Source organism: Streptomyces sp. NPDC002386 (assembly GCF_053593175.1).
This window is the reverse complement of record NZ_JBSFBX010000011.1, coordinates 113,204-168,477: the sequence shown is the minus strand read 5'-3', so window position 1 is coordinate 168,477 and position 55,274 is coordinate 113,204. Positions and strand designations below refer to the sequence as shown.

Below are 55,274 nucleotides of genomic sequence, written 5' to 3'. Positions count from 1 at the left end.
GACCGGGGCGCTGTGGGACACGAGCCGCGTCGGGCGGCTCGACTACGTCTCGAACCAGTCGCTGCAGGGCGTCCTGGCCCGCCTCGGTGAGCCGGACCGCGCCCTGTGGGCCGGTGCGGTGCTGGTGGTCCTGTGCGGGTGGGCCCTGCGCGCCCGCCGGGCGGTGGCGGCCGGCGACTGGCCGGCTGCCTTCGCGCTCACCGGCGCGGCGGCCTGCCTGGTCAGCCCGGTCACCTGGGTCCACCACCTGGTGTGGCTGCTGCCGTCCCTCGTGGTGCTGGCGCGCGCCGGGCACCCGCGGCTCGCGGCCGCCCTGTACGCGGTGCCGTGCACCAGCGTGGTGTGGCTCTGGGCCGGGGACGCCTCCGGCCTCGGCGGGTTCCTCGGCTCCAACGCCTACACCTGGGTCACGCTCGGACTGCTGCTGGGCCTGCCGGCCGGTCAGCCCCGGGCGTCCCGGGCGTGCTTGGCCCGCAGCGCCAGCGCCACCGCGGCCGCGCCGAGCCCGGTGAAGCCCACGACGGCCGCGGTGGGCGACCAGTCCGAGTCCTCCTCCGGCGCCGGGGCGGGCGTGGCCGCCGCGGGCGCCGCGGCCGCCGTGCCTCCGGGGCGCAGCGCGTCCAGCGATCCCACCGGGTCCACCCGCCCGGCCGAGGCGAAGCCCCAGTCGAGCAGTTGGCGGGCTTCCTCGTACACCGCCAAGCCGCCGCCCTCCTGAGGGTTCATCACGGTCACCACGAGGGTGCGGCCGTCCCGGCGCGCGGCGGCGACGAGGGTGTTGCCCGCGTTGCTGGTGTAGCCGTTCTTGATGCCGATCAGTCCGGGGTACGGGGCCACGCCGTCCTCGCCGGTGAGCAGCCGGTTGGTGTTCTCGATCTGGTACGGCCATCCGTCGCCCGGGAACTGCGACCGGACGGTGGAGCAGTACCGGGCGAAGTCGGGATTGCGCAGCCCGGCCCGCCCGAAGACGGCCAGGTCGTACGCCGAGGACACCTGGCCGTCGGCGTCGTAGCCGTCGGGGGAGACGACATGGGTGTCCAGGGCGCCCAGGGAGTGTGCCTTGGCCTGCATCTTCCGGGCCGTGGCCTGCCAGCCGCCGCCGAGTGAGGCGAGCACGTGCACGGCGTCGTTGCCCGAGCTGAGGAAGACCCCGCGCCACAGGTCGGCCACCTGGTAGCTGTGACCCTCCTCGACGCCGACCAGGCTGCTGCCCTCGCCGACGTCCTCCAGTTCTTGGTAGTCGACGGTGTGCCGCATGGTGGAGGGCAGGCCGGGCAGCACGGTGAGGGCGAACAGCGTCTTCATGGTGCTCGCGGGCGGCAGCTCGCGGTGCGCGTCGGCGGCGGCCAGCACCTCGCCGCTGTCGGCGTCGGCGACCAGCCAGGACAGTGCGGAGACGTCCGGTACCTCGGGGGCACCCCGGCGGAGCCTGACCTGGGTGCCGGAGCGCTGGAGCAGGGACGGCTTCGGCACCGACGCGTGAGGCCCGGGCGGTGCGGGATCCCCCGCGCGGTGTGCGGTGGAGGCGGCGGCCGGTGCGAGGGCGAGGGTGCCCGCCACACACAGGGAGCAGGCCGTGACGGCGACCCGACGAGAGAATCCGGTGATCATAAGATCAACGTAGGAAGCTGGGGCGAGTCCGGCGCGCTGTCCGGGCCGGACGGCCTACGGGAGCAACCCGGATGTGGCACGCGGGCGCCCCGGCGCGGTCCGGTCGCGGAGCGGTCGGGCGGCCCGGAGCCGTTCAGCCGGCGGGCAGGGTCGGCAGCACGCGCCGCAGGAACGCGGCGTTGTCGGGGGTGTCCCGCATGCGCTCCAGCAGCGTCTCCAGGGCGGCCGGTCCGCCCTCGCGGGAGCGCAGGGCCCGGCGCAGACCCCGGGTGGCCGCCAACTCGGCCGGGGTGAGCAGCAGTTCCTCCCGGCGGGTGCCGGTCGTGTCGATGTCCACGGCCGGGAAGACCCGGCGGGCAGCGGGCTCCCGGTCCAGCCGGAGCTCCATGTTGCCGGTGCTCTTCAGTTCCTCGAAGAAGTAGCCGTCGGCGCGCGAGCCGGTGTCCACCAGGACGGTGGCGAGGATGGTGAGCGAGCCGCCCTCCTCGGCCTGCCGGGCGGCGCCGAAGAACCGCTTGGGGCCGAGCAGCGCGCCGGCGTCGACACCGCCGCTCAGGGTGCGGCCGCCGGCGGCGGAGACGTTGTTGTGGGCCCGGCACAGCCGGGTCAGCGAGTCCAGCAGGATGACGACGTCCTCACCGGCCTCGACCAGCCGCTTGGCCCGTTCGACGACCAGTTCCGCCAGGGCGGTGTGCTCCCCGGCCGGCCGGTCGAAGGTGGATGCGTACACCTCGCCGCGCACGGAGCGGCGCATCTCGGTGACCTCCTCGGGACGCTCGTCCAGCAGCAGCACCATCAGCCGGCAGTCGGGGTGGTTGCCGGCGACCGCGGCGGCGAGCTGCTGGAGCAGCACGGTCTTGCCGCTCTTCGGCGGGGCCACGATCAGCCCGCGCTGCCCCTTGCCGACCGGCGCGAACAGATCGGTGACGCGCCCGGCCAGGCCGGACGCCGGGTGCTCCAGGCGGAGCCGCTCATGGGGGTGCAGCGGGGTGAGCCGGTGGAAGTCCCGGCGGGAGCGGATCTCACCGGGAGCATGGCCGTTGACCAGCGTGACGCCGGTCAGGCCGCGCTGCGCCGTGCTCTCACCCCGCACGAGATCGCCCTTGCGCAGGCCGTGACGGCGGATCAGCGCCGGGGAGACCTGCGGGTCGGTGGGGGAGGGCAGCAGGTGCGCGGCCCTCAGATGCCCCTTTCCGCGCGTGTCGATGTCCAGGACACCGGTGACGGGCCGGGCGGCCGGGGGCCGCTGTGCGACAGGGGGGTGTTCGAGTGTGGTGGTCATGGTGGGAAAGTCCTTTCACGGACGGACGGCGAAGAGGGGAAGGAGGGGGGAGAGAGGCCGCGAGCGGGAGGCGGACACGCAGGCGCCTCCGGGCGGCGGGAACACACCTCGGGTACGGCACGGGAGGCCTGATCACGAGGTGATGCCGGGAAGCCGATGCGCCGGAGCCGGAGACCGGCACTCGGATCGGCGCGATGAGGGAGAACTGGCACCGGCGTCCGCGGAGGGACGTGCACGGGTGCTCTCGGCACAGTACCACCCGGCGGAGCGGTATGTCCCTGAGGACGCCAACACGCGGTCGCCGCGGAACATTCCCCGTGACACCGAACCCCGGGTCCGACCGCGTCGGTGAGCCTACGATCGTCGGCGTCACCCTCGTCGAACGACCGTCAGGAGCTGCCGGTGGACACCACGCCCGCCATGCCGCCGCACCGGCTGGACCCCGCGGGCGGCTGTCCGCACGCCGACAACGCGCGCCTGCTGGCCCGCGGTGCCGTGACCCCGGTCGAACTGCCCGGTGGCGTCGAGGGCGCGGCCGTCCTCGGACACGAGGCACTCCGGGAGTTCCTGCAGGACCCCGGCGTGGCCAAGAACGCGCGTCACTTCACGGCGCTCGGCGAGGGACGGATACCCGAGGGCTGGCCGTTGCTCACCTTCGCGACCGTGCCGGGCATGACCACCGCCGACGGAGAGGACCACCGGCGGCTGCGCTCCCTGGTCAGTCGCGCCTTCACCCCGCGGCGGACCGAGGAACTCAGGCCGCGAGTGGCGGAGTTGACCGAGTCGCTGCTGGACGGGCTGGCGACCGCCGCCGCGGCGGGCGGGGGCGTCGCGGATCTGCGCCGGCACTTCGCGCTGCCGCTGCCCATGGGCGTCATCAGCGAACTCCTCGGTGTCGAGGCCGGGTTCCGGGACCGGCTGCACCACCTCAGCAGCCTGATCGTGGCCACCGACACCGAGCCCGGAGCGGCCGTCGCCGCCAACCGCGAACTCCTCGCCGTCCTCGGGGAGATCGCCGCCGCCAAGGCCGCCGCCCCAGGGGGCGACCTGACCAGCGCGCTCATAGCGGCCCGGGACGACGGCGGCGACCGGCTCAGCCAGCAGGAGCTGATCGGCACGCTCCTCCTGATGATCATCGCCGGGCACGAGACCACGCTCAACCTGATCACCAACGCCGTACGCGCCCTGTGCGGGCACCGCGACCAGCTCGACCTGGTGCGATCGGGCGGGGCGAGCTGGGCCGACGTCGTGGAGGAGACCCTGCGCTGGGACGCCCCGGTCAGCTACTTCCCGTTCCGCTACCCGGTGCGCGACATCGTCGTGGACGGCACGGCGATACCCGCCGGCACACCCGTCCTGGCCGGCTACTCCGCCGCGGGCCGCGACGGGGCGGCGCACGGCCCGGACGCCGACCGCTTCGACGTGACCCGGTCCGCCCGTCCCGACGCCGTGCGTCATCTCTCCCTCGGTCACGGCGCCCACTACTGCCTCGGCGCCCCGCTGGCCCGCCTGGAGGCGACGGTCGCCCTGGAGCGGCTGTTCACGCGCTTCCCCGGCCTCGAACTCGCCGTACCCGAGACGGAACTGGCCCCGCACGCCGGCTTCGTCGGCAACAGCGTGCGCGCCCTTCCGGTGCGCCCGGTGCCCTGAGTCGGTGGACCGGGCGCGTGCCCGCCCGGCGCGGGAGGCCGGACCACGTGTCCGGACGGCACGTCACCGATCCGTGCCAGATGTCCCCACACCATAACGATCCCGGACGTCAGGGGACTTGACCACCAACCCCGCACTATCGTCACGACATGTCCACGCCCCCGCAGTCCCCGCAGCCGGCCGACCGGCCCGCGCCGCAGCCCGGACAGCCGGCCCCGCAGCCCGCGGTGCCCCCGCAGCCGACGGCCTACCCCTATCCGAATCCGCAGTCTCCCGCGCCGGGTCAGTTCCACGCGGAGCCCACGCTGGTGGGCGGGCCGGGCGGGTTCCAGCCGCCGCAGCCCGGTCATCCGTACGCCCAGCCACCGCAGTACGCACCCGTGCCGGCCCCGCCCGCCGGTGGCGGCGGGGCGGGACGGGCGGTGCTGTGGGCGGCCGTCGGAGCGGTCGCCGCCTCGGCGGCCTGGGCGGCCGGCGTGTTCCTCGTCGGCGGCCCGGGCGACACCGCGGACCTTCGGGGGTACTCGGCACCCGCGAACATGTGCTCCGCAGCGGACTACTCGTCCTTCGAGGACGAGTACCCGCAGAACGACGCCTCGCCCACCCACAACTCCCTCAAGGACGAGGCCCTGGACGAGAGCTACTGCAGCCTGGGCCTGAAGAAGACCGGGTCGAGCTACTCGGACGCCTACCTCACCGTGCAGGTGGACCTGCACCGCAGGACCGATCCGGCGCCCGAGTTCACCGCCACCTGGAGCAACTACGGTGACAGCCACACCGGTTACGACGTCAGCCCGGTGAAGGGCATCGGCGACGAGGCCTACCTCGTCAGCCAGGACACCACCAGCGGCACCACCGGCGGCTCCCGCTACGCCACGCTCGCCGTGCGCGACGGCTGGGTGACGTACACGATGAGCTACAGCGCCTATCTCAGCTCGTACGACCAGGACAAGGACCCGCCCGCGCTCGCCGATGTGACGGACTGGCTGAAGACCGACACCAGGGCGACGCTGGAGCGGCTCAAGGACTGACCGGGCACCCCGGTCCGGGGCTCACCGCTCACGCGGAGCGCGCTTCCGCCTCCCGCGCGATCGAGTCGAACCGGGCGCCCATGGCCGCGGCGAGGGCCTGGGCGCCCGAGAGCGGGCGCACCATCACCGTGAGCTCGTCGATCAGCCCGTCGGCGTCGAGGTGGATGAAGTCGCAGCCGCTCAGCTCCCGGTCGCCCACCCGGGCCCGGAAGACCAGTGCGTGGTCGCGGCCGTCGGCGCCGTCGATTTCCCGCTCGTACCGGAAGTCCTCGAAGACCTGGGACACCCCGCGCAGGATCGCCGCGGTGATCGCCTTGCCCGGGTACGGCTTGAAGACGACGGGGCTGGTGAAGACGACGTCATCGGCCAGCAGAGCCTCGACGGCGTCCATGTCGCCCGCCTCGACCGCCTCGCGGAACGCGCGCATCGGACCACCTCGCATACTCAATTAATTGAATAGGTGTGGATGAGAGTAATCATCTGCTGCTAGCGTGTCCACATGTCGCTCAAGTACGCCGTCCTGGCCGCCCTGCTGGAGGGGGAGGCCTCGGGCTACGAGCTGTCGAAGGTGTTCGACGTCTCGCTCGCGAACTTCTGGCCCGCCACCCCCCAGCAGCTCTACCGGGAGCTGGAGCGCCTCGCGCAGGACGGACTGGTCGAGGCCCGCACGGTGCCGCAGGAACGCCGGCCCACCAAGCGGATGTTCAGCCTGACCGAGGCCGGCCGGAGCCGGCTGCGCGCCTTCGCCGACGAACCGCCGAAACGCCCCACCGCCGTCCGCGACGAACTCCTCATCAAGATCCAGGCCATGGACGGCGGCGATCCCGCCGTCGCCCGGGCGCTCGTCGAGGAGCGCGCGGGCTGGGCGCGCGGCAAACTCGACCGCTACGAGCGGGTGCGCGCCCGTCTCCTCGGCGGGCGGACCGAGGAGGAGTACCTGCGCACGTCCGACCGGATCGGCCCGTACCTGACCCTCATGGCGGGCATCTCCTTCGAGGAGGAGAACCTGCGCTGGTGCGCGCGCGTCCTGCGCGTCCTCGATCAGCGAGTGTCCTCGTCACCGAGTGGTGAGTACGCCTAGGCTGAGACGATGTTCAGCCCCGAAGGCCCCAGCCTGCGCGAGCTCGCCGTCCAGGCGATGTCGTCCGTCGAGCACGGCTACGACCTGCTGGCCCCGAAGTTCGACCGCACCCCGTTCCGTACGCCCGGCCCGGTGCTGGAGTCCGTGGCCAAGGCGCTGGGGCCGCTCGGGCCGTTCGAGGACGGGCTCGACCTGTGCTGCGGCACCGGGGCCGGGACGGAGCTGCTGGCGGGACTGTGCGGCCGGAGCGTCACGGGTGTCGACTTCAGCGGCGGCATGCTCGACGTGGCCCGCCGCCGTGCGCCCTCCTCGGGCCCGGGCGTCGCCTGGGTGCGCGGCGACGCCCGGGCCCTGCCGTTCGGGCCCGCCTTCGACCTGGTGGTCAGCTTCGGCGCCTTCGGCCACTTCCTGCCCCGCGAACTGCCGGGGCTGTTCGCCCAGGTCCGCTCGGTGCTGCGGCCGGGCGGCCGCTTCGCCTTCCCCCTCTTCGCCCCGCCCCGCCTCTCCAGCCCCGCGTACTGGACGCTGCTCGGCTTCGACACGGCGATGCGGGTGCGCAACGCCCTGTGGCGGCCGCCCTTCGTCATGTACTACCGGACCTTCCGGTTCGGCGGCGTCGTGGACGGACTGGCCCGGGCCGGCTTCACGGTGGAGCTGCGGCCGCTGCCCGAGTTCGGGCGGCGCGACGACGGCAGCCCCCGGGCCCGCCTCCTCGTGGCCCGGGCTCAGCCGGCCGCCGGCAGTGTGAACTCGTAGACCAGTGCGTCCCGTTCGGAGTCGACCACCAGATCGGTGATCTCCAGCGGGCGCGCGTACTGGTCGTGCACCCGGCGCGTCACCCGGACCGACGAGGCGTCGCCGACCTGGGTGATGGAGTCCCGGTGGTGCAGGGTGAGCCCGGCCTTGCGCATCCAGTCGTAGGCCCGGCGCAGCTGCGCCGGGGTGGCCCCGTCCGCCCGGTCGCGGTAGCGGCCCAGCTCCGCGACCTCGCTCAGCGCCACCGCGGAGAACGTCGTCACCGCCGTGCGCAGCGAGTGGCCGTCGGGCGCGGCCGAGCGGTAGCGGTGCACCAGCGTGGGCCGGTGCGGGGCCAGCCCGAGCGCCCGAGCGTGCTCCGGGGACGGTGCCTCCCAGGTCACCGTCGCCCGGTCGACCGCACCCGGGTCCGCGGGCCGGGCCCCCACCGGGAAGGTGAGCGAGACCGGGTCCTCCACCGGGCGGCCGGGCAGCGTGGCGTGGCTGCCCCGCCGGTCGGTGGCGACCAGGCCGCCGCGGCGCAGCACCTCCAGGGCCTGTCGTACGGTCTCCCGGCTGACACCGAAGTGCCGGGCCAGGTGCCGCTCACTGGGCAGCCGGTCGCCGGGCGGGACGGTGCCGTCGTGCAGTTCGTCGAGGAGCTGCGACGCGACCCGCCAGTACAGGGGCCGGTCGCCGGTGTCGTCGGTGTGCGGGGGGTCGAGCGGGGTGGTGCGGGCCATGCCGCGCCTCCTGTGGTGACAAGACGTAGCCGAACGGGCTCATTGCGCGACCACATCTAGCATTGGTCTAAACCACAAGGGAAGGGCGGTCCGGTGGTTCGGCCGAAACCCACCCGCGCGACCGGGCCTCACAGGGCGCTGTAGACCGCGTTCACCAGGGCCTTCTTGCGCGGGTCGTCCGCGATGTGCGGCCCCATCCGGTTCATCGCGTACCCGAGCGAGACCTCCGCCTCCGGATCCGCGAGTCCGCAGGAACCCCCGAACCCGTCGTGTCCGAAAGCGCGCGGGTTCGGCCCGTAGGAGCCGTGCGGGCCGCTCAGCCACAGGCCGAGCCCGACCTCGGTCTCCCCCTCGAAACCGGCGCCCAGCACCAGATCGCGGCACCTGCCCTGCCCCTCGCGCACCCGATCCGCCGCCCCCGGTGACAGGAACCGCCGGTCGCCGTAGGAGCCCCGGCCGGCGAAGACGCCGTACAGGGCGGCGACCGAGCGCGCGGTCCCGTGCCCGTTGGCCGCGGGGATCTCCGCAGCCCGCCAGGCGGCCGTGTTCGCCTGTGCCGCGCCCACCGGCGGATTGGCGAGGGCGGCGATCGCGGCCTGCGGCAACCGGCCGAAAGCGGCGGCTCGTTCGCCGTCGTCCCCGGACCGCGCGTGGACCAGTTCGGCCGCCCGGCCGGCCTCCTTCTCCGGCAGACCGATCGTGAAGTCCAGGCCGAGCGGCCCGGTCACCTCCCGCTCCAGGAACGCCCCGGGGCGCAGCCCCGACACCCGCCGCACCACCTCACCGACGAGGAAGCCCCAGGTCAGCGCGTGATATCCGGACCGGGTGCCCGGCTCCCACCAGGGTTCGGTGGCCGCCAGCCTGGCGGTCGTCAGCTCCCAGTCGTAGAGCTGCTCGACGGAGTGCGGCTCCCGCAGGCCGGACAGCCCGGCCCGGTGCGACAGCAGGTCCCGCACGCGGACGTCCTCCTTGCCCGCCGCCGCGAATTCCGGCCAGTACGCGGCCACCGGCCGGTCGAGGTCGAGCAGACCCCGGTCGGCGAGCAGGTGCGCGCACAGGGCCACCGGTCCCTTGGTGGTGGACCACACGTTGACCAGCGTGTCCCGCTCCCAGGGCCGGGTGCGGGCCGCGTCCGCCCAGCCGCCCCACAGATCGACGACCGTCTCACCGGCGACGGTCACCGCCACGGCGGCGCCCAGGTCGCCACGCTCCCGGAAGTTCTCCTCGAACGCCTCCCGCACCGCGGTGAAGCGCGGATCGCAGTGGCCCTGAACCTGTGCCTCGTGGGCGGACATCCAGCCTCCGTCGTCGCCGGGAACCCGGGCGGCGACAGCGCGGCCCGGGGTGCCCCCGAACGTACCGACTGGTCGGACTGGTGTGAAGATGGCGGGGCGGGACCGGGCGCCCCGCCCGGGCGCGCCCCGTCCCGCCCGTCCGGTCAGGCGTACGCGCGCAGCCAGCGCAGCTTGCGCTCCTCCTGGTACGGCCCCCCGCCCTCGTGGTCGTTGAAGTCGTACACCTCGATCGCCTTGTCCTGGTGCGCCCAGGCGTTGAACGCCGCGAACACGGTCGACGGCGGGCACGTCTGGTCCTCCAGGGCGGCCGAGAAGAGCGCCGGGGCCCGGCCGCGGGCCGCGAAGTGCACGCCGTCGAAGTAGGAGAGCGTGCGCAGCGCGTCCTCGGCGCGGCCGCGGTGCGTCTTCAGGAACAGGCCGATCTCGCGGTACGGGTGACGGTCCGTCAGTGTCGTCGCGCGCGGGAAGTCGCACAGGAACGGCACGTCCGGGGCGACCGCGACCAGATCGGGCAGCAGTCCGCCGACGGCGAGGGAGATGCCGCCGCCCTGGCTCTCACCGATCACCACGGTCCGCGCCGCGTCGGTCAGCGGATGCGAACGGGCCGCCTCCACGGCCCGCACGGCGTCCGTGAACACCCGGCGGTAGTAGTAGTTCTCGGGCGCGTCGATGCCCCGCGTCATGTACCCGGGGAAGGCGGGCGCCGCGCCCACCGGGTCCGGCGTGCCGCCACCGCCGCCCCAGCCGCTGCCCTGGCCGCGTGTGTCCATCACGAAGTGCGCCCGGCCCGTCGAGGCCCACAGCAGGTCCTCGTGCGCCAGCCCGCGCCCGCCGCCGTAGCCGATGAACTCCACCACCAGCGGCAGCGGTTGCGCCGCCCCGGCCGGCAGCCGGAGCCAGCCCTTGACCGGATGGCCGCCGAAACCGGCGAACGTCACGTCGTACACCTGGATTGTGGAGAGCCCGGTGTCCACCGGCTCGAACCGGGCGTCCAGTGCGCGCTCACGGGACTCCTGCAGGGTCTTGTCCCAGAAGGCGTCGAAGTCCTCCGGCGCGGTGGAGGCGCTGCGGTACTCGCGGAGTTCGTCGAGAGGGAGGTCGAACAGGGCCATCGGGAACCGCCTTTGGGAACGAAAGGACTGCGTGGGCTCACGGTACGCGGGCCGTCGGACGACTCGCCGCGGGCGTTCGGCACGCGCTTTCCGCCCGTCACCGGGAAGTGCAGTCCTCACCCCGTCCTGTCGGCGCTGGGAAAGGGGGCTCCGTTGCCGGCCCGCCCAGGAGGGGCCGGTCGGGCCGGTGGTGCGTGGTGGTCGGGTCACCCGCCCGCTCAGGTCCGCGGCCGGGTCCACCTCGGACCCGTGAGCGCCCACTCCCGCTCCCACTCCTCCATCCGGTGGCGCAGTGCGGCCCGGCGCTGCACGGCGTACCCGAGGAGGATCACGGCCACCGAGCCGCCCGCGGCGCCCAGGCCCACCGTGACCGTGTGCTGCCAGACCGCCACGTCGTTCGGCGGCGGGGCGACGGCGCGGCCCCGGGCGTCGAACCACACGGTGACCACGTCACCCGCCCGGCTCCCGGCGGGAACGCGGGCCACGGCGGTCCGCGTCCCGGTGCCGGGCTCGGTCCAGCGGACCTTGGCCTGATAGGTATGCGCTCGGTCGCCGCGCACGGGATGCGGCCGCGCGGACTCGTCCCCGGCCACCGAGGCGCGCACCTGGTGCCGCTCGGTCCGCAGGGTCACTGCGCGAGACCGCGCCTGGTCATGGGCGTACAGACCGGCCGCCACCCCGGCCAGCGGCGTGACGACGAACAGCAGGACGGCGGCGACCAGGACCGTCCAGGCCTCCATGACGTCCGACCGGCGCCGCAGCGGATTGCGCCGCCAGCGCCAGCCGCGCACCCGGGTACGCATGCCCACCTCCTCGCCGCAGCCGGAGCCGGAGGACGGCCGGGCCGGGTACCGGCCCGGCCGTCCTCCGTCGCCTCGCACGAAGCGTCCGCACCCGTCTGGTACCCCGTGCGGCGCGCCCCGCGCACGCCGCCGACCGCGAAATCAAGCCCTCCTGGAGCGGCGCACGGCGCCCGTCCCGTCGCCGCGCGAGCGCCCGGCGGTGCTCAGCCGAAGCGCTCGATGCGGATCCGCTCGACCGGCTGCCCCGCCTGGACCAGCAGGCGCGAGGCGTGCTCGGCGAAGCCGTTCGAGCCGCACACATAGGCCTCCCAGCCACCCGGAGGTTGCTCGGCCAGGAGCGGCGCCACATGTGCGGCCGCCAGACGCCCCACCGGCACCCCCGTGGGAGCGCTCCGCGTGAACACGGCCGCCGTCTCCGCGCCCAGCTCGCGGGCGTAGATCAGCTCCTCGGGGCTGCGCGCCGACACCAGCATCCGCAGCGGCACGCCGAGGCCCAGAGCCCGGTGGTGCCGGATCATCGACATCAGCGGTACGACGCCGGAGCCGGCCCCGAGCAGCAGCGCGGGCCGGTCGCCGGGCCAGGCGAAGAAGCCGCTCAGCGGGCCGCGCAGCTCGACCGTGTCACCGGGGCGGGCCGTGGTGTGGAACCAGCCCGAGACCTCGCCGTCCCGCACATGGTCCAGGGTCAGTTCGATGTGGCCCGAGCCGTCGGGGGCGGACGCGATCGAGTAGTGGCGCTGGGCCACGTAGCCGTCCGGCGCGGTCAGCCGCAGCAGCAGGTGCTGGCCGGGCAGGTGCCCCGCCCAGTCCGGCACCGCGAACCGGAAGGTGGACGCGTGCGCGGTCTCGCGGCGGATCCCGGTCAGGGTGGCGGTCTGCCACACCGCCGCTGCCTGCTCGCTCACGGCGATGCGCCCGGGCACGGCGAAGCGGGTCGCGGGAACGCGGGCGGGGGTCGCTGTCTCAGTCACCGGAGTACCGCTGCTCCTCCCAGGGATTGCCCCGCTCGTGGTAGCCGTTCCCCTCCCAGAAACCGGGCTCGTCGTGGTCGAGGAGCGTGATGCCGGCGATCCACTTGGCGCTCTTCCAGAAGTACAGGTGCGGCACCAGCAGCCGGGCCGGCCCGCCGTGCTCGGGCGCGAGCGGCTCGCCGTCGTACTCCCAGGCGATCCAGGCCCGGCCGCCCGTCAGGTCGGCGAGCGGCAGGTTCGTTGAGTAGCCGGTGTGCGAGTAGGCGACCGCGTGGGTGGCGGCCGCGTCCGGCCGCACCACGTCGAGGAACGTGTCCAGCGAGACGCCCCCGAAGCGCACCCCGAACTTCGACCAGCCGGTCACACAGTGGATGTCACCCTCGTACCCGGACGCGGGCAGCGCCCGGGCCCGCTCCCAGTCCCAGGTGTACGGACGCTCCACCAGCCCGTCGACGCGGAAGGACCAGTCGGCGGGGGCGAGGTCCGGGGTGACCTCGGCGGACAGGACGGGCCACTCGTCGCGCGCGTCGTACTGCCCCGGTGGCAGCCCTGGATCGGTGACACGGGAGCGACCCGTGAAGCCTCGGGTGACGTTCATGCCGTCCACCGTACGCCGTCCCCGCGCGTGCTCCGCCCCAGGTCAGTGCGGCGTTTGTTACAGCCGTACGAACTCGTTGCGGCCGTGCGAACTCTTCGCGGAGCCGGGAATAGCCGTCGGCCGCTCCTCCTTGCCGCTCAGTGCCGGCCGGTGCGCCGGTGACGGTGCGACGGAAGCGAGGAAAGAGGATGTCCAAGGCGTCCAAGGCGTACGTCTTCACGCGGTACGGCGGCCCGGAGACCGAGGCCCTGACCGACGTGGACCGGCCGATCCCCGGCCCGGGTCAGCTCCTGGTCGCGGTCCGCGCGGCCGGCGTGAACCCCGTCGACTGGAAACTGCGCGAGGGTCTGCGCCGCCCCGGCGACCCCGCCGAGCGCGTCTTCCCGGCGGTGTTCGGCAGCGAGGCCGCGGGTGTCGTCGAGGCGGCCGGGCCGGGGGTGACCGGATTCGCCGTCGGTGACCCCGTGTTCGGCAACACCGTGGACGGCGGATACGCCGAGTACGCCCTGCTGAGCGCCGGGGTGACCGCGCACAAGCCGGACGGGCTGTCGTTCACCGACGCCGCGACCCTGCCGGTCGCCGCGGCCACCGCCTACGACGGCGTCCGCCAGCTCGGCCTGCCCGAGGGCGCGACACTGCTGGTGACCGGCGCGGGCGGCGGGGTCGGCGCCGCCGCCCTGCAGATCGCCCGCGCCTTCGGCGTGCGGGTGGTGGGCGTGGCGAGCGAGGCCAAGAAGGACTTCGTCGAGTCGCTGGGCGCCGTGCACGTGCCGAGCGGCCCGGACCTGGCCGACCGGGTGCGTGCCGCCGCCCCCGGTGGCGTGGACGCGGTGTACGACCTGGTGGGGGGCGACACGCTCGCCGAGGCGGCCACCCTGCTCACCGACCGGACGAAGCTCATCACGGCCGGGGCCCCGCCCGGCACCGTCGCCGCGCTGGGCGGTTCCCGGGTCGCCCGGGCCCGCACCGCGCGAGTGCTGGACGAGGTGGCGGCGCTCGTGCTGAGCGGCGCCCTGGATCCGCACGTCACCCGCACCTTCCCGCTCGAGCGCGCGGACGCCGCCCTGCGCGCCGTGGAGGACGGGCACGCCCGGGGCAAGGTCGTCATCGAGGTGGGCGGATGAGCGCCGAGGCCGTCGCCCGCCCGCAGGCGCCCGTGGTCGCGCACGTCCTGGACAATCCCGCCCTCGCCTCCCTGACCGGGCCGCACGCGCACTTCGCCGAGCGGCGCGGCCGGGTGCTGCGCTATCCGCTCGACGTGTCCCCGTGGCTGGCGATGCCCGACGTCCCGGACGCGGACGACTGGGCGGACCTCGCGGCGCTGGCCGGCCCCGGCACCGAGGTCCCCCTCTCGGGCTACGCCGGGGAGGTCCCGGACGGCTGGGAGGTGACCTTCCGGTCCGAGGGGGTGCAGCTCGTGGACGACGGCGTCGCCGCCGCACCGGACCCGGAGGCGGTCCCGCTCGGCCCGCGCGACGTACCGGAGATGCTCGACCTGGTGCGCCGCACCCGGCCGGGGCCCTTCCTGGCGCGCACCGTCGAACTGGGGACCTACCTCGGCATCCGCCGCGAGGGCGTCCTCGTCGCCATGGCGGGGGAGCGGCTGCGCCCGCCCGGCTGGACCGAGATCAGCGCGGTCTGCACCGACCCCGGACACCGCGGCGAGGGCCTGGCCGGCCGGCTGATCCGCGCCGTGGCGCACGGCGTCCGGGAGCGTGGCGAGACCCCGTTCCTGCACGCCAGTGCCCGCAACACGAACGCCCTCCGGCTCTACGAGTCCCTCGGCTTCCGGCAGCGCCGCCGCACCGCGTTCCTCGCGGCCCGCCCGCCGGAGCGGCCGGCGGACGGGCGGACGGCCGCACCGGTGTCCTGACCGGCGTCCTACGGCTCGTCGGGGCCGGCCGTCGCGGCCGGCCCCGCGTTGTACCGCTCCAGGTACCGCGCGAAGCGGACCAGGTCCTCCTCCGGCCACGCGGCGAGCCGCTCCCGGAAGGCGGCCCGGCGGCTGCGCGTGACCTGGGCGAGGATCTCCCGGCCGGCCTCCGTCAGGTCCAGCACCTGGACGCGGTGGTCCTCGGCGGCGGTGCGGCGCTCGATGAGGCCGGCCCGCTCCAGCGCGGTCACCTGGCGGCTGACCGTGGACTTGTCCAGGGCGTGGTGCGCGGCCAGGTCGGTGGCCCGGCAGCCGCCGCTCTCCTCCAGATGCCCGAGCAACGTGTACGACACCAGTGACAGCTCGGGGTGCATGCGTCCCGCCGAGGCCCGGGCCCGGCGGGCGAAGATCGTCATCTCGCGCTGAATGGTCTCGACGGCCGTCTCCGCTGCCGCTGTCACGGAATACCTCCTCCGACGTTCTAGTTGTATAGTACAACTTGAACGGAAGTTGTATAAGCCAACCATCGACATCTGGAGGCCGCCCGCGATGAGGTCACCGGCAATGCGCCATGTGCTCACCCACCTGATCACCCCGCTGCTGATGTGCCTGGGCATGGGGCTCGCGTACATGGGCGCCTTCGTCACGCCGGAGCCGAACCACCTGCCCGTCGCCGTCGTCGGCACCGGCCCCGGGGCGAAGGTGTTCGCCCAGACCGTCAAGGACGGCGCGGGGGACCGGCTCGACGTCCGCACCGTCGCCACCCGCGCCGACGCCGAGCGCCTGCTCCGGTCCCGGGACATCACCGGTGCCTACGTGCCGGCCGCGAGGGCACCGGAACTGCTGGTCGCCACCGCCGCTTCCGACATGGGCGCGACGGCCGTGGAGAAGGTCTTCACCCCGGTCGCCGCGGAGCGGGGCGAGCCGCTGAAGGTCACCGACGTGGCCGCCCCGGTCGCCGACGACCCCACCGGCCAGGGCCTGTTCTTCCTGCTGATCGCGGTCAGTATCGGCTCCTACGCCTCGGTCGCCGCCCTGGGCGCGGCGGGCGCCGCCCTCCCCATGCGGGTACGGGCACTGCTGGCGTTCGGTGTCTCCGCGGTGGTCGCCGGCATCGGCGCCCTGCTCGCCGGACCGGTGTTCCACCTCGCGCACCACGACCTCGCCGGCGTCTGGGGGATGGCGTGGCTCTACTCCGCGGGCATCCTGCTCATCGGCACGGGCCTGCACACCTTCCTCAAGCGGTGGACCACGCTGACCATGATGGTGCTGTTCGTCATGCTCAACTTCACGAGCTCCGGCGGCCTGTTCCGGCCCGAGCTGCAGAACGGCTTCTTCGGTGCCCTGCACTCCTTCTGGAACGGCGCCGGCTTCGTCGAGGGCGTCCGCAGCCTCCTCTACTTCGGCGGCGACGGCCTCGGCCGCACCGTGTGGACCCTGCTGGTCTGGCTGCTCGCCGGCCTCGCGGTGACCGCCGTCGCCGCCGCCTTCGAGCACTCCCGGACCCCCGCGGCGGCGACTCCCGCGCCCGCGCCGCCCGCGACGCGGGCCGGAAGCGTCACGGAGCGGGAGACCGGGACGGCCGAGGAGGAGATGGAGGAGACGGTGGGGGTGTGAGGTACGGCGTGCGGGTCGGCCCGGCCGCGGTGGCGGTCCCGGGCGGCCCTCGGCGCCACCCCGCGTCAGGTCCCTTCCCGGCCTCCGGGTGCCGCACGGCGGACCCGGGGCGCTGGGGTAAGGTGACCGTCCGGTCGCGGAGTGTCCGCGGTCCGAACGCCGTTGAGGAGGTGGGACCCATCACCGCTGTGTCAGCCCGGGTGCACTCTCCTCATGACAGCTTGCTCTGAGCGTGGGAGCGCCCTTCGGCTCCGGTTCCCCGAAAGGCTCTCGGCCCGCATGTCCTCCGTTCCCTCCCTGCCCCCGCTCTCCGCTTCCGCCGTCGTCTCCGCCCTGCGTGCCGCCGGGTGCGTCTTCGCCGAGGACGAGGCGGAGTTGATCCTCGGCACCGCCCGCACCCCCGTCGAACTGGCCGCTATGGTGGACCGGCGGGCCGCCGGACTGCCACTCGAACACGTCCTCGGCTGGGCGGGGTTCCACGGTCTGCGCATCGCCGTGGAACCGGGGGTCTTCGTGCCGCGCCGCCGTACCGAGTTCCTGGTCGACCAGGCGCTGGCCCACGCCCCGGACGTCACGGTCGTCGTCGACCTGTGCTGCGGCTCCGGGGCGATCGGCGCGGCCCTGGCCGCCGCGCTCGGCCCCGTCGAGGTGCACGCCGCCGACATCGATCCGGCCGCGGTGCGCTGCGCCCGCCGCAACCTCGCCCCGTACGACGGGCGATCCCACGCGGGTGACCTGTTCGACGCGCTGCCGCCCGCGCTGCGGGGCCGGGTCGGCATCCTCACGGCCAACGTGCCCTACGTACCGAGCGCCGAGGTGCCCTTCCTCCCCGCCGAGGCCCGTGACCACGAACCGCCGGCCGCGCTCGACGGCGGCGCGGACGGACTCGACGTACTGCGCCGGGTCGCCGCCGGGGCCCCTGGCTGGCTGGCGCCCGGCGGTGTCCTGCTGACCGAGACCGGCGAGCGCCAGGTTCCGGCGGCCGTACGGGCCCTCACCGACGCCGGGCTGAGGGCGCGTACGGCGGTGTCCGAGGAGCTGTACGCGCATGTGGTGATCGGCGTGCGGGAACGGTGACGCGTCCTACGGCAGCTCCTGCGCCCGGGCGATGAGCAGCGCCACGTCGTCGTGGTTGTCCGGGTGGTGCAGCGTGCGCAGGAGCAGGTCGCAGGCCTCCTCCAGCGGGCGGGCCGGGTCGTCCAGCAGGGACAGCAGGAAGTCCAGGCGCTCGTCCAGCGAATGGCAGCGCGTCTCGACCAGGCCGTCGGTGTAGAACACCAGCACGTCGCCCGGCTCGAAGTCGACGGTGACGGTCGAGAACTCCACCCCGCCCACCCCCAGCGGTACGCCGGTGGGCAGGTCGAGCAGCTCCGGCGGGCGGCCCGGCCGGACCCGGGCCGGGGGCAGGTGCCCGGCGTTGGCGATCCGGCACCGGCGCAGATGCGGATCGTGGACGGCGTACACGCAGGTGGCGATGGAGTGGTCCAGGGCCGAGGTCGTCTTGTCCAGGTGCTCCAGCAGCACCGCCGGGTCGAGACCGAGCGCCGCCAGCGTGGTGGTCGCGGTGCGCAGCCGGCCCATGGTCGCGGCCGCGCTGATGCCGCTGCCCATCACGTCGCCCACCACGAGCGCGGTCCTGCCGCCGTCCAGCGGGATGACGTCGAACCAGTCGCCGCCGACCTCGCTGGTGGCGCCCGCCGGCTGGTACCGGGAGGCCACCTCCAGGCCGGTCGTCACCGGCGGCCGGCCCGGCAGCAGGCTGCGCTGCAGGGTGAGCGCGGTGTTGCGGGCGTCCTGGTACCAGCGGGCATTGTCGATGTGCACGGCGGCGCGGGCCGCCAGTTCCCGGGCCAGCAGCACGTCGTCCGCGTCGAAGGGAGCCGGATTGCGGGTCCGTTTGAGATCGAGGGCGCCGAGCACCTCGCCGCGCGCGATCAGCGGCACGGCCAGGTAGGAGTGCAGGCCCGCCCGGCCCAGCAGGGCGGCCGCCTCCTCCGAGCGGGCGATCCGCGGCAGGTCCTCGTCCTTCACCCGCGCCACGAGCACCACCTCGCCCGTACGCACGCACTGGGTGACCAGCCGGTCCGGCCCGTACCGGGCGACCTGGCCGGGCGGGTCGGCGGCGCACACGCCGTCCGAGCTCTCCGCCGGGCGTACCGCGAGGGCCCGGATCACCGCCCCCTCCGACGGGCCCAGCGTGCTGGGCCGGCCCTCCACCACCGCGTCCAGCAGATCCACGGCGGCGATGTCGGCCAGCGCCGGCACCGACACCTCGGCCAGCTCGCAGGCGGTGCGCTCCAGCTCCAGCGTGGTGCCGATCCGGACGGAGGCGTCGGCGATGATCGCGAGCCGGCGCCGCGCCGTCTCCGCCTCCTGCGAGGCCCGGTGCTGCTCGGTGATGTCGACCAGGGAGACGGCGACCCCGAGCACGTTGCCCATCGCGTCCTCGAGGCGGTACAGCGACTGCGACCAGGTGCGCTCCCGGTCCGGGTCGGCCGGCGTCCGGCCGACCAGCGGTGCGTCGATGAGCGGGACGCCGGTCTCCAGGACCCGGCGGGTGGCGGCCTCCAGCGCGTCGGTGTCCAGCATCGGCAGCACGTCGCGCAGCCTGCGCCCCATGTGCTCCTCGGCCGGCACGCCGTTGTTCCGGGCCAGGGCGGGGTTGACGGTGACGAACCGCAGCTCGGTGTCGAGCACGGCGAGCCCGATCGGGGACTGCTGCACCATCCGCTCGGACAGCGCCACGTCCTGCTCCAGACGCCGCACGGTCGACTGGTCGGCGGCGAGCCCCAGCGCGTACACGTCCCCGCGGTCGTCCAGCAGCCGCATGTTGCGGAACTCCACCAGGCGGGTGCTGCCGTCCTTGCGGCGGATCGGGAAGCCGCCGGCCCAGCTCTGGCCGGTGCGCATCACGTCGGCGAACAGCTTGCCGACGAGCTGGATGTGCCGCTCGTCCACCATCAGGCGGGCGGCGTACTCGCCGAGGGCCTCCTGCGCCGAGTAGCCGAACAGCTCCTCGGCCTGCGGGCTCCACAGCACGATGCGGCCGCTGTCGTCCAGCACCACCGACGCCACGCGCAGCACGTCGAGCAGTCCGCCGGCCCGCACCGCTCCGCGCACCGGCTCGTTACCGTCCGCCACCGGAGCCCCGGCTGCACTCATGCCCCGCACCGCCTTCGCCCGATCGCACGGTACGCCGTCCCCCGTGCCGACTCCCCTTGTTCTACCGCGCTCACACCCGACTCTCCGCGCCGTCGCACCTATCTCCACCTTCTCTCAACCGGGCGGCCGACGTACGCCGAAATCACCGGGCCGCGGCGCCTGCGCGGGGGCCGTGGCCCGCGGTGGCCGCGCGGGACGGTGCCCGCGGCCGTGAGAGTTCACGCCCATGTTGCTCCATTGGCCTGTACATGACCACTCCTCCGGGCCAGACTGTCCGCCGACCGAGTGCACCCACCCCCCTCCTCCGAGGAGCCGGCCATGCCCGCGTCCCCCTCCGCCAGGCAACGTTGTCACGCTGTCCTCACCGGACTCGTCATCCTGGCCACCGCCGCAGTCGTGTCCCTCGCCGCACCCGCCCCGGCCCACGCGGCCGACACCTGGACCGAGACCGGCTCCGACCGGGCCGATCCGCTGACCGAGAGCCAGGGTCTGGCCTCGGTGGAGGTCCCGGCGAACAGCCCCAACCGGTACACCGGCATCGGCACCATCCCGATCGGGGTCTCCAGCCGCGGCTGGAACCACGTGGGCGACCCCGACGCCTCGTACGACGGCCACTACGTCGAGCCCTACCAGCGCGACTCGGGCAACTCGAAGATGTACCGCGTGCAGGCCCCCGGCGGCGGCTGGTCGGAGTACGTCCACACGCTGAGCGCCGGCGAGGCCCTGAACAACTCCTGGGCGGCGATCTCGCCCGACGGCCAGTGGATGCTGTCGGGCGAGTGGGGAACCATGAACCGCCTGCTCGTCTTCCCGACCCCCGGCGTGAACCCGGCCACCTCGCCCTCCGCGAACCTCCCGCAGGCCTCCACCGTCAACCTCGACCACGCCGTGCGTGACGTCCAGGGCTGCGACTTCTCCGGTCCCACCACCCTGCTCTGCTCCTCCGACGACCCGGAGGGTTCCCTCTTCGGCCTCACCAAGCCGCTGCTGCGGATCGACCTGTCCGCGGCGCCGAACGGCACGGCGGACGTCACCGGCCATGTCACCGCCCTGCGCCAGTTGCCGCTGCGCAGCTCCTGCTCGGGCGGCTTCGAGGCGGAGGGCATCGACTACGACCGCCGGACCGGGGTGCTGCGCGTCATCGTCGTGTCGCCCGGCTTCTGCGTCCTCACCGACAGCAAGACGTACAAGTTCACCCGCGGCTGAGACCTGCGGGTTCTCCCGCGCCTGAGGTGTGCTCGCCGGTCCGTGGTGCTTTGCTGAGGATGGACGCGGTTCGGCGGGGTACCCCGTTCCACCGCAGCGCGGCCAGGAAAGGAGCGATCATGGAGAACAAGGACTGGTCGCACCAGGAGACCGTCTCGGTGGAGATCAGCGGCTCCAAGGAGGACGCCCGTCTCGTGTTCGACGCACTGAACAGCTGTTTCGCGTCGGACCGGACCTCCGAGGAGGTTCCGAGGCAGTTCCACGAGGTCCGTCCGATGGTGTGGCTGGGCACGTACGACGTCGCGGACGCCCGTGGGCCCGGCTGTCCGCCGGTTCACCTCGACGCGTCCGTCGTCGCGGACGTCCAGGGCGGCTACTGGGCCGTGGACCGGTTCCGCACGACGCTGGACGCGATGTTCACCGTCGAGGAGACCTGCACGGCCTCCGGTGACCAGGAGCGGGACCTGCACCTGCGGCTGGAGAGCCGCTGACGGAGTCCGGCGGGACCGGACCGCACGGCACACCGCGGCGCCCCGGACGGCGAAGAGCCGGCCGGGGCGCCGTCGCGTGCGCGCGAAGTGGCCGGACTCACCCGCCCTCGTTTATGCAACTAGTTGCACAACGGGGGGCGCTTCCTCTACAACAAGAGGCGACCGCACCCCGCACGGAGGGCCCCATGAGCCGATACCCGCACCTGATGTCCCCGCTCGACCTGGGCTTCACCACCCTGCCCAACCGCGTGCTCATGGGTTCCATGCACGTCGGTCTGGAGGAGGCCGAGCGCGGCTTCGAGCGGATGGCGGCCTTCTACGCGGCCCGCGCCCGCGGCGGAGTGGGCCTCATCGTCACCGGCGGCATCGCGCCCAACGACGAGGGCCGGCCCTACGAGGGCGGCGCCAGGCTCACCACCGAGGAGGAGGCGGAGCAGCACCGGACCGTCACCGACGCCGTCCACCGCGAGGGCGGCCGGATCGCCATGCAGATCCTGCACTTCGGCCGGTACGCCTACCACCGGGACCTGGTGGCCCCGAGCCCGGTGCAGGCGCCCATCAGCCCCTTCGTGCCCCGCGAGCTCGACGACGCCGACATCGAGCGGACCATCGAGGACTACGCCCGCGCCGCCCGCCTCGCCCGGCGGGCCGGCTACGACGGCGTCGAGATCATGGGCTCCGAGGGCTACCTGATCAACGAGTTCATCGCGGCGCAGACCAACCACCGCACCGACCGGTGGGGCGGCTCGTACGAGAACCGGATGCGCTTCCCCGTCGAGATCGTCAAGCGGGTGCGCGAGGCCGTCGGCGAGGACTTCATCATCATCTACCGGCTGTCCATGCTGGACCTGGTCCCGGGCGGCTCCTCCCTGGAGGAGGTCGTCACCCTCGCCAAGGCGATCGAGGCCGCCGGTGCGACGATCATCAACACCGGCATCGGCTGGCACGAGGCCCGCATCCCCACCATCGCCACCTCCGTGCCGCGCGGCGCCTACACCTGGGTCACGAAGAAGCTGATGGGCGAGGTGTCCGTCCCGCTGGTGACCACCAACCGCATCAACACCCCCGAACTGGCCGAGGAGTTGCTCGCCGGCGGCTGCGCGGACATGGTGTCCGTGGCCCGGCCGATGCTCGCCGACCCGGACTTCGTCGCGAAGGCCGCCGCCGGGAAGCCGGAGGCGATCAACACCTGCATCGGCTGCAACCAGGCCTGCCTCGACCACACCTTCAGCGGGCAGATCACCTCCTGCCTGGTCAACCCGCGTGCCTGCCACGAGACCGAGCTGGTGCTGTCCCCGACCCGGCTGGCCAAGCGGGTCGCGGTCGTCGGCGCCGGACCGGCCGGACTGGCCTGCGCCGTCAGCGCCGCCGAACGCGGCCACGCCGTCACCCTGTTCGACGCCGCGAGCGAGATCGGCGGCCAGCTCAACGTGGCCCGCAAGGTCCCCGGCAAGCAGGAGTTCGACGAGACGCTGCGCTACTTCCGCCACCAGCTCGACGCGCACGGCGTCGACGTACGGCTCGGCGCCTGGGTCACCTCGGCGGACCTCGACGGCTACGACGAGGTCGTCGTCGCCACCGGCGTCACCCCGCGCGTCCCCGACATCCCCGGCGCCGACCACCCCCGCGTCGTCGGCTACCTCGACGTGCTGCGGGACGGCGCCCCGGTAGGCGAGCGGGTGGCCGTGCTCGGCGCCGGCGGCATCGGCTTCGACGTCGCCGAGTACCTCACCGACGGCGGCGACAAGGCGAGCGAGGATCCGCGCACGTACTTCCGCAACTGGGGCGTCGACATGGACTACCAGGCGCCCGGCGGCCTCACCGCCCCGCGGCGGCCCGCGCCGCCCCGTACCGTCCACCTCCTGCAGCGCAAGACCACCAAGGTCGGCGCCGGACTGGGCAAGACCACCGGCTGGATCCACCGCACCGAACTGAAGCACCGGGGCGTGACCATGGTCCCGGGCGTGCGCTACGACCGGATCGACGACGCCGGGCTGCACATCACCGTCGGCGAGGAGAGCACGGTCCTGGAGGTCGACACGGTGGTGCTGTGCACCGGCCAGGAGCCGCGCCGCGACCTGTACGAGGAGCTGGTCGCCGCGGGCCGCAGCGCCCACCTGATCGGCGGCGCCGACGTCGCGGCCGAGCTGGACGCCAAGCGGGCCATCAAGCAGGGCACCGAGCTGGCGGCGGCGCTGTAGGCCGCCGGCGCGCGTCCCTAGGATGACCCCATGTCACTCCCGCACGCCATCCTCACCGCCCTGCTGGAGAAGCCGTCCTCGGGCCTGGAGCTGACCCGCCGGTTCGACAGGTCGATCGGCTACTTCTGGTCCGCGACGCACCAGCAGATCTACCGCGAGCTGGGGAAGCTGGAGGGGGAGGGGTTCATCCGCGCGCTGCCGGCCGAGCAGCCGGTCCGCGGGCAGAAGAAGAGCTACGAGGTCCTGCCCGCGGGCCGCGCCGAACTGGCCCGCTGGACCGCCGAGTCCCAGGACCCCAGGCCGCACCGCGACGCCCTGTTCCTGCGGCTGCGGGCGGCCGCGGTCGTGGGCACGGCGGGCCTGGAGTCCGAGCTGGGACGCCATCTGGACCTGCACCGGCGGCAGTTGGCCGAGTACGAGGAGATCGAGGGGCGCGACTTCCCGCCGGGCCGGGACACCCCGGAGGACCGGCTGCGCCATCTGGTCCTGCGGGCCGGCATCGACCTGGAGACCTTCTGGACCCAGTGGCTCACCCGGGCGCTGGAGGAGTTCGCCGGACTCGCGGCCACGGGGGAGAACGGCACGGAACCGGCGGACGGCACGCCCGCCTGAGGGGCGCCGGACCGCCGGCTCGCCGCCGGACCCGCCGGGCCGCCGGCTCAGAGCCGGTACGGCTTCGAACGGCGGCGCAGGAACCAGACCGTGGCGCCCACGGCGCCCGTCACCAGGGTCGCGCCGATGCCCAGGGTGAGCGGGCCGTAGTCACGGGAGGCGCCGCCCACACCGCCCTTCACACCGCGCGACGGCGCGGGCGTGAACGTCGACGAGATCGTGGGCGCGCTGGAGGCGCTGGGCGCGGAGACGATCACGGACTGGGTGCCCGCGGTCGTGCCGTTGGAGCACATCACGACCACCGTGTACGTCCCCGGGCTCACCCCCGACCATGCCGCGGACTGGCTGACGCTGGTGCCCGAGAGGGCGACCTGCCGCCCCTGGGAGAAGCTCCCCTGGCGGCTGCTGATGAGGGAGGCGTTGCCCCAGCTGCCGTTGCTCTGGGTGCACGCGCTAGTGACGACCGAGACCGTGGAACCGATGGTGCTCACGGATATGCCGGATGCCGCGGCCGACGGTCCGGCGAGTGAGGCCGGAAGCGCGGCGGCGGCCGCCAGGGTCAGACCGGAGCGGAGGAGACGTCGGGAGTTTCGCATTGGCTGGCCCTCCGGCGGCACGGTTGGCGGTACGTCCCATGCGCCGCCGAGGGTCGGGAAACGTCCGTGCTGCCTCAACGGCAGCAAACGCGGCGCCGGACCCCGTCGCACCCGGACCGCGCCCAGTCGGGTGAGCGCTACCCCGTCCGGCGCGCCCCGGCTGGCGCTCCGCGCCCCGGCCTCCCTCCGCCCGTCAGCCGCCCGCGTTCCCGCCCGGCGTCACCGTCCGCTCGGCCGAGAATCCGCCCCAGGTGCCGTCCGGCAGCCGCGCCCCGAGCCGCACCCGGTGCGCTTCGCCCGCCTCGCGCCCGGCGAAGAAGCTGTAGTGCGCCCGGCCGCGCGGCGGATCGCCGCCCCACACCAGCGAGGTGGCCGTGGCGCCGTCCAGCTGGATCCGGTACTCGGTGATCACCCCGTCCACGGCCGGCGGATCCCACGACAGGTCGATGTAGTACGCCCCGCCGGACCGGTGGCTCGACGCGGTGAAGGCGGCGGGCGCGGTGTCCCGGCCGTCGTCGGTGCCCGGGGTGGTGACGCGGACCGGCGCGCTCGCGGGGGAGAGATTGTCGGCCGCGTCCCGGGCCCGCACGGTGAAGACGTAGCGGGTGCCCGGGCGCAGCCCGGTGACCACGGTGGCGCGCTGCCCGCCGCCCACGCTGTGGATCTTCGCGCCACCCTGCTGTATCTCGTACGACACCACGCCCCGGTCGTCGTGGGAGGCGGACCAGGACAGCTGGACCGCGCGGCTGCCCACCGCCCGCCCGGCGGGCCCGGCCGGGCGGGTCGGCGCCGAGCGGTCCGCCACCATCGCGGCCGGCGTCCGCGCCCGCACCGCCCGGCTGGGCGGCCCGAGGCGGCCGTCCGCGTCCCGGGCCCGCACGGTGAAGGCATACATGGTGGACGGCCTGAGCCTGGTGACGTCCACCATGTGCTGTGAGCCCGGCACTTCGGTGACTTTCACGTGGCCGCGGTATACCTCGTAGCCGCGGACCGGGGAGCCGCCCGCCACCGCGTTCCACATCACGTGCACGCTCGAGGCGCTGCCTGCCGCTGCCGTGACCCCCGTCGGAGCGCCCGGTGCCCGGCCGCCGTCGCCCTCGGCCGCCCCGCCCCAGCCGCAGGACACGACCAGCGCGAGAGCGGCGGAGGCCGGCAGGGACGTGAGAGGAACGCGGCGCACGGCTCTGCCTCCCCGGGGACGGCGTCACGGTAAAGGTCCGGACCAATATGGCCCCGCGGGCGCGGGCGCGGCAAGGGGGCGGTGCCGGTGGCGCCCGGGGGCGGACCGGTGCCGCCCGGGCGCTCCACGCCTTTTGGCTGCTCATCAGACGAAAGCGTCAAGGCGCTGCTCCATCAGGACCCAAAGGGGTGTCGCACTCGCCGTTGGATGACGTTTTGGGCATGGTGTCCGGAATGTTCCCTAGGAGAGGGTTCCTCAGAGTGCGTGTCCAGACGCTGACGCTGGCCGCGGCCGGTGCCGCCCTGCTCGCCCCGACCACGCCGCCCGCCGCGGCCGTCCCGACCGGGGAGAGACCACCGGCGGCACATGGCGAGGGTGCCGTGACCGCCGCCGACCTGCTGGACCGGGTACGCTCCTGCGACCGGGTCTCCCGAGGCGGATACCGCACCGACGACGCCTCGTCCGCGAGGGTCTCCGTGTGCGACACCCGAGGGGCGGTGTTCTGGAAGGCCGACCTGGACATCGACTGCGACGGGCGGCCCACCGCCCGCTGCAACCGCCTTACCGATCCGATGTTCTCGGCCGCCACCGCCTACCAGCAGTCCGACGGCCGTCATCTGAACGCCGCGTCCCTGCCCTACATCGTGCTGCCGGTCCCGAGCCGCATCTGGGACCACCGCGACTACGGCGTCCGCGGCGGCTCCGTGGCGGCCGTGATCTACCGGGACCGGGTGCAGTACGCGGTCGTCGGCGACGCCGGTCCGCGCGACATCATCGGCGAGGCCTCCTACGCCACCGCCCGCGGCCTGGGCATCCACCCCGACCCGATCAGCGGCGGTGCCGCCTCCGGCGTCACGTACATCGTCTTCAAGGACTCGCGCATCACCCCGATCGAGAGCCACCGGGCCGCGGTGAAGGCGGGCGAGCGGCTGGCCCGCCACTTCGTCGACCCCGACTGAGCGGCGGCCCCGCCGGGCCACGGAACAGGGCGGCCCGTCGCGGTGCCGTCCGCCGGCGGCGACCCGGGTGATCGACCCGCGGTACGCCGCCGGCCCCTGATCTCACTCCTTGCGGTAGTCGTACGCCTCGGTCGCCGCCGCCTCGACCGCGTCCAGGTCGGCGCCCGTCGCCGCCGTGACCACCGCGGCGACCGCGCCCTCCAGGAAGGGGGCGTCCACCAGGCGCGCGCCGTCCGGGAGTTCGTCGCCCTCGGCGAGCAGCGCCTTCACGGTGAGCACCGCGCTGCCGAGGTCCATGAGCACGGCGACACCCGCGCCCCGGTCCACGGAGGCGGCGGCGGCGGAGATCAGCTCGGCACTGGTGCCCATCCCGCCGCCCTCGGTGCCGCCCGCCGCGGCGACCGGCACCGCCGTGCCCCCGCTCGCCAGCCCCTTCGCCATCTCGGCGACGGAGGTGGCGACCTCCGCGCTGTGCGACACCAGCACGATCCCCACCAGTTTCTCGTCACTCACCGCGGGCCTCCTCGCCGGCCGCTTCCTCGAGCCCGGCGATCAGCAGGGCCGAGGACGTGGCGCCGGGGTCCTGATGGCCGATGCTGCGCTCGCCGAGGTAACTGGCCCGGCCCTTGCGGGCCTGCAGCGGGACGGTGGCCACCGCGCCCTCCTCGGCGGCCGAGCGCGCCGCGGCGAAACCGCCGCTCATCGCGTCCACCGCCGGGACCAGCGCGTCGATCATGGTCTTGTCGCCGGGGGTCGCCTTGCCGAGCGCCATCACCCCGTCCACGCCCGCCCGGAGCGCCTCGGCGAGCTGCTCCTCACTCACCTCGGCGGTGTCCCCGAGCGCCTTGCCCGTCCGGCGCAGCAGGGTGCCGTAGAGCGGTCCGGACGCCCCGCCGACCGTCGAGATCAGCAGCCGCCCGGCCAGCGTCAGCACGCCCCCGGGGGTGTCCGGCGGCTCCTTCTCCAGAGCGGTCATGACCGCCGCGAACCCGCGCTGCATGTTGCTGCCGTGGTCGGCGTCGCCGATGGCCGAGTCGAGGGCGGTGAGCCGGTCCGCCTCCCGGTCGACCGACGCCGCGGTGGCGGCCATCCAACGGCGGAAGAATTCGGCGTCGAGCACTGGATCTCCTTGCGTGGTAGGGAGGTTGGCCGCTTCGTCCGCCGCGTCACATGCCCCAGCGCAGCCCGGGGGTCTTCACCGGCGCGTCCCACAGCCGCAGCAGTTCCTCGTCGACCTGGCACAGGGTGACCGAGGCGCCCGCCATGTCGAGGGAGGTGACGTAGTTGCCGACGAGCGTGCGGGCCACCGTCACGCCCCGTTCGGTGAGCAACCGCTGCACCTCGGCGTTGAAGCCGTACAGCTCCAGCAGCGGAGTGGCACCCATGCCGTTGACCAGGACCAGCACGGGGTTGTGCGGGGGCATGTCCTCCAGGATGGCGTGCACCGCGAAGTCGGCGATCTCCCCGGAGGTCATCATCGCCCGCCGCTCCCGGCCCGGCTCGCCGTGGATGCCGATGCCCAACTCCAGTTCGCCGTCCGGCAGATCGAAGGTCGGGCTGCCCTTCGAGGGGGTCGTACAGGCGCTGAGCGCCACTCCGAAGCTGCGCGCGTTCTCGTTCACCTGGCGCCCGACGGCCTCCACCCGCTCCAGGGGCTGCCCCTCGGCCGCGGCCGCGCCCGCGATCTTCTCCACGAACAGCGTGGCGCCGGTGCCGCGCCGCCCGGCCGTGTACAGGCTGTCGGTCACCGCCACGTCGTCGTTGACCAGCACCTTCGCGACCTGGATGCCCTCGTCCTCGGCGAGTTCCGCCGCCATGTCGAAGTTGAGCACGTCACCGGTGTAGTTCTTCACGATGAACAGCACGCCGGCCCCGCTGTCGACGGCCGCCGCGGCCCGGGCCATCTGGTCCGGCACCGGAGAGGTGAACACCTCGCCGGGGCAGGCCGCCGAGAGCATGCCCGGACCGACGAAGCCGCCGTGCAGCGGCTCGTGCCCCGACCCGCCGCCCGAGATGAGCGCGACCTGCCCGGCCACGGGGGCGTCCCGGCGCACGACCACCCGGTTCTCCACGTCCACGGTCAGCTCCGGATGAGCGGCCGCCATACCCCGCAGCGCATCCGCCACGACGGTCTCGGGCACGTTGATCAGCATCCTCATGGGTGCCTCCTGGCAAGCCTGGCGGGGGGCCGTCGGCCCGGTACCCGCTGGTCATATGGGCGATGTGAGAGGGCTGGAGACCTTGCTACTGGCAGTATCGGCCCTGCGGCACGGAAGGTCACGTGCGCGCCCCGCGTGCGGCGGCGGCCGTCCCCGTCCCGCCGGGTCCCGCGGCGGCGGCCGCTTCGGGACGCCCGCAAGGGGAACTCGGCCCCCGCAAGAGCCCGGACGAGGGGGCACGCGGGCCGCCGGCCGGTGCGAGGAGGTGCCGTTTCCGTGGACGACTGGGAGACACCCGAGGACGTACGGCTCTCGTCGCGCGAGCGGCTCGCGCTGCTGCAGATCGAGGCGAACCTCCGGCAGGACCGCCGCTTCGCCCATCGCATGCACGCCGCCGCACGCCGGATGACGGGGGCCTTCGGCAGCACCCGGAGCGGACGGGGCCTCTGGCTGCCGCTCTCCGTCCTGCTGCTGCTCACCGCGTCCGCCTTCGCGGCCGTCATGGGGGTGCGCACCTCCGCACCCGCCGCCCTGTGGTGCTTCGCCCTGCTGTGGCCGCTCACCCTGGTCCAGTCCTTCCGGCTGCTGTGCCGCGTCACCCGCCGGGCCGGGGCGGGCCACCGGCTCACCCGATGGCTCTGAGCAGCCGGGCCGGGGCCCGGAGCGGGCCGGTGCCGTCCGCGCCGCCCGGAGCGCCGGGGATCTCCGCCACCTCCTGGTGACCGGACGTCAGTTCGCGGACACCGTCGGTGCCATGACCGGTGCCGCTGTCTCCTCGGCCGCGCGGGAGCCGCGGGCGGCCCGCCCTGCGCCGCGGCGCCGGGTGCCCCGCCCGGGAACCGCGCACGAGCGCCCCGGTCCGTCGAACCGCGCCCCGTCACCGGGCGGCCCGCCCCGGACATCGCCGGCCTCCCGTTCCTCGCTCCGGGGCCCGCGCGGTCACCCGCTCCCGGCACTTCCCGGGGCGGGGTGACCGTCCTGAGTCGCGCGATCACGCGTCGTTCCGGAGAATGAGGATCCGAGTGCGAAGCCACCTGGCCCGGGAACGCCCGGCCAGGGCCGTCCAGCCAGCGGCGGCCGACGAGGGCGGTCCTCCGGATCAGTGGGGACCGGGCCCCCTTCCGTCTTCCATCGCAGTCCCGCTCGACGAGCCGGCGACCAGGCCGGCCGGGCCGCGCCCACGCGCCGAACGCCCGCTCTCCGGAGCGTTTTGGCGCTCCCGCGAGCCCGGCGACGCGGATGACGCGGACTAAGGACGAGCCTCCATGACTGGTGAGACCCTCGCGGTTCCCTCGTGCCGTGCCGTCGTGACCGGTGGCGCCGGCTTCCCGGACCTGGGTTCCCGTGCGTGCGAACGGCTGCCGGACACGGCTGCCGCGGCCGACCGCTCCGGCGACCCGCCGCGCGGGCGGCGGCAGAAGGCCGGCCGTCCGGGGGGCGGGCCCGGGTTCCGCTCCGCCGCCCACCGCGGAAAGGCCTTCGCATGAGCGCCGCTCCCGCCTACACCGTCGTCGTCCCGACGATCGGCCGCGCCTGTCTCGCCGAGTGCCTGCGCGCGCTGGCCGCGGCCCACGGACACCCGCCGCACGAGGTGATCGTCGTCGACGACCGGCCCGCCACCGCCGACCCCGACACCGGCCTGCCGCTGGAGGCGGCCGGTCAACTGCTCGACCGGGTACGGGCTCTGCACACCGGCGGCAAGGGCCTGGCCGCGGCCCGCAACGCCGGGTGGCGGACCGTCCGTACGCCCTGGACCGTTTTCCTCGACGACGACGTCCAGGTGCTGCCGGACTGGTCCCGCGGACTCGCCGACGACCTCCGGGCGGCCGGTGAGCACGTCGGCGGCATCCAGGGACGGCTGCGCGTACGCATGCCCCTGGACCGCCGGCACACCGGCCCGGAGCGCGTCGTCAGGGGCCTGGAGAACGCGGCCTGGACCACCGCGGACATGGCCTACCGGACCGCCGCGCTCATTCAGGTCGGCGGCTTCGACGAGCGCTTCCCGCGGGCCTTCCGGGAGGACGCCGACCTCGCCCGGCGCATGGTGCGGGCGGGCTGGACCCTGCACCGCGGCTCCCGTCTCACCCGCCATCCGGTCCGCCCATCCCAGTGGTGGGCCTCGTTGCCCGCGCAGCGCGGCAACGAGATCCTGACGGTCCGGCTGCGCGGACCCGACCGGTGGGGCCGCGCACAGGCCGCCCGGGGACGGCTGCCGGGCCATGTCGCGGTGACCGGCGCCGCGCTCGCGTCCGCCGTCTGCGCGCTCACCGGCCGCCGCCGTGCCGCCGCGGTCTGCGCGGCGCTGTGGACGCTGGGCACGGCCGAGTTCGCCCTGGCCCGGATCCGGACCGGCCCGCGCACCGCCCGCGAGATGGCCGGGATGCTGGGCACCAGCGTGCTCATACCCCCGCTCGCGGTACGGCACTGGCTGCGCGGGGCCGTCCGCCACCGGGGCGCGGTACCCCTGGGAGGCGCCACCGCGTGAGCACGGCCCGGCCGCCGGTCGTCGTCATTTGTTCGACCGCGCTCCGCGAAGCCTCGTCCCGGGCCCTGGCCGCCGGCCCTAGCAGTCCTGTTCGACCGCGCTGCGCGAAGTCCCGGCCCGAGTCCGATCCTGCCCGGCGTCGACGCGACGGTCCCGGGGCTCGGGGGCATGGACACCCGGTGGGGCACCCGGACGGCCGTACCGGACACGCACGGTGCCGCCGGAACCGGAGCGCCGTCCGCCAGGGCGGCGACACGCCCAGGGACGCGTCGTTGCTTCGGGCACCCTGGGGCGGCACAGTGGTCCCCTCCCCGGTCAAGAAGCGGCTGGCCGAGCCCTCCCTCCCAGGAAGTGCCCCGCCCATGGAAAAAGGCCAGCTTCCCGCTGCCCCGCTGCTGCTCCGAGCCGTACGGGAGAGCCGCCCCGAGTCCGGCCGGATCACCCTTCTCAAGGCCCGCGGAACGGTGGACGCGTCCAACGCCACGGAGTTCTCCGAGGCCCTGGCGGAGCATCTGCGCCAGTCCGACCGGGCCGGCGAACACCTCGTACTGGACATGACCGAGGTGTACCTGGCCAGTGCCGTGGCGGTGCGCTCGCTGGACCGGGCCACCGGCGGGCTCGCCCGGTCCGGCCGCTGCCTGCCGATCGTGCAGCCCCGCCCCCATGTGCGCGAGGCGCTGCGGCTCGCCGGTCTGCCGGGCGTCCGGGTGCACGCCAGCACGGCGTCCGCGCTGGACTCCCTTCCCGCGGACGAGCCCGCGCGGCCCGGCGGCCCCCACTGACGCGAATCGCCGGCCTGGATCCCGCGCGGTGCGGTTGAGGGCCGGGCACCGAGCGTGCAAGGTGGTGGTCCAAGGTCAGGAAGAGGCCTTTGCGGATATTCGAGGCTTTGTGACGTCCTGGTGTGGTGATGCCGTGAAATCCTCCTCCGCCCGCCCGGGCGCACCGGCCCCTCTCGTCATCGAGTCGTCCCTGGTGGAGGGGCTGCCCGCCGAGGGCGCCCTGCTCCTGCGCATGTCCGGCAGTCTGAGCCCGGACGGGGCCGAGGTCTGGTCGGACGAGCTGCGCGGCCACCTGGAGGAGGCCGACCGCGCCGGACTGCGGCCGGTTCTCGACATGGCCCATGTGCAACTCGGCGGCGCCGCGGTCCTGCACGCGCTGAGCGAGACCACCCGGGGCCGCGCCGGACGCCCCGATCTGATCATCATCCGGGCCCGCCCCGGCGTACGCGAGGCCGTGCACCTCGCCCGCCTGAACGGCGTACTCCTGTACGCCACCCTCGACGAGGCGCTGCGGGAGCTGGCGCGGGCCACGGTCCCGGCGGAGGACCTGCCGGCCTGGCGCTCGCAGATGGCCGACCTGTGGCGTCCGTCGTACGAGGACCTGCACAAGGAGGTCCGGGCCCTGCGGGCCCGGGTGCGCACCGCACCGGTGATCGGCATGGCGCAGGGCACGCTGATGGCCCGCTACGGCCTGCCCGACTCCGGCAGCGCCTTCCGGGTGCTGCGCGAGGCCTCCCAGCGGTTCAACGTGCCGCTGCGTGTGCTGGTGTCCGCCGTCGTGGTGGCCCGGCCCCCGGACGGCGAGGTGTGGTTCCCCGGCCGCCGCTCCCTGCCCGTGCCGCAGTTGCGGATCCTGGCCCGGGAAGGCCGGGACCCGCGCTGCCGGCGCCAGATGATCGACGCGGTGCTCCACGAGGCACTGGCCGTCGGCCGGGCCACCGCCGGGTACGTGCAGTTCGTGGACCCGGCGGTGAACGCCCTCACCCTGGAGACCCACTACGGTTGTGACGAAAGGTTTCTGGACCACCTCGTCCGGGGCCAGGACGAGGGCACGGCCGACGCGGTCGCCCGGGTCCGGGGCAGCCGGGTGAGCGTGCCCGACGTGGCGGTGGAGCCGCTGCTGTCCGACGAGACCAGGCGCGCCCTGCTGGCCACGGACACCCGCGCCCTGCACAGCGTGCCCGTCGTCTCCGCCGCCGGGTCCTGCACCGGCGTGATCACCCTGCACTGGCCCGGGACGGGCCACCTGCCGGCCGGCGACCGGAGCGAGGCCCTCGACGTGCTCGCCGCCGACACGGCCGCCTGGCTGAGCTGGTACCACCGCTCGGTGCTGCTGGACGCGCTGGAGCACCTGCACAGGCTCCTGACCCGCCGCGCGCCGTGAAAGACGCGCCGTGAAAGGGCGGCGGAGTGTCTCCGGGGCCGCCGGCCGCCCGGGCGGGGACTTGTCGGGGCGCGAGCCGTCGGCCGGCAGCCGCTAGGCTCCGGAGCATGCGGATCTCCGTCTCCTCCGACATGGACGAACCCGTGGCCCGGTACCTCGTCGAGGAACTGCGCCGGCGCGGCCACGAGGTGCGCGAGCACGGCGCCCTGCGCCCGGGTGCCGACCCGCGGTGGGCGGTCTGCTCCGAGGCCGCCGCCCGGGACGTCGCCGACGGCGCGGCCGATCAGGCGGTGGTGTGCTGCTGGACCGGCACCGGCGCCTCCATCGCGGCGAACAAGGTGCCGGGCGTCCGCGCGGCCCTGTGCACGGACGCCGCGACGGCGGAGGGGGCGCGGCGCTGGAACGACGCCAACGTCCTGGCGCTCGGACTGCGGCTCACCTCGGCGCCGGTGCTGCGGGAGATCCTCGACGCGTGGTTCGCGGCCGAGCCCAGCCAGGACCCCGAGGACCTGCGCAACGTGGCCCGCGTCGGCCGCCTGGACGCCACCGGGAAGGATGCCTAGCGGCGCGCGGCGGCCCGGCGCGGGCCGGATACGCGCGGCCTCCGTCGGGAACGGGTGCCGGGTCGTGGCCGGGGTCCGGCGGTCAGTGGGCGCCCAGCCCTCCGCCGCCGAAGGAGCCGCTCGACCCCTTGCTCCAGCGCGGGCGCTCCTTCGAGTCGCTGGGCCTGGAGTCGAGGTTGGACAGCTCGTACGGGGTGAGCGGGCGGCCGCCCTTGGGAGTGACGGGAACCTCCTGGGACTCCCTGTTCTCCCGGATCTCGTGCACCGCGCCCTCCGGTGGCAGCTGCGGCTGTTCCTCGGGGCGCGGCCGGGGAGGCTCGCGGTATTTCTCCCGGGAGTTCATCCAGAAGCCGCCGGCGAGCAGCGCCAGCACGGCCACGGCTATGACGAAGAACAGGAGACCCATCAGGCCGCTTGCCGCGGCCAGCTGCATCTGTGCGGTACTCATAGCTCAGGAATACCCCACCCAGAATAGGACGAACCGGACATCTTGCGTGGCCGTCCGTCACGGTCGGCCACCCCTCTCGGGTTGCGGCACCCCCGGTCGCGGCCCACGCGTTTGCGCCGCCCCGGCAGGGCTACCCGCCGGGTGTGACCTCGCCGACGCAGCAGCAGCTCTACCGGTTCCTGGAGGACCGGTTCACGTGCGCCCAGGCGTGCGCGGAGTGCGCCAGGGCCTGTGCGGTGCGCGCCAGCCTCCTGGACCCGGACGGCACCGAGCAGCAGGAGCGCGTACGGCGGCTGGGGATCATGTGCGCCGAGGTGTGCGACGCGACGTGCCGCACCCTCTCCGAGCAGAACGGTCAGGACGAGGACGGGATCAGGGTGCAGCTGGAGTGGTGCCGCTCGGTCTGCCTGGAGTGCGCCCACGCCTTCGACGAGCACCCCGGCGCCGAGTCCGCCGCGGCGGTGTGCCGCGCCTGCGCCGTGGCGTGCACGGACTTCACGGTGGCGCTCGACTGAGTCCGGTCCGCGGCCCCTCACGGCATCACCGCGAGCCACCGGCGAACACCGGAGCACCTGGGCCTCGTCGGCGAGCCCGGCGTGAGCGTCCTGGAACCCGACGTCGCGCTGCGGGAGTTCACGGCGAAGGGATGACGGCCTCGCGCGTCCCGCGCGGGGCGGCATGGGCAGGCGCCGGCGGTGGGAGACCCGGCACGCCGGGTGGGCGAGCGCCCTCTCCGCCCGTCGGCGCAGCCCCTGCTCGTCCCGGCGCGCGAGGCGCGACGGCGGCGGGTGGCGCAGCCGGTGTACGCCGTCCCGCTCCCGTACGCCGACGAGGTGTACGGAGCACCGCCCCCGTACACGCCGTCGACGCCGGGCGGCCCGGGTGCGGCGGTGCCCTGCCGCACCGCGTTCCCGCAGGCCGGCGTGGGTGGACCCGGCCCAAACACCGCGCACGGAGCGGAGCGGGGCCCGGTCCGGCAGGCCCGCCGGCACCGTTCAGAACCGGACGACAGGCGGCCATACTGGACGAGCAGGGGGGTATGTCACGGACCGGGACGGGTTCCACGCGGCCGTGCCGTCGTGACGACGTCCCCCGGGGGCGGGCGCACAGCGACGGGGGCGACGGCGCGCGATGGGGGAGAACAGGCTGATCCAGGGCCGTTACCGGCTGCTCGAACCGGTCGGGCGGGGCGGCATGGGCGAGGTGTGGCGGGCCCGCGACGAGTCGCTCGGCCGGCAGGTCGCGGTGAAGTGTCTCAGACCGCCCGCCCCGGAGCACGACGCGTCCTTCACCCGCGTCCTGCGGGAACGGTTCCGCCGGGAGGCGAGAGTGGCCGCGGCGCTCTCCCACCGGGGCGTGACCGTCGTCCACGACTTCGGCGAGGACGACGGAGACCTCTACCTCGTCATGGAGCTGCTCGACGGACGCGACCTGAGCCGGCTCCTGGAGGACAACAAGGGCCATCCACTGCCCGTCGAGGAGGTGCTCGCGGTCGCGGAACAGGTGGCCGCCGCCCTCGCCCACACCCACCGGCAGGGTGTCGTGCACCGCGACCTGAAGCCCGCGAACATCGTGCGGCTGACCGACGGCACGGTGAAGATCTGCGACTTCGGCATAGCCCGCCTCGGCCGGGACATCGGCTTCACCGCCCGGCTGACCGGCACCGGCGCCGCGATGGGCACCCCGCACTACATGTCCCCCGAGCAGATCGGCGGTTCGGAGGTGGACCAGCGCAGCGACCTCTACTCGCTGGGCTGCGTGCTGTACGAGATCGCCACCGGGGCACCGCCGTTCGACCTGGACGACGCCTGGGGGATCCTCATCGGCCACCGCGACACCCCGCCCCGCCCGCCCCGCGGGCACCGGCCCGAACTCCCCGCCCGCCTGGAGCGGATCATCCTCGACCTGCTGGCCAAACGGCCCGAGGAACGTCCCCGGGACGCGGCCGAGCTGGCCCACCGGCTGGCCTCGCTGCGCACGGCACCGGGACACCCTCAGACGGTCGTGGCCGAGCGGCCCCGGACCGGCCGGGCGGCCGTGCGCGACCGGCGCCCGCCGTCCTGGACCCGTGACCTGGCCACCGGCCACAAGGCGGTCGGCGCCGTGCCGGGCCCCGTCCCGCAGGACCCCGGCGCCGCGCTCACCGTCGCCTGGACCGCCCGCCGCGACGTCACGGGTGCCGAGGCGGTCGCGGTGCCGGCCCGGCCGGCACCGGACCACGTGGCCGCGCTCGCCGCCCGGCACCACGAGGGCCTGGCCGTGGCGCGGAGCGGCCGCTGGGCCGAGGCGCGCGAGATCCACCTGGCCGTGGCCGCCGAACGGGCGGCCCTGCTCGGCCCCGGCCACCCCGACACCCTCAGCAGCCGCTACGAGGCCGCCTTCGCCCTCGGCCGCACCGGACGGCCCGCCGACGCGCTGCGCGCCTACGCGGACGTCGCCGACGCCAGGGAACGCGTCCTCGGCCCCGACCACCCCGGAACCCTCGCAGCCCGACAGGAAACGGCCTACGTCCTGGGGCAGTTGGGCCGCCATTTCGAGGCGCACCAGGGTTACACCGCGGTACTGGCCGCCCGGACCCGGGTCATGGGCCCCGACCATCCGGACACCCTGCGCTGCCGCCACAACCTCGCCGTCACCCTCGGCCGGCTCGGCCGCCCGGGGGAGGCGTACCGGACGGCCCTCGACGTCGCCGCCGCCCGCGCCCGCGTGCTCGGTGCCGACCACCCCGACACCCTGGTCAGCCGCTTCGAAGTCGCCCACGCGCTGGGCCAGTCGGGCCGCTGGGAGGAGGCGCTGGACACCTACCGCGAGGTCGCGGCGGCGCGCGCCCGCACCCTCGGCACCGACCACCCGGACACCCTCGCCGCCCGCCACGAGACCTGCATCTGCCTGGGCCGCCTCGGCCGCGGCGCGGACGCCCTCCTCCTCTATCGCGCCCTGGTCGCGGACCGCACCCGCGTCCAGGGCCCCGCCAACCCCGAGACGCTGCGCGCCCGCCACGGCCTCGGCGTCAACCTCGGCCGCCTCGGCCGCTGGGAGGAGGCGCTCGCCGAGGCCCGCGACGTGTGCGCCCGGCGCGCCGGTGCCCTCGGCCCCGACCACCCGGACACCCTCGTCAGCCGTCGCGAGGTCGCGGTCGCCCTGGGCTGGCTGGGCCGCTGGACGGACGCGCTCACCGAGTACCGCAGGGTCGCCGCCGCGCGCGAAGGCGTCCTCGGCCCCGCCCACCCCGACACCCTCGCCGGCCGCCACGACGAGGCCCACTGCCTGCAACAACTGGGCCACGACGCCGAGGCCGCCGAGCTCTACCGCCGGGTCGCGGCCCTGAGCCGGCGGCAGGCGTCCGGCGGCCACTGAGTCCACGCCGTCCGCGCACGCCTCTGGCCCCTCTTGATCATCACGTGTTACGAAGGACCATGCCTGCCAACGAGGGAACCCGGACCTACGACGCCGTCATCGTCGGCGGTGGTCACAACGGACTGGTCGCCGCCGCCTACCTGGCGCGCGCCGGGCGGTCCGTGCTGGTGCTGGAGCGGCTCGACCACACCGGCGGAGCCGCCGTGTCGACACGTCCCTTCGCCGGGGTGGAGGCCCGGCTGTCGCGGTACTCGTACCTGGTCAGCCTGCTTCCGCAGAAGATCGTGCGCGACCTCGGGCTGCGGTTCCAGGTGCGTGGACGCACCATCTCCTCGTACACCCCCACCGAACGCGGCGGACGGGCCACCGGACTGCTCGTCGGCGGCGGGGAACAGCGCACCCGGGAGGCGTTCGCCCGGCTGACCGGCGGCGAGCGGGAGTACGCGGCCTGGGAGCGCTTCTACGGCATGACGGCCCGGGTCGCCGAGCGGGTGTTCCCCACCCTCACCGAACCGCTGCCCGGCCGGGACGAGCTGCGCCGCCGGATCGACGACGACACCGCCTGGCGGGCGCTGTTCGAGGAGCCGATCGGGGTCGCCGTCGAGGAGAACTTCACCGACGACCTGGTGCGCGGTGTGGTCCTCACCGACGCGCTCATCGGCACCTTCGCCGACGCCCACGACCCCTCCCTCGCCCAGAACCGCTGCTTCCTCTACCACGTCATCGGCGGCGGCACCGGCGCCTGGGACGTACCCGTGGGCGGCATGGGCGCCCTCACCGACGCGCTGGCGGCCGCGGCGCGCTCGGCCGGCGCGGTGATCGCGACCGGGCACGAGGCGGTCCGTGTCGACAGCGACGGGAAGACCGCCGAGGTCACCTACCGCACGGCCGACGGCGAGGGGGTCGCCGCCGCCCGGCACGTCCTGGTCAACGCGTCGCCGCAGGAGCTGGCCACCCTCATGGGCGACCCCGCGCCGGAGCCGGCCGAGGGCGCCCAGCTCAAGGTGAACATGCTGCTCACCCGGCTGCCCAGGCTCCGCGACGACTCGGTCGACCCCCGGGAGGCCTTCGCCGGCACCTTCCACATCGCCGAGGGCTACCGGCAACTGGCCACCGCCCACGCCCAGGCGGCCGCCGGGGAACTCCCCGCCGCGCCGCCCTCGGAGATCTACTGCCACTCGCTGACCGACCCCAGCATCCTCGGCCCCGGCCTCGCCGGACGCGGCTACCAGACCCTCACCCTCTTCGGACTGCACACCCCCGCCCGGCTGTTCGACCGGGACAACGACGCCGTCCGGGAGGAACTGCTGAAGTCCACCCTGGCGCAGCTCGACACCCATCTCGCCGAACCCCTCGCCGACTGCCTCGCCACCGACGCCGACGGCCGCCCCTGCATCGAGGCGAAGACCCCGCTCGACCTCGAACGGGACCTGCGCCTGCCCGGCGGCAACATCTTCCACCGCGCCCTGTCCTGGCCGTACGCCCAGGAGGGAACCGGGCGCTGGGGCGTGGAGACCGCCCACCCGGGCGTGCTGCTGTGCGGCGCGGGCGCGGTGCGCGGGGGAGGGGTGAGCGGGGTGCCGGGGCACAACGCGGCGATGGCGGTGCTGGAGTCGTAGCGCACGGGCGGCCACGGGGTTCTTGACCCGCCCGCCCGGCGGGCCGAGGATCGGCTGTCATGACGCAGGGACACGGCAGCACGGTCGACGGGGTGCTGCGGCGCAGCGCCCGGCGCACCCCGGCACGCATCGCACTGGAGTACGGCGAACGCGGCTGGACCTACGGGGAACTGGACGACGCCGTCACGCGCGCGGCGGGGCTACTGCGCGCGGAGGGCCTCGCGCCGGGAGACCGGGTCGCCGCCTACGGGCACAACTCCGACGCCTATCTGATCGCCTTCCTGGCCTGCGCCCGCGCCGGCCTGGTCCACGTGCCGGTCAACCAGAACCTGACCGGCGACGACCTGGCGTACATCGTCGGCCAGTCGGGCAGCGCCCTGGTGCTCGCCGACCCGGACCTCGCCGGCCGCCTCCCGGACGGTGTGCGCGCGCTGCCGCTGCGGGACACCGACGGCTCCCTGCTCGCCCGGCTGGCCGATGCCCCGCCGTACGACGGACCCGAGCCGCGCGCCGAGGACCTGGTGCAACTGCTGTACACCTCCGGCACCACCGCCGCGCCCAAGGGCGCCATGATGACGCACCGCGCGCTGGTCCACGAGTACCTGAGCGCGATCACCGCCCTCGACCTGAGCGCCGGCGACCGGCCCGCCCACGCGCTGCCGCTCTACCACTCGGCGCAGATGCACGTGTTCCTGCTGCCGTACCTCGCGGTCGGCGCGACCAGCGTGCTGCTGGACGCCCCGGACGGCGACCGGCTCTTCGACCTGATCGAACAGGGCCGGGTGGACAGCCTGTTCGCGCCGCCCACCGTGTGGATCGGCCTGGCCAACCGGCCCGACTTCGCCACCCGCGACCTCGACGGACTGCGCAAGGCCTACTACGGCGCCTCGATCATGCCCGTCCCGGTGCTCCAGCGGCTGCGCGCACGCCTGCCGGGGCTCGCCGTCTACAACTGCTTCGGGCAGAGCGAGATCGGCCCGCTCGCCACCGTGCTGGCCCCCGACGAGCACGACGGACGGCCGGACTCCTGCGGCCGGCCGGTGCTGTTCGTGGACGCGCGCGTGGTCGACGAGCGGGGCGAGGACGTGCCCGACGGCACACCCGGTGAGATCGTCTACCGCTCACCGCAGTTGTGCGAGGGCTACTGGGACCGGCCCGAGGAGACCGCCGAGGCGTTCCGGGACGGCTGGTTCCGCTCCGGCGACCTCGCGGTGCGCGACGCGGACGGCTACTACACGATCGTCGACCGGGTGAAGGACGTGATCAACTCCGGTGGTGTGCTGGTCGCCTCCCGCCAGGTGGAGGACGCGCTCTACACCCACGAGGCCGTCGCCGAGGCCGCCGTCATCGGGCTGCCCGACGAACGGTGGATCGAGGCCGTCACCGCGGTCGTCGTCCGGCGCGCAGACGTGACGGAGGAGCGGCTCGTCACGCACGTACGGGACAGGCTCGCCCCCTTCAAGGCGCCCAAGCGAGTGCTGTTCGTGGACGAGCTGCCCCGCAACGCCAGCGGCAAGATCCTCAAGCGCGAACTGCGCGACCGGTTCGCAGGAGACACCCCCTAGGGGGCGTAGGTCCCTAGCGCGGGCGCAGGTCCACGATCCGGCGGATCTTGCCCACCGACCGCTCCAGGGACTCCGGCTCCACGATCTCCACGCCCACGGACACACCGACCCCGTCCTTCACGGCCGCGACGATGGACCGGGCCGCCGCCTCCCGCGCCTCGGGCGTGGCGCCGGGCCGGGCCTCCGCGCGCACCGTGAGCGCGTCGAGGCGGCCCTCACGGGTGAGGCGCAACTGGAAGTGGGGTGCCACACCGGGGGTGCGCAGCACGATCTCCTCGATCTGCGTGGGGAACAGGTTCACCCCGCGCAGGATCACCAGGTCGTCGCTGCGCCCGGTGACCTTCTCCATCCGCCGGAACGCCCGGGCGGTTCCGGGCAGCAGCCGGGTCAGGTCCCGGGTCCGGTACCGGACGACCGGCATGGCCTCCTTGGTGAGCGAGGTGAACACCAGCTCGCCCCGCTCGCCCTCCGGCAGCACCTCGCCCGTGACCGGGTCGACGACCTCCGGATAGAAGTGGTCCTCCCACACATGGAGGCCGTCCTTGGTCTCGACGCACTCCTGAGCGACCCCCGGGCCCATCACCTCGGACAGCCCGTAGATGTCGACCGCGTCGATCGCGAACCGCTCCTCGATCTCGCGCCGCATCCGCTCGGTCCAGGGCTCGGCGCCGAAGACACCCACCCGCAGCGAGGTGCCGCGCGGGTCCACGCCCTGCCGCTCGAACTCGTCCAGCAGCGTCAGCATGTAGGACGGGGTGACCATGATGACGCCGGGTTCCAGGTCCCGGATGAGCTGGACCTGGCGGGCCGTCATACCGCCGGACGCCGGGATCACCGTGCAGCCCAGGCGCTCGGCGCCGTAGTGGGCGCCGAGGCCGCCGGTGAACAGCCCGTAGCCGTAGGCGACGTGCACGGTGTCACCGGGGCGCGCGCCCGCCGCCCGGAGCGAGCGCGCGACCATGTCGGACCACACCGAGAGGTCGTTGTCCGTGTAGCCGACCACCGTGGGCACTCCCGTGGTGCCGCTGGAGGCGTGCAGACGGCGGACGCGTTCGCGGGGCACGGCGAACATGCCGAAGGGGTACTGCTCGCGCAGGTCGGCCTTGGTGGTGAAGGGGAAGTGCGCCAGGTCGGCGAGCGAACGGCAGTCCTCCGGGCGGACGCCGGCCTTGTCGAAGGACTCCCGGTAGAACGGCACGTGCTCGTAGGCGTGCCGCAGCGAGGCGCGCAGCCGCTCGAGCTGGAGCGCTCGCAGCTCCTCGGTACCGAGCCTCTCGCCCGCGTCGAGCAGGTCCGTCGCATCCGCCATCGGGACTTCTCCCTCACCAGCCGCACATTACGGACGACCGATCATTCGGTCGATTCGTTCGAGGCCAGTAATTCAGGCCATCCGGCCGGCAGGCAAGAGGGGAGCCCGAAAAATTCCGCGCGAGGCGCGAGCAGGAGGATCCTGCTCCGCGCAAACGCGTTGCGGCCGGGCGGGACGAGCCTGAATGATCACCGCATGCCGACCTTCACCGCCGCCGACGGGACCACGCTCGCCTACCACCTCAGGGGCGAGGGCGCGCCCCTCGCCGTCCTGCCCGGCGGGCCCATGCGCGCCTCCGGCTACCTCGGCGACCTGGGCGGCCTCACCGCACACCGCCGGCTGGCCCTGCTCGACCTGCGCGGCACCGGCGACTCCGCGGCACCGGCCGACCCGGCGACCTACCGCTGCGACCGCATGGTCGACGACGTGGAGCGGTGGCGGGTCCACCTGGGCCTGGAGCGGATGGACCTGCTCGCCCACTCCGCGGCCGGCAGCCTCGCGCTGCTGTACGCGGCCCGCCACCCCCACCGGGTCCGGCGGCTGTTGCTGGTCACCCCCAACCCCTCGGCCCTCGGCATGCGGGCCACGCCCGCCGACCGGCTCGCCGCCGCCCGGCTGCGGGCGGACGAGCCGTGGTTCGGCCGGGCCTTCCCCGCCTACGAGGCATGGCTCGCGGGTGACGCCGGCTTCGACGAGGTGTTCCTGCCGTTCTTCTACGGCCGCTGGGACGACACCGCCCGGGCGCACGCGGAGCACGAGGAGGCACAGACCAACGACGACGCGGCCGAGCGCTACTTCGCCGAGGGCGCCTTCACCCCGGAGGCCACCCGGGCCGCGCTCGCCGCCCTCACCGCCCCGGTCCTGGTCCACGCGGGGGAGTACGACGGCGGGCCCAGCCCCGCCCTGGCCCGCCGCGTCGCCGCGGCCCTCCCCGGCGCCGAGGTGAGCGTCCAGCCCGCAGCCGGTCACTACCCCTGGCTGGACGGCCCGGCGCACTTCGTCCGCAGCGTCCTCGGCTTCCTCGGGGAGGACGGCGTCCCGTCCCGGTGAGGCGCCCGGAAAGTCCTCCTCACGTGGCCTGTCCGCGGTGGGGACCGGTCGCTAGGCTGACTCGCGGACGACGAACCGGGAGGAGCACGGACGTGGCCGAGACCATCACCCAGCAGCAGCCGCTCGTGGGCTGGGACAAGCCGGAGCTGGACCTCAGCGGGGCCGAGTGGCAGTCCAGCAGCCGAGGACTGGGCGATGTGCAGATCGCCTTCGTCGAGGGATTCATCGCGATGCGCAACAGCGGCCGCCCGGAGAGCCCGTCCCTGATCTTCACCCCCGCGGAATGGGGCGCCTTCGTCTCCGGCGCACGCGAGGGCGAGTTCGACCTCACCTGAGCCCGTCGCCCACCGCCCGCCGCACGCCGATCCGGGGGTGTTCCCGGCGGAATCGAGGACACGCGACCCACAGCGCCCCGCCGGGGCGGCAGCCTGCGCGAGGCTTGGCCCCAGCACGGGGAAGGTCGTGTTCCGGAGGTGGGCAAGGAATGAGCACTGCGCCGGTCATCGCCGCGGTCGACGGCTCCGACGACAGCCGGCGGGTCCTGGAGTGGGCCGTGGACGCCGCCCGGCGCCGCGCCGCACCGCTGCGGGTCGTGCACGTCCGGCAGTACGCGGCCTGGGGACAGGCCGACGTCCTGGTCGCCGGGCCGCCCGACGCGGAGGGCGACCCGGTGCTCGACGACGTGCGCGCCCTGCTGCGGGACGTCGCGGACGCCCCGGCCGCCGAGTACGTCGCCGTGGAGGGCGTGCCCGGCGCGGTTCTTCCCGAACTCGGCGTCGACGCCGAGCTGTTGGTGCTGGGCTCCCGCGGCCGCGGCGGCTTCGCCGGACTGCTGCTCGGCTCCAACTCCCTGGCCGCCGCCCGCGACGCCGACTGCCCGGTGGTCGTCGTGCCTCGCCCCGGCCGCGAGATCCCCGAGGGCGCACCCGCCGGACCCGGCTCCCGGGTGGTCGTCGGCCTGCACGCCGACAGCCCCGACGCGGCCGGCCTGGAGTTCGCCTTCACCGAGGCCGCCCCGCGCCGCGCCCGCGTCCAGGTGATCGCCGCCTACCCGTGGCCGGCGCAGACCTGGTCGGCGCCCGGCCAGACGGTGCCGCCCCCGGTCGGCCAGGACGCCGTCGAGCACGAGACCCGCTCCCTCGTCGAGGGCTTCCTCGCCCCGCACCGCGAGCGGCACCCCGGCGTCGCCGCCGAGGTGCGGGTCCTGCCCGGTGACGCCGCCGGCCATCTCGTCACCGCGTCCGGGGACGCCGACCTGGTCGTGGTCGGCCGCCACCGGCGCCGGCTGCTCGCGCCCGCGCGCATGATGGGCTCCGTCACCCAGGCCGTCCTGCTGCACGCGGCGTGCCCGATCGCGGTCGTCCCGCCGGCACCACCGAAGGAGTGACACCCCGCTCCCGGGCAACCGCCCGGCCGACACGGAAGGTCCAGGCCGGGCGGGGGAATCCGGGCGCTGTCGGGCGGGCGCCCGCACGGCGGCGAACGCGCGCCTGCACGTACCATTGCGGCATGTCGTTCCTCCGCCGCCGCAGCGCCACTCCCGCCGGACCCGAATTCGACGTGCTGGCCATGGACCCGGGCGACTGGCCGGGCAACCTCGGCGCGGGCCTGCTGCCCGCCCCCGACGGCTCCTGCCAGGGCGTCTTCCTGCGCTACGACCTCTTCGGCGGCCGCGGTCCCGCCATGATCATCGGCAATCTCCCCGAGGGCTCCCCGGCCCGCGAGGTGGCCGAGGACGAGATCCCCTTCGAGGTGGCCCAGCTGCTCCTGGCGCTGGAGAACGACGAGGAGATCACGGTCGTCGGCACCGAGGACACCCCGGTCCTCCAGGGCGACAACCTGCTGATCGTGCGGCGCCTGAAGCTCTCCGAGAGCAGGATCTCCTGCGTCCAGTTCGACCGCAGCGACGGCGTCCTGGTGACCATCGCCGCCTGGGACCGCCCCATCACCGACGACCTGTACGCCCTGCTGAAGCCGCTCCCGGCGGAGCTTTTCCAGCAGGGCTGACGACAGGCCCTAGCGGGCCGCTCCCGCGACGGTGACGTCCGCGGCGCGCACGAACGCCACCCGGTGCCCGTACTGGATCTCGTAGTACAGGTCCTTGCCGGTCACGACCCGGTGCGAGTCGGGGGTGAAGGTGACCGCGTAGTAGTACTCGCCGGGCACCAGGTCACCGACCGCGTACTGCTGACCGGCCGGGATCGTGTACTTCAGCGGCACCACCGACTGCGCGGGCACCCCCGCCGGGTAGGCCTCCTTCTCCGGGTACGCCCGGCCGTAGACCGGGATGCTCGCCGCGCCGTCCTTCGGGGTGACGACGAGACCCGCGGCGCGCACCGCGGTCGGCTGCTTGCGCGGGTTGTGGAACCAGGCCTTCTGCCCGAGGTACCAGATCGCCGTCCAGTCGCCCCAGCGGTCGGCCACGGCGAACCGCTGTCCGGTCGAGACCCGGGACGACAGGTCGTTGACCCCGTCGGTCGGTGCCGTGCCGAGCCCGACGTCCGTGATCAGCGGCGCGCTCTCGTCGTGGTCGGAGTACAGCCGCACCTCGCTGGAACCGTGCGCCGCGCAGGGCTCGCCCTTGGTGGCGCAGCCCGTGTAGACCGGCTGGTTGGCCGCGTAGTCCGGCAGGATCGTCAGCAGCGAGGAGTGCTTGCCGCCGGTGCGCTTGAACGGGTGGCCGAGCAGCTGGAAGTAGTGCCGCCAGTCCCAGAACGGGCCCGGGTCGGTGTGCATGCCGGGCACCGTGGCGGCCGTCGGGCCGGGCACGTTGTCGTGGCCCAGGATGTGCTGCCGGTCCAGCGGGATGCCGTAGCTGCGGGACAGGTACTTCACCAGGCGCGCCGACGACCGGTACATCGCCTCCGTGTACCAGGCGTCCGGCGAGGTCAGGAAGCCCTCGTGCTCGATGCCGACGGACCGCGCGTTGATGTCCCAGTTGCCCGCGTGCCAGGCCACGTCCTTGGCCTTCACGTGCTGGGCGATCAGACCGTCGGTGGAGCGGATGGTGTAGTTCCAGGACACGTAGGTGGGGTCCTGGATCAGCTTCATGACCCCGTCCCAGGAGCCCTCGGTGTCATGGATGACGATGTACTTGATCCGCTGCGACTGCGGACGGTCGCCCAGGTCGTGGTTGCCGTAGTCGTTGTCGCCGAACTCCTCGTACGGCGCCGGGACCGACTCGCAGGACACCGACCTGGGGCACTCGACGTCGTCCGCCGGGGCGGCGGTGCGCAGCCCGGTCCGCTTCAACTGCGCCGTGTCCGGACTCAGTCCGGGCTGCGCCGCGAGTGCCATCCGCAGACCCTGGTCCGTGACGCGTTCCTCGCCCGTGCGCAGCACGTCGTACACGTCGTTCGCGTACGCCGCCGCGGTCGCCGAGTCGTCGGCGCCGGAGAAGCGGGCCACCGCGCCGTACCAGCCGGCCGGATCGGCGTCGAGCGGCTCGCCCATCTCCTTCTGCGCGGCGGCGAGCAGGGCGGCACCGCCGGCGATGTTCGCCGCCGGGTCGGTGCGCAGCTCGGCCGCCGGCAGGCCGGTCAGCTCGGCGGCCCGGGGCAGCGTCCTGAGCCGGGCCGGCAGCTCGGAGTCCGCGGGCACCCGGGCGTCGGGGTGCGTGGCCGGGCGCGCGCTGTCGCCGCGGGCGTCCTCGGTGCCCCCGGCGAAGTGCTCCGCCGTGGCCAGCGCGGTGCGCGCGTCGGTGAGGTGCATCGGGCCGTAGCCACCGGTCACGCTGGGCGCCCCGGCGTGCGTGTCCCAACGGGACTGGAGGTAGGAGACGGCCAGCAGGACACTCTGCGGCACGTGGTACTCGGCGGCCGCGCCGGCGAACGCGCTCCGCAGCTCGCCCGCCGAGGACTCGGGAGAGCTCTGGGCCGGGCCCGCGCCGAGCAACGGCAGCATCAGGGCCGCGGAGGCCAGGGCGACGGCGGTGCGCCGCAGATGTCTCTGACCGGGTGTGGACGTGGGGTCGGTGGCGGATCCTCGCAATGCGGACTCCTGTGACAGGCGGGTCGTGGCGGGGCGTGCGGGGCCGAGCTTGGTCAGTGGTACCGGCTTGCCGACGATCCGTCAATGATGCCTTCGGCGGGATGATTTCCCATGTCACGGAGGTGTTCGGCGAGTTTCGCCGCGGTGGTGCGCGGGCCTGCGGGGCGTCAGTGGCGTACACCAGTGGGAGTACCCGGCGGGGCCGGGACCGCGGCCGCGAGAAGGTGCCGGGAAGGTCCGCACACACGAAGGTCCGCGGTGCGCCGCCGCATCGGGCGCACCGCGGACCCTCGTCCCGTTTCAGCGAGTGCCGACCGCCGCGCGCACGGCCCGGCGGGCCAGCTGGCAGTCGTCGTGCAGCCGCCTGAGCAGCAGCCGCTGTTCCTCGCCGGTCGACGCGGCACCCGGGAGGGCCGCGCCCGGCGCCACCGGGGGCGCCTCGTGCATCGAACGCTGCACGGCCGTCTCGTAGGTGCGGATCTCACGGGTCAGCAGGAGCATCAGGTTCACCAGGAACGCGTCCCGGGAGGCGGGTCCCGCCGACTGGGCGATCTGGCTGATCTGACGCCGTGCCACCGGGGCGTCGCCGAGCACCAGCCACAGCGTCGCCAGGTCGTACCCCGGCAGGTACCAGCCCGCGTGCTCCCAGTCCACCAGCACTGGACCGGCCGGTGAGAGAAGGATGTTCGAGAGTAACGCGTCGCCGTGGCAGAACTGGCCCATCCCCTGGCGGCCCGCCGCGTGCGCGATGCCGTGCAGCAGCTTCTGCAGATCGCCCAGGTCCCGGTCGGTCAGCAGACCCAGCTCGTGGTACCGGGAGATGCGTGCCGCGTAGTCCAGCGGGGCGTCGAACGTCCCCGCCGGGGGCCGCCAGGCGTTCAGCCGGCAGACCGCGCCGAGCGCGGCCCGGATGTCCGGCCGGGGCGGGGCCTCCACCGGATGCCTCTGGAGCGCGGCCACCCGGCCCGGCATGCGCTCGATCACCAGCGTGCAGTTGTCCGGGTCCGCCGCGATCAGCCTCGGCACCCGCACGGGCGGGCGGTGCCGGACGAACGAGCGGTATGCGGCTATTTCGTGGCGGAACCGCTCCGCCCAGGCCGGTGACTGGTCCAGCAGACACTTGGCCACGGCCGTGCTGCGTCCCGTCGTCCCGACCAGGAGGACCGAGCGTCCGCTCCGCCGCAGCACCTGCACCGGGGCGAACTCCGGGCAGATCCGGTGCACCGAGGCGAGCGCGGTGCGCAGCTGCGCGCCCTGCGGACCGGAGAGGTCGAGTCTGCCGCTGAGCGGCTGGGAGCCGGGCTGCCCCGGAACGCGCCGCGGCCTGCCCGCGCCCAGCAGGGGGGCCGCCGGCCGCGCCGCCGGGTCGAGGAAGGGTCCGCCGCCCGCCGGGCGGGGACGCAGCGGCCGGGGCGGAGCGGACACGGAGGATGATGCTGCGTACATGGGAGATACAGATCCCTTCGTGTGCCTGCGGTGCCTGCCTGTACATCCACGCTGTGCGTGCGCCCACCCGGCCCGGCCGCCCGGGCACACCCTGGGGAGTGGGCCCGCTCTGGATGGTGACGACCGGGGCGGGGTGGCGCGTTCCTACTCGACACCCGATGCCCAGTGGCACACCATCTGGCGCACCCTGGCGAACCCTGGCGAATAGTCGCCCGGCAACTTGCACGGGGCTACTGTCAAGTCAGCCGAGAACCTGGGGGCTTGACGTGAGCGGACAACCCAACACCCGCCTTGCGGACCTGTTCGGCCTGGCCGGCTGGTCCAAGGGCGAACTCGCGAGGCTGGTCAACAAGCAGGCGGCGGCCATGGGCCACCCCCAGCTCTCGACCGACACCTCCCGGGTGCGGCGGTGGATCGACACGGGAGAGATCCCGCGCGATCCCGTGCCGCGGGTGCTGGCGGCCCTGTTCACCGAGCGTCTCGGCCGTGTCGTGACCATCGAGGACCTCGGTCTGGTACGGCACGGGCGTGCGGGAAGACGGCAGGGCGACGGGATCGAGGAACGTCCCGACGGTGTGCCGTGGGCGCCCGAGCGAACCGCCGCGGTCCTCACCGAATTCACGGGAATGGACCTCATGCTCAACCGACGCGGCTTGGTGGGCGCGGGTGCCGCGCTCGCCGCGGGATCCACACTCAGCAGCGCCATGCACGACTGGCTGCACACCGACCCTGCCCTGAAGGCCGACGCCCCTGTCGTCGACGATCCCCTGCACGCCGACCCCGCTGGGTTCGACCGCTACGAGGCCGCCCCCATCGGGTCGCAGGAGATCGAGGAACTGGAGCGCTCCGTAGAGGTGTTCCGGGCCTGGGACGCGGCGCGTGGCGGCGGCCTCCAGCGCAAGGCGGTCGTGGGCCAGCTCAACGAGGTGGGCGGCATGCTCGCCTACCACCACCCACCCCATCTGCAGCGGCGCCTGTGGGGCGTCGCCGCCAACCTCGCCGTCCTGGCGGGCTGGATGTCGCACGACGTGGGCCTGGAGCCCACGGCCCAGAAGTACTTCGTCATCGCCGCGCACGCCGCCCGCGAGGGCGGTGACCGGCCCCGCGCCGGGGAGGCGCTGTCCCGGGCGGCCCGCCAGATGGTGCACCTCGGCCGGCCCGACGACGCGCTGGACCTGATGAAACTCGCCCAGTCCGGGTCGGGGGAGCGGCTCCAGCCGCGTACGAAGGCGATGTTCCACACCATCGAGGCCTGGGCGCAGGCGTCGATGGGCAAGGGCCAGGCGATGCGCCGCACGCTCGGCCAGGCGGAGGACCTGTTCGTCTCCGACCGGCAGGACGTGGAACAGCCGGGCTGGATGCAGACCTTCAAGGACGAGGACCTCTACGGCATGCAGGCCCTCGCCTACCGCACGCTCGCCGAGTTCGACCCGGACGCGGCCGCGCACGCGCAGTACTACGCGCAGAAGGCCCTCGCCCTGCGGGTGGACGGCAGGGAGCGGTCGAAGATCTTCGACCATCTCTCCATGGCCTCGGCCTGCTTTATCGCCGACGACCCCGAACAGGCCGACCGCTACGCACGGCTGGCCCTGATGTCGATGGGCTCGAACTCCTCCCGGCGCACCTGGGACAGGCTGCGCGAGATGTACCGGCTCACCGCCGAGTACGCCGGCTACCCGAAGATCCACGAGCTGCGCGAGGAGATCGAGGTCGCCCTGCCGAAGCCGCGGGGCAGGAGCGACGGCAGCGCACGGGCTTAGGGGGCGGTGCGTCGCGTCAGGTCAGCCGGTCAGCCGGTCACCCTGGCCACGAGGACGCAGGCGTCGTCCTCGCGCTCGGCTCCGCCGAACTCCTCCACGACCGTGCGCACACAGTCCTGAGCGGTGCGCGCCGTGCCGAAGCGGGGAGCGAGGTCGAGCAGACGGTCCATGGCGCTCGTGGAGCTGTGGCCCGGTGCGAGTCCGTCGGTGTGCAGCAGTACGAGGTCGCCGGGTTCCAGGGTGACTTCGGCCTGCCCGTAGGCGGCGCCCGTGGTGGCGCCGAGCAGGACGCCGTCCGGCGCGTTCAGCGGACGCCCCGTCCCGTCGCGGTACAGCAGCGGGGCGGGGTGTCCGGCCTGCGCCCACACCAGGGTGCGGTCCTCGGGCCGGTAGTGGCAGCAGACGGCGCTGCCGAGAGCGGGCTGCACGGTGGCGTCCAGTAACTGGTTCAGCATGGCGAGCAGTTCGCCGGGGCGGGTACCGGCCATCGCCATGCCGCGCACGGCGCCGAGCAGCATCGCCATGCCGGAGGTGACCGCGACGCCGTGCCCGGTGAGGTCGCCGACGCTGAGCAGGGTGGCGCCGTCGGCCAGCTCCAGCGCGTCGTACCAGTCGCCGCCGACCAGCGTGCCGGGGGCGGGCAGATGGTGGGCGGCCAGGTCGAGGGTGCGTGGCCCCTGGTGCGGGAGCCGCAAGGAGCCGCGCCAGGGTGGCAGCACGGCCTCCTGCAGCTCGGCCGCGAGGCGGTGCTCGGTCTGGGCCGACCTGCGCTGGTGCTGCAGCGAGTCGTGACGGTCGCGCACCGTCCGCCTGTGCCGGCGCAGCTCGCTGACGTCCCGCAGCACGGCCCACATCGAGGTGGTGCCGCCGTCGGGGCCGAGCACGGGCTCGCCCATCATGTGCACGGTCCGCACCGAGCCGTCCGGCCGTACGACGCGGAACTCGCCGTCGATGGGGCGTGCGTCGACCAGGCAGTCGGTCACGAGTGCGGTCAGTTTCGGCCGGTCCTCGTCCAGGACCACGGAGGGCAGCTCGTCCAGGGTGAGCGCGGGCGCGGCCGGGTCGCGGCCCAGGATCTCGTAGAGCTCCCCGGACCAGCTGGCCTCGTCCGTCAGGAAGTTCCACTCGGCGCTGCCGACCCGGCTGAGCAGTGAGCCGGGCGTGGCGCCGTCCGGTGCCGGCCGGACGGCCGGTGCCTCGGCCGGCTCGGCCTCGGCGGGCACCGGACCGTCCCGCAGCTGCGCCAAGTGTGCGTCGAGGTCGTCCAGTTGATGCAGCGCGAGGTCGTACAGGGCCCGCTGCCAGCGCTCCTCCGGGTCCGATCCGTCGTTCCGCGTGTCCCGCCGTACGGCGACCATGTCGCCTTTGAGCCGCCGCGTCTGCGTTATCAACGCCTCGACCGAGCCGCGCCCTGGCGGCTGGGCGGCTGAGCGGTCCGCGGAGACTGGGGACGGCATGACGCACTCCGATGGGGAGGGGACGGTACGGCCAAGAAGGACGGAGGGACCGTTATGACTGTTGCACAGCCCGCGACGCCCTGTAAGGGATTTGGCAACACACGATACGGTGGTGCTTCCGGCATATGCCAGAGTCTTCCCGGAGTGTTCCGAGCGTACGTGGGGCGTACGCGAGCTGAGGATCAAGTCGTAGGAGAACTAAGGGACTTGTGCCATGGCGAAGGCTTTCGGGTCGCGCCCATCCAAGTGTTCGAAGCTCTGGTGTTCCATCGCGTCGCGCACTGTTCGACGCGCATCAATTCTGTCCGGAATTGACGTCCTGTGAAACGCCTTCGCGGACTCCTTAATTGCATGGACCTCATTGTCGAACAGCCCGCCCACGCCCGCCTCATCACCGCCGAGGACCTGGAGCTCCCGGTGTCGGCGACCCTGCGCTACACGGCGGACGACCCACTGGCCGTCTTCGTGGACTTCCCGCCCGAGGCCACCCTGGTGGGCGACAAGGTCACCTGGACCTTCGCCCGCTCCCTGCTGGACCAGGGACTGCGGGCTCCGGCGGGCCACGGCGACGTGCGGATATGGCCCCACGGCCGCACCCGGACGGTCGTGGAGTTCCACTCGCCGAGCGGCCTCGCCCTGCTGCAGTTCCCGACCTCGGCGCTGCGCCGCTTCCTGGTGAACAGCCACGCCCTGGTGCCACCCGGGCAGGAGGACCTGGCGGCGGTCGTGGAGCGGGGGCTGAGCAGCCTGTTCGACGGGGTCTGAGCCCGGCGTCAGTGGCCGGCGCCGGCGTACAGGGCCGGGCGCGACGCGAGTTCGACGGTCGTCCGGCCGCCGCTCTCCAGCGCCCGGACCCCCGCCTCGGCGACGACGGAGGCCGCGTAGCCGTCCCAGACGTCCGGGCCGGTGACCTCGCCGCGCCGGGTGGCGTCCACCCACGCCTGCACCTCACGGTCGTAGGCGCCGGCGAACCGGACCAGGTAGTCCTGCGCCACCTCCTCGCCCGCGCCGCCCCCGGTGGTGACGACCATGGAACGCTCGTCGCCGATCCGGGCGCTGCCCGCCTCGCACACGGCCTCGCAGCGCACCTGGTAGCCGAAGCCGCAGTTGACGAAGACCTCCACGTCGACCAGCGCGCCGCGCTCGGTCTCGAAGAGCACGAACTGCGGATCGGCCAGGCCCTCGGGCGCGCCCGCCGAAGGCGCCGGACGCAGCACGGTCACCGCCGTCAGCTCCTGGCCGAGCAGCCAGCGGGCCGCGTCGATCTCGTGCGACACCGAGCTGTTGATCAGCATGGCGCTGGTGAAGTGACCGGGGGAGGAGACGTTGCGGTGGGTGCAGTGCAGCATCAGCGGACGGCCCAGGGTGCCCGCGTCGAGGAGCGACTTCAGCCGGCGGTACTCGGCGTCGTAACGGCGCATGAAGCCGATCTGTGCCAGCCGGCGGCCGAGCCCGGCCTCGGCCTCGACCACCCGCAGCGCGCCCGCCGGGTCCGGCACCATGGGCTTCTCGCACAGCACCGGCAGACCCCGCCGGAAGGCCGCCAGCAGCGCCTCCTCGTGCGCCGGCCCGGGGGAGGCGATCAGCACGGCCCCGACAGCGGGCGCGTCCAGCGCGGCGACCGGGTCCGTGTGCACGGTGACGCCGTCGACGCCGGCGACCGCCTCCTTGGCGCGCTCGGGCTCGGGGTCGGCCACGGCGGCCACCCTGGCGCCGCTGACGACCCGGTCCAGGCGCCGTATGTGGTCGGCTCCCATGTGTCCGGCGCCCAGTACAACCACACCCAGCAGGTCACCCATGCGCGCGCTCCCTCTCGCCGACGATCACGCCGTAGGCTACGCCGCCGGGCAAGCGCTGTCCGTGGGTGTGTCAGTACCGCAGCACCCCCGCGATCCCGCCCGCGTCGCCGAGGGTGCCGTCGGGCACGAACCGCACGTCGGCGCCGGTCTCCAGGCACTGCTCGACGATCTCGTCGACGATGTCGTCCCGGGCGTCCATGTCACCGGGCTCGGCCGGGACCAGGTGGCCGCCGTCGTCGCGGACCGTCGCACGGTAGTTCTCCTCGACGGCGAGGAGCCGCACCCGGCCCTCCCGGGCGTTCTGCCACAGCTCGTCCACCCCGGCCGCGAAGTTGCGCCGGCCCCGCGCCGAGACCAGTTCCCCGACGATCAGGTCGGCGCCCTTCCAGTCCTCCTCCCGCAGCACGGGCCGCAACGCCTGCCACACCGCCTCGGGCCCGGCGTGCGCGAGACCGCCGTGCCGTACGTGGACGGCGCCCGCGGCGATCTGGCCGACCTCGTCCAGCAGCGACAGCGCCGCGTCCTCGCCGGTGATGTACAGCCGGCGGGGCTGGTCCCGCAGGACCGTGGTCATCGCGGCGTCCGCCTCCCGCAGGAACCGGCGGGTGCCCTCGTCGGTGAAGGTGCTCGGGAGGTCGCCGCGGCGCATCTCGCGCTCGGCGTCGAAGTTCTCCTGTCTGCGGATCAGCGGGAAGCCGCCGGTGCGGTCCTCGGTCACCCGGTCCTCGCCGCCGCTCCACAGCGTGACGCGGTCGGCGGAGACCGACAGGACCCAGAAGGGGCGCTCGGCGACCTGCGCGGAGACGAGGTTGCGGGTGAGGAAGGTGTCCGAGAGCACCACGCGCTCGGGGACGGTGCGGGACAGGGACCAGACCTGGTGCTCTCCCGGGGCGGCGAAGATCACCAGGCCGTCCTCGGCGTGCGCCAGGTCCACTTCCGCCAGCGCGCGGTCGAGCTGGGTCACGACCTCGGCGCGCCGCTCCCGGGTGACCGAGGGGTCGGATTCCAGTCGCTTCTTGGCCTCGGCGACCACGTTGCGCAGCCGGACGGGATCCTGCCCGTTCTCGGGTTCGCGGCGGTGCGTCGGCGTCAGCACGGACACCGCCGGGTAGGGACGCGGGCGCCGCAGTTCGGCGAGGGTTGCGGGACTCAGTGCGTGCTCCATGACAGAACGATAGGGCGGTTTCACATATCCGGCACTTGGGCCGAAAGGGTGACCAGGGGTCGCGCTGGGTAGTCGATCGGATGCTCAACGCGAGAGACCCGCGCGGAGTGCCGGGAGCCGGTCGCGA

At 74.1% G+C, this 55,274-nt stretch carries 52 protein-coding genes and 1 pseudogene (1 of these 53 cut by a window edge); 30 read left to right on the top strand and 23 right to left on the bottom strand.

The features are described from left to right. Positions 1-718, top strand: the 3' portion of a protein-coding gene (locus ACWCPN_RS22855; RefSeq protein WP_451209080.1) for a glycosyltransferase family 87 protein. Its footprint begins 665 nt before the window's first position; 718 of the gene's 1,383 nt are visible here — the last part of the coding sequence; the start codon falls outside the window, past its left edge; it ends in the stop codon at positions 716-718. 59 nt (positions 719-777) lie between these two features. Here the strand turns inward: ACWCPN_RS22855 and ACWCPN_RS22850 are convergent. After that, positions 778-1,611 (bottom strand): annotated as a pseudogene (locus tag ACWCPN_RS22850) (D-alanyl-D-alanine carboxypeptidase family protein); the annotation flags it as partial. A gap of 133 nt (positions 1,612-1,744) precedes the next feature. Beyond that, the gene (gene rho, locus ACWCPN_RS22845; RefSeq protein ID WP_451209077.1) at positions 1,745-2,893 is read right to left on the bottom strand and encodes a transcription termination factor Rho; all 1,149 of its coding nucleotides are present in this window, start codon (positions 2,891-2,893) and stop codon (positions 1,745-1,747) included. 420 nt (positions 2,894-3,313) lie between these two features. Here rho and ACWCPN_RS22840 point away from each other — a divergent pair, with 420 nt between their 5' ends. Both ACWCPN_RS22840 and ACWCPN_RS22835 read left to right on the top strand, forming a co-directional pair. Continuing rightward, positions 3,314-4,543, top strand: coding sequence for a cytochrome P450 family protein (locus tag ACWCPN_RS22840; protein ID WP_451209349.1), 1,230 nt, complete (start codon positions 3,314-3,316; stop codon positions 4,541-4,543). Between the two features lie 149 nt (positions 4,544-4,692). Beyond that, entirely contained in the window at positions 4,693-5,574 is an 882-nt protein-coding gene (locus tag ACWCPN_RS22835; protein ID WP_451209074.1) for a hypothetical protein, read from the top strand. 28 nt (positions 5,575-5,602) lie between these two features. Here ACWCPN_RS22835 and ACWCPN_RS22830 read toward each other — a convergent pair whose 3' ends face one another. Beyond that, positions 5,603-6,001, bottom strand: coding sequence for a nuclear transport factor 2 family protein (locus ACWCPN_RS22830; RefSeq protein WP_451209071.1), 399 nt, complete (start codon positions 5,999-6,001; stop codon positions 5,603-5,605). Positions 6,002-6,073: 72 nt separating this feature from the next. On the opposite strand from ACWCPN_RS22830, the gene ACWCPN_RS22825 reads away from it, so the two are divergent. Together ACWCPN_RS22825 and ACWCPN_RS22820 are read left to right on the top strand one after the other, a co-directional pair. Then, positions 6,074-6,655 carry a PadR family transcriptional regulator gene (locus tag ACWCPN_RS22825; RefSeq protein ID WP_451209068.1) on the top strand — a complete coding sequence of 194 codons (582 nt, stop codon included), beginning with the start codon at positions 6,074-6,076 and terminating at the stop codon, positions 6,653-6,655. 9 nt (positions 6,656-6,664) lie between these two features. Further along, positions 6,665-7,411 carry a methyltransferase domain-containing protein gene (locus ACWCPN_RS22820; RefSeq protein ID WP_451209065.1) on the top strand — a complete coding sequence of 249 codons (747 nt, stop codon included), beginning with the start codon at positions 6,665-6,667 and terminating at the stop codon, positions 7,409-7,411. On the opposite strand, the gene ACWCPN_RS22815 is transcribed toward ACWCPN_RS22820, so the two are convergent. From ACWCPN_RS22815 to ACWCPN_RS22790, 6 genes are all read right to left on the bottom strand, one after another. Then, positions 7,381-8,133, bottom strand: coding sequence for a GntR family transcriptional regulator (locus ACWCPN_RS22815; RefSeq protein WP_451209063.1), 753 nt, complete (start codon positions 8,131-8,133; stop codon positions 7,381-7,383). The genes ACWCPN_RS22820 and ACWCPN_RS22815 overlap by 31 nt on opposite strands. 128 nt (positions 8,134-8,261) lie before the next feature. Next, positions 8,262-9,428 (bottom strand): serine hydrolase domain-containing protein, encoded by a 1,167-nt coding sequence (locus ACWCPN_RS22810; protein WP_451209060.1) that lies wholly within the window; start codon positions 9,426-9,428, stop codon positions 8,262-8,264. 143 nt (positions 9,429-9,571) lie between these two features. Continuing rightward, a complete protein-coding gene (locus ACWCPN_RS22805; RefSeq protein WP_451209057.1) occupies positions 9,572-10,540 on the bottom strand; it encodes an acetylxylan esterase in 969 nt (322 codons plus the stop codon). A 218-nt stretch (positions 10,541-10,758) separates the two neighbouring features. Next, a complete protein-coding gene (locus tag ACWCPN_RS22800; RefSeq protein ID WP_451209054.1) occupies positions 10,759-11,343 on the bottom strand; it encodes an Rv1733c family protein in 585 nt (194 codons plus the stop codon). 203 nt (positions 11,344-11,546) lie between these two features. Further along, a complete protein-coding gene (locus ACWCPN_RS22795; RefSeq protein ID WP_451209051.1) occupies positions 11,547-12,314 on the bottom strand; it encodes a ferredoxin reductase in 768 nt (255 codons plus the stop codon). After that, a complete protein-coding gene (locus tag ACWCPN_RS22790; RefSeq protein ID WP_451209048.1) occupies positions 12,307-12,912 on the bottom strand; it encodes a sulfite oxidase-like oxidoreductase in 606 nt (201 codons plus the stop codon). Before ACWCPN_RS22790 ends, ACWCPN_RS22795 begins: the two co-directional genes overlap by 8 nt. A 188-nt stretch (positions 12,913-13,100) precedes the next feature. On the opposite strand from ACWCPN_RS22790, the gene ACWCPN_RS22785 reads away from it, so the two are divergent. Then, positions 13,101-14,036: a quinone oxidoreductase family protein gene (locus tag ACWCPN_RS22785; protein ID WP_451209045.1), complete on the top strand. Its 936-nt coding sequence runs from the start codon at positions 13,101-13,103 to the stop codon at positions 14,034-14,036. Continuing rightward, a complete protein-coding gene (locus tag ACWCPN_RS22780) occupies positions 14,033-14,785 on the top strand; it encodes a GNAT family N-acetyltransferase (RefSeq protein WP_451209042.1) in 753 nt (250 codons plus the stop codon). Before ACWCPN_RS22785 ends, ACWCPN_RS22780 begins: the two co-directional genes overlap by 4 nt. An 8-nt stretch (positions 14,786-14,793) precedes the next feature. Here the strand turns inward: ACWCPN_RS22780 and ACWCPN_RS22775 are convergent, their stop codons facing one another. Further along, positions 14,794-15,201 (bottom strand): MarR family winged helix-turn-helix transcriptional regulator, encoded by a 408-nt coding sequence (locus ACWCPN_RS22775; protein ID WP_451209347.1) that lies wholly within the window; start codon positions 15,199-15,201, stop codon positions 14,794-14,796. A gap of 133 nt (positions 15,202-15,334) precedes the next feature. Here ACWCPN_RS22775 and ACWCPN_RS22770 point away from each other — a divergent pair, with 133 nt between their 5' ends. Further along, entirely contained in the window at positions 15,335-16,402 is a 1,068-nt protein-coding gene (locus ACWCPN_RS22770; protein WP_451209039.1) for a hypothetical protein, read from the top strand. Between the two features lie 279 nt (positions 16,403-16,681). Beyond that, positions 16,682-17,479 (top strand): putative protein N(5)-glutamine methyltransferase, encoded by a 798-nt coding sequence (locus ACWCPN_RS22765; protein WP_451209036.1) that lies wholly within the window; start codon positions 16,682-16,684, stop codon positions 17,477-17,479. 6 nt (positions 17,480-17,485) lie between these two features. On the opposite strand, the gene ACWCPN_RS22760 is transcribed toward ACWCPN_RS22765, so the two are convergent. Next, positions 17,486-19,564 carry a SpoIIE family protein phosphatase gene (locus tag ACWCPN_RS22760; RefSeq protein WP_451209033.1) on the bottom strand — a complete coding sequence of 693 codons (2,079 nt, stop codon included), beginning with the start codon at positions 19,562-19,564 and terminating at the stop codon, positions 17,486-17,488. A 318-nt stretch (positions 19,565-19,882) separates the two neighbouring features. Here ACWCPN_RS22760 and ACWCPN_RS22755 point away from each other — a divergent pair, with 318 nt between their 5' ends. The 4 genes from ACWCPN_RS22755 to ACWCPN_RS22740 all read left to right on the top strand — a co-directional run bounded on the left by ACWCPN_RS22755 (position 19,883) and on the right by ACWCPN_RS22740 (position 24,074). Next, on the top strand, positions 19,883-20,770 hold the full coding sequence (locus tag ACWCPN_RS22755) for a hypothetical protein (protein ID WP_451209030.1): 888 nt from the start codon (positions 19,883-19,885) through the stop codon (positions 20,768-20,770). Positions 20,771-20,889: 119 nt separating this feature from the next. Continuing rightward, positions 20,890-21,261 carry a hypothetical protein gene (locus tag ACWCPN_RS22750; RefSeq protein ID WP_451209027.1) on the top strand — a complete coding sequence of 124 codons (372 nt, stop codon included), beginning with the start codon at positions 20,890-20,892 and terminating at the stop codon, positions 21,259-21,261. A 185-nt stretch (positions 21,262-21,446) separates the two neighbouring features. Then, complete coding sequence (locus ACWCPN_RS22745; protein WP_451209024.1) at positions 21,447-23,462, top strand: oxidoreductase; 2,016 nt, start codon at positions 21,447-21,449, stop codon at positions 23,460-23,462. A 30-nt stretch (positions 23,463-23,492) separates the two neighbouring features. Next, positions 23,493-24,074, top strand: a complete 582-nt coding sequence (locus tag ACWCPN_RS22740; protein WP_451209021.1) for a PadR family transcriptional regulator — start codon at positions 23,493-23,495, stop codon at positions 24,072-24,074. Positions 24,075-24,121: 47 nt separating this feature from the next. On the opposite strand, the gene ACWCPN_RS22735 is transcribed toward ACWCPN_RS22740, so the two are convergent. Next, on the bottom strand, positions 24,122-24,670 hold the full coding sequence (locus tag ACWCPN_RS22735) for a hypothetical protein (RefSeq protein ID WP_451209018.1): 549 nt from the start codon (positions 24,668-24,670) through the stop codon (positions 24,122-24,124). Between the two features lie 193 nt (positions 24,671-24,863). Further along, positions 24,864-25,850 carry a fibronectin type III domain-containing protein gene (locus ACWCPN_RS22730; protein ID WP_451209015.1) on the bottom strand — a complete coding sequence of 329 codons (987 nt, stop codon included), beginning with the start codon at positions 25,848-25,850 and terminating at the stop codon, positions 24,864-24,866. Positions 25,851-26,110: 260 nt separating this feature from the next. Here ACWCPN_RS22730 and ACWCPN_RS22725 point away from each other — a divergent pair, with 260 nt between their 5' ends. Continuing rightward, entirely contained in the window at positions 26,111-26,809 is a 699-nt protein-coding gene (locus ACWCPN_RS22725; RefSeq protein ID WP_451209012.1) for a glycoside hydrolase family 75 protein, read from the top strand. A gap of 102 nt (positions 26,810-26,911) precedes the next feature. On the opposite strand, the gene ACWCPN_RS22720 is transcribed toward ACWCPN_RS22725, so the two are convergent. The 3 genes from ACWCPN_RS22720 to dhaK are packed head-to-tail and all read right to left on the bottom strand — an operon-like array spanning position 26,912 to position 28,968. Then, entirely contained in the window at positions 26,912-27,322 is a 411-nt protein-coding gene (locus ACWCPN_RS22720; protein WP_451209009.1) for a PTS-dependent dihydroxyacetone kinase phosphotransferase subunit DhaM, read from the bottom strand. Then, positions 27,315-27,929, bottom strand: coding sequence for a dihydroxyacetone kinase subunit DhaL (gene dhaL / locus ACWCPN_RS22715; protein ID WP_451209006.1), 615 nt, complete (start codon positions 27,927-27,929; stop codon positions 27,315-27,317). The genes ACWCPN_RS22720 and dhaL overlap by 8 nt, the downstream gene beginning before the upstream one ends. A gap of 46 nt (positions 27,930-27,975) precedes the next feature. Beyond that, a complete protein-coding gene (gene dhaK, locus ACWCPN_RS22710; RefSeq protein WP_451209003.1) occupies positions 27,976-28,968 on the bottom strand; it encodes a dihydroxyacetone kinase subunit DhaK in 993 nt (330 codons plus the stop codon). 276 nt (positions 28,969-29,244) lie between these two features. On the opposite strand from dhaK, the gene ACWCPN_RS22705 reads away from it, so the two are divergent. The 6 genes from ACWCPN_RS22705 (at position 29,245) to ACWCPN_RS22680 (ending at position 34,182) form a co-directional block, all read left to right on the top strand. Beyond that, positions 29,245-29,610 carry a DUF3040 domain-containing protein gene (locus ACWCPN_RS22705; protein WP_451208999.1) on the top strand — a complete coding sequence of 122 codons (366 nt, stop codon included), beginning with the start codon at positions 29,245-29,247 and terminating at the stop codon, positions 29,608-29,610. 623 nt (positions 29,611-30,233) lie between these two features. Continuing rightward, positions 30,234-30,455 (top strand): hypothetical protein, encoded by a 222-nt coding sequence (locus ACWCPN_RS22700; protein WP_451208996.1) that lies wholly within the window; start codon positions 30,234-30,236, stop codon positions 30,453-30,455. Continuing rightward, the gene (locus ACWCPN_RS22695) at positions 30,452-31,453 is read left to right on the top strand and encodes a glycosyltransferase family 2 protein (protein WP_451208993.1); all 1,002 of its coding nucleotides are present in this window, start codon (positions 30,452-30,454) and stop codon (positions 31,451-31,453) included. The genes ACWCPN_RS22700 and ACWCPN_RS22695 overlap by 4 nt, the downstream gene beginning before the upstream one ends. Positions 31,454-31,815: 362 nt before the next feature. Beyond that, complete coding sequence (locus tag ACWCPN_RS22690) at positions 31,816-32,235, top strand: STAS domain-containing protein (protein WP_392293604.1); 420 nt, start codon at positions 31,816-31,818, stop codon at positions 32,233-32,235. Between the two features lie 133 nt (positions 32,236-32,368). Further along, positions 32,369-33,619 (top strand): ANTAR domain-containing protein, encoded by a 1,251-nt coding sequence (locus tag ACWCPN_RS22685; protein WP_451208989.1) that lies wholly within the window; start codon positions 32,369-32,371, stop codon positions 33,617-33,619. A gap of 107 nt (positions 33,620-33,726) precedes the next feature. Continuing rightward, positions 33,727-34,182: an RpiB/LacA/LacB family sugar-phosphate isomerase gene (locus ACWCPN_RS22680; RefSeq protein WP_451208986.1), complete on the top strand. Its 456-nt coding sequence runs from the start codon at positions 33,727-33,729 to the stop codon at positions 34,180-34,182. 82 nt (positions 34,183-34,264) lie between these two features. Here ACWCPN_RS22680 and ACWCPN_RS22675 read toward each other — a convergent pair whose 3' ends face one another. After that, positions 34,265-34,630, bottom strand: a complete 366-nt coding sequence (locus tag ACWCPN_RS22675) for a DUF6479 family protein (protein WP_199209439.1) — start codon at positions 34,628-34,630, stop codon at positions 34,265-34,267. Between the two features lie 143 nt (positions 34,631-34,773). On the opposite strand from ACWCPN_RS22675, the gene ACWCPN_RS22670 reads away from it, so the two are divergent. The 4 genes from ACWCPN_RS22670 (at position 34,774) to ACWCPN_RS22655 (ending at position 41,171) form a co-directional block, all read left to right on the top strand. Beyond that, complete coding sequence (locus ACWCPN_RS22670) at positions 34,774-35,145, top strand: ferredoxin (protein WP_451208983.1); 372 nt, start codon at positions 34,774-34,776, stop codon at positions 35,143-35,145. 616 nt (positions 35,146-35,761) lie between these two features. Beyond that, complete coding sequence (locus ACWCPN_RS22665) at positions 35,762-37,987, top strand: protein kinase domain-containing protein (RefSeq protein ID WP_451208980.1); 2,226 nt, start codon at positions 35,762-35,764, stop codon at positions 37,985-37,987. 59 nt (positions 37,988-38,046) lie between these two features. After that, a complete protein-coding gene (locus ACWCPN_RS22660) occupies positions 38,047-39,606 on the top strand; it encodes a phytoene desaturase family protein (protein ID WP_451208977.1) in 1,560 nt (519 codons plus the stop codon). A gap of 59 nt (positions 39,607-39,665) precedes the next feature. Then, positions 39,666-41,171 (top strand): acyl-CoA synthetase, encoded by a 1,506-nt coding sequence (locus tag ACWCPN_RS22655; protein WP_451208973.1) that lies wholly within the window; start codon positions 39,666-39,668, stop codon positions 41,169-41,171. 13 nt (positions 41,172-41,184) lie between these two features. On the opposite strand, the gene paaK is transcribed toward ACWCPN_RS22655, so the two are convergent. Beyond that, positions 41,185-42,480, bottom strand: coding sequence for a phenylacetate--CoA ligase PaaK (gene paaK / locus ACWCPN_RS22650; RefSeq protein ID WP_451208970.1), 1,296 nt, complete (start codon positions 42,478-42,480; stop codon positions 41,185-41,187). A 195-nt stretch (positions 42,481-42,675) separates the two neighbouring features. On the opposite strand from paaK, the gene ACWCPN_RS22645 reads away from it, so the two are divergent. The 4 genes from ACWCPN_RS22645 (at position 42,676) to ACWCPN_RS22630 (ending at position 45,537) form a co-directional block, all read left to right on the top strand. Continuing rightward, complete coding sequence (locus ACWCPN_RS22645; protein ID WP_451208967.1) at positions 42,676-43,530, top strand: alpha/beta fold hydrolase; 855 nt, start codon at positions 42,676-42,678, stop codon at positions 43,528-43,530. A 92-nt stretch (positions 43,531-43,622) separates the two neighbouring features. Continuing rightward, positions 43,623-43,865, top strand: coding sequence for a DUF397 domain-containing protein (locus ACWCPN_RS22640; protein WP_199209437.1), 243 nt, complete (start codon positions 43,623-43,625; stop codon positions 43,863-43,865). A 149-nt stretch (positions 43,866-44,014) separates the two neighbouring features. Next, a complete protein-coding gene (locus tag ACWCPN_RS22635; protein WP_451208963.1) occupies positions 44,015-44,917 on the top strand; it encodes a universal stress protein in 903 nt (300 codons plus the stop codon). Between the two features lie 122 nt (positions 44,918-45,039). Next, positions 45,040-45,537 (top strand): hypothetical protein, encoded by a 498-nt coding sequence (locus ACWCPN_RS22630; RefSeq protein ID WP_451208960.1) that lies wholly within the window; start codon positions 45,040-45,042, stop codon positions 45,535-45,537. 9 nt (positions 45,538-45,546) lie between these two features. Here ACWCPN_RS22630 and ACWCPN_RS22625 read toward each other — a convergent pair whose 3' ends face one another. Together ACWCPN_RS22625 and ACWCPN_RS22620 are read right to left on the bottom strand one after the other, a co-directional pair. Continuing rightward, positions 45,547-47,520 carry an N-acetylmuramoyl-L-alanine amidase gene (locus ACWCPN_RS22625; protein ID WP_451208957.1) on the bottom strand — a complete coding sequence of 658 codons (1,974 nt, stop codon included), beginning with the start codon at positions 47,518-47,520 and terminating at the stop codon, positions 45,547-45,549. A gap of 300 nt (positions 47,521-47,820) precedes the next feature. Beyond that, positions 47,821-48,966 (bottom strand): aminoglycoside phosphotransferase family protein, encoded by a 1,146-nt coding sequence (locus ACWCPN_RS22620; protein ID WP_392293594.1) that lies wholly within the window; start codon positions 48,964-48,966, stop codon positions 47,821-47,823. A 266-nt stretch (positions 48,967-49,232) separates the two neighbouring features. Between ACWCPN_RS22620 and ACWCPN_RS22615 the strand changes: the two genes are divergently transcribed. Beyond that, a complete protein-coding gene (locus tag ACWCPN_RS22615) occupies positions 49,233-50,726 on the top strand; it encodes a DNA-binding protein NsdB (protein WP_451208954.1) in 1,494 nt (497 codons plus the stop codon). Between the two features lie 29 nt (positions 50,727-50,755). Here the strand turns inward: ACWCPN_RS22615 and ACWCPN_RS22610 are convergent, their stop codons facing one another. Then, positions 50,756-52,183, bottom strand: a complete 1,428-nt coding sequence (locus ACWCPN_RS22610; RefSeq protein WP_451208951.1) for a PP2C family protein-serine/threonine phosphatase — start codon at positions 52,181-52,183, stop codon at positions 50,756-50,758. Between the two features lie 351 nt (positions 52,184-52,534). On the opposite strand from ACWCPN_RS22610, the gene ACWCPN_RS22605 reads away from it, so the two are divergent. Next, positions 52,535-52,948 (top strand): SsgA family sporulation/cell division regulator, encoded by a 414-nt coding sequence (locus ACWCPN_RS22605; protein WP_451208948.1) that lies wholly within the window; start codon positions 52,535-52,537, stop codon positions 52,946-52,948. Positions 52,949-52,956: 8 nt separating this feature from the next. On the opposite strand, the gene ACWCPN_RS22600 is transcribed toward ACWCPN_RS22605, so the two are convergent. Continuing rightward, complete coding sequence (locus tag ACWCPN_RS22600; RefSeq protein WP_451208945.1) at positions 52,957-53,982, bottom strand: Gfo/Idh/MocA family protein; 1,026 nt, start codon at positions 53,980-53,982, stop codon at positions 52,957-52,959. A gap of 70 nt (positions 53,983-54,052) precedes the next feature. Then, positions 54,053-55,147, bottom strand: coding sequence for a baeRF3 domain-containing protein (locus tag ACWCPN_RS22595; protein ID WP_451208942.1), 1,095 nt, complete (start codon positions 55,145-55,147; stop codon positions 54,053-54,055). Positions 55,148-55,274 lie beyond the last annotated feature (127 nt).

Bases quoted from the DNA above. Each gene is read 5' to 3' on its own strand.
- rho (WP_451209077.1), bottom strand. From the start codon at position 2,893: ATGACCACCACACTCGAACACCCCCCTGTCGCACAGCGGCCCCCGGCC.
- ACWCPN_RS22840 (WP_451209349.1), top strand. From the start codon at position 3,314: ATGCCGCCGCACCGGCTGGACCCCGCGGGCGGCTGTCCGCACGCCGAC.
- ACWCPN_RS22835 (WP_451209074.1), top strand. From the start codon at position 4,693: ATGTCCACGCCCCCGCAGTCCCCGCAGCCGGCCGACCGGCCCGCGCCG.
- ACWCPN_RS22830 (WP_451209071.1), bottom strand. From the start codon at position 6,001: ATGCGCGCGTTCCGCGAGGCGGTCGAGGCGGGCGACATGGACGCCGTC.
- ACWCPN_RS22825 (WP_451209068.1), top strand. From the start codon at position 6,074: ATGTCGCTCAAGTACGCCGTCCTGGCCGCCCTGCTGGAGGGGGAGGCC.
- ACWCPN_RS22820 (WP_451209065.1), top strand. From the start codon at position 6,665: ATGTTCAGCCCCGAAGGCCCCAGCCTGCGCGAGCTCGCCGTCCAGGCG.
- ACWCPN_RS22815 (WP_451209063.1), bottom strand. From the start codon at position 8,133: ATGGCCCGCACCACCCCGCTCGACCCCCCGCACACCGACGACACCGGC.
- ACWCPN_RS22810 (WP_451209060.1), bottom strand. From the start codon at position 9,428: ATGTCCGCCCACGAGGCACAGGTTCAGGGCCACTGCGATCCGCGCTTC.
- ACWCPN_RS22805 (WP_451209057.1), bottom strand. From the start codon at position 10,540: ATGGCCCTGTTCGACCTCCCTCTCGACGAACTCCGCGAGTACCGCAGC.
- ACWCPN_RS22800 (WP_451209054.1), bottom strand. From the start codon at position 11,343: ATGCGTACCCGGGTGCGCGGCTGGCGCTGGCGGCGCAATCCGCTGCGG.
- ACWCPN_RS22790 (WP_451209048.1), bottom strand. From the start codon at position 12,912: ATGAACGTCACCCGAGGCTTCACGGGTCGCTCCCGTGTCACCGATCCA.
- ACWCPN_RS22785 (WP_451209045.1), top strand. From the start codon at position 13,101: ATGTCCAAGGCGTCCAAGGCGTACGTCTTCACGCGGTACGGCGGCCCG.
- ACWCPN_RS22780 (WP_451209042.1), top strand. From the start codon at position 14,033: ATGAGCGCCGAGGCCGTCGCCCGCCCGCAGGCGCCCGTGGTCGCGCAC.
- ACWCPN_RS22775 (WP_451209347.1), bottom strand. From the start codon at position 15,201: ATGACGATCTTCGCCCGCCGGGCCCGGGCCTCGGCGGGACGCATGCAC.
- ACWCPN_RS22770 (WP_451209039.1), top strand. From the start codon at position 15,335: ATGAGGTCACCGGCAATGCGCCATGTGCTCACCCACCTGATCACCCCG.
- ACWCPN_RS22765 (WP_451209036.1), top strand. From the start codon at position 16,682: ATGTCCTCCGTTCCCTCCCTGCCCCCGCTCTCCGCTTCCGCCGTCGTC.
- ACWCPN_RS22760 (WP_451209033.1), bottom strand. From the start codon at position 19,564: ATGAGTGCAGCCGGGGCTCCGGTGGCGGACGGTAACGAGCCGGTGCGC.
- ACWCPN_RS22755 (WP_451209030.1), top strand. From the start codon at position 19,883: ATGCCCGCGTCCCCCTCCGCCAGGCAACGTTGTCACGCTGTCCTCACC.
- ACWCPN_RS22750 (WP_451209027.1), top strand. From the start codon at position 20,890: ATGGAGAACAAGGACTGGTCGCACCAGGAGACCGTCTCGGTGGAGATC.
- ACWCPN_RS22745 (WP_451209024.1), top strand. From the start codon at position 21,447: ATGAGCCGATACCCGCACCTGATGTCCCCGCTCGACCTGGGCTTCACC.
- ACWCPN_RS22740 (WP_451209021.1), top strand. From the start codon at position 23,493: ATGTCACTCCCGCACGCCATCCTCACCGCCCTGCTGGAGAAGCCGTCC.
- ACWCPN_RS22735 (WP_451209018.1), bottom strand. From the start codon at position 24,670: ATGCGAAACTCCCGACGTCTCCTCCGCTCCGGTCTGACCCTGGCGGCC.
- dhaK (WP_451209003.1), bottom strand. From the start codon at position 28,968: ATGAGGATGCTGATCAACGTGCCCGAGACCGTCGTGGCGGATGCGCTG.
- ACWCPN_RS22700 (WP_451208996.1), top strand. From the start codon at position 30,234: ATGACTGGTGAGACCCTCGCGGTTCCCTCGTGCCGTGCCGTCGTGACC.
- ACWCPN_RS22695 (WP_451208993.1), top strand. From the start codon at position 30,452: ATGAGCGCCGCTCCCGCCTACACCGTCGTCGTCCCGACGATCGGCCGC.
- ACWCPN_RS22690 (WP_392293604.1), top strand. From the start codon at position 31,816: ATGGAAAAAGGCCAGCTTCCCGCTGCCCCGCTGCTGCTCCGAGCCGTA.
- ACWCPN_RS22680 (WP_451208986.1), top strand. From the start codon at position 33,727: ATGCGGATCTCCGTCTCCTCCGACATGGACGAACCCGTGGCCCGGTAC.
- ACWCPN_RS22675 (WP_199209439.1), bottom strand. From the start codon at position 34,630: ATGAGTACCGCACAGATGCAGCTGGCCGCGGCAAGCGGCCTGATGGGT.
- ACWCPN_RS22665 (WP_451208980.1), top strand. From the start codon at position 35,762: ATGGGGGAGAACAGGCTGATCCAGGGCCGTTACCGGCTGCTCGAACCG.
- ACWCPN_RS22660 (WP_451208977.1), top strand. From the start codon at position 38,047: ATGCCTGCCAACGAGGGAACCCGGACCTACGACGCCGTCATCGTCGGC.
- ACWCPN_RS22655 (WP_451208973.1), top strand. From the start codon at position 39,666: ATGACGCAGGGACACGGCAGCACGGTCGACGGGGTGCTGCGGCGCAGC.
- paaK (WP_451208970.1), bottom strand. From the start codon at position 42,480: ATGGCGGATGCGACGGACCTGCTCGACGCGGGCGAGAGGCTCGGTACC.
- ACWCPN_RS22645 (WP_451208967.1), top strand. From the start codon at position 42,676: ATGCCGACCTTCACCGCCGCCGACGGGACCACGCTCGCCTACCACCTC.
- ACWCPN_RS22635 (WP_451208963.1), top strand. From the start codon at position 44,015: ATGAGCACTGCGCCGGTCATCGCCGCGGTCGACGGCTCCGACGACAGC.
- ACWCPN_RS22630 (WP_451208960.1), top strand. From the start codon at position 45,040: ATGTCGTTCCTCCGCCGCCGCAGCGCCACTCCCGCCGGACCCGAATTC.
- ACWCPN_RS22620 (WP_392293594.1), bottom strand. From the start codon at position 48,966: ATGTACGCAGCATCATCCTCCGTGTCCGCTCCGCCCCGGCCGCTGCGT.
- ACWCPN_RS22610 (WP_451208951.1), bottom strand. From the start codon at position 52,183: ATGCCGTCCCCAGTCTCCGCGGACCGCTCAGCCGCCCAGCCGCCAGGG.
- ACWCPN_RS22605 (WP_451208948.1), top strand. From the start codon at position 52,535: ATGGACCTCATTGTCGAACAGCCCGCCCACGCCCGCCTCATCACCGCC.
- ACWCPN_RS22600 (WP_451208945.1), bottom strand. From the start codon at position 53,982: ATGGGTGACCTGCTGGGTGTGGTTGTACTGGGCGCCGGACACATGGGA.
- ACWCPN_RS22595 (WP_451208942.1), bottom strand. From the start codon at position 55,147: ATGGAGCACGCACTGAGTCCCGCAACCCTCGCCGAACTGCGGCGCCCG.